Origin of the sequence: Klebsiella sp. CN_Kp066 (genome assembly GCF_040065135.1) — a bacterium.
Taxonomy (GTDB): Bacteria; Pseudomonadota; Gammaproteobacteria; order Enterobacterales; family Enterobacteriaceae; genus Klebsiella; species Klebsiella oxytoca.
On record NZ_JBEAIU010000036.1, the window covers coordinates 57,672 to 114,726 of the forward strand.

General features: G+C 53.4%; 54 protein-coding genes and 1 pseudogene (2 of these 55 only partly in view). 25 read left to right on the plus strand and 30 right to left on the minus strand.

Annotated elements, in window-relative coordinates:
- From ABLV75_RS13865 to rhaM, 5 genes are all read left to right on the plus strand, one after another.
- On the plus strand, positions 1–222 hold the 3' end of the coding sequence (locus ABLV75_RS13865; RefSeq protein ID WP_016809651.1) for a sugar ABC transporter ATP-binding protein. 1,290 nt of this gene lie to the left of the window's left edge; only the last 222 of its 1,512 coding nucleotides appear in the window; the start codon falls outside the window, past its left edge; it ends in the stop codon at positions 220–222.
- On the plus strand, positions 222–1,226 hold the full coding sequence (locus ABLV75_RS13870) for an ABC transporter permease (protein ID WP_016809650.1): 1,005 nt from the start codon (positions 222–224) through the stop codon (positions 1,224–1,226). The genes ABLV75_RS13865 and ABLV75_RS13870 overlap by 1 nt, the downstream gene beginning before the upstream one ends.
- Entirely contained in the window at positions 1,223–2,227 is a 1,005-nt protein-coding gene (locus ABLV75_RS13875) for an ABC transporter permease (RefSeq protein WP_017145160.1), read from the plus strand. The genes ABLV75_RS13870 and ABLV75_RS13875 overlap by 4 nt, the downstream gene beginning before the upstream one ends.
- Positions 2,228–2,387: 160 nt before the next feature.
- Positions 2,388–3,536 (plus strand): lactaldehyde reductase, encoded by a 1,149-nt coding sequence (fucO, locus tag ABLV75_RS13880; protein WP_348854994.1) that lies wholly within the window; start codon positions 2,388–2,390, stop codon positions 3,534–3,536.
- Complete coding sequence (gene rhaM / locus ABLV75_RS13885; protein ID WP_004107466.1) at positions 3,533–3,847, plus strand: L-rhamnose mutarotase; 315 nt, start codon at positions 3,533–3,535, stop codon at positions 3,845–3,847. The genes fucO and rhaM overlap by 4 nt, the downstream gene beginning before the upstream one ends.
- Before the next feature lie 54 nt (positions 3,848–3,901).
- Here rhaM and ABLV75_RS13890 read toward each other — a convergent pair whose 3' ends face one another.
- The 9 genes from ABLV75_RS13890 to ABLV75_RS13930 all read right to left on the minus strand — a co-directional run bounded on the left by ABLV75_RS13890 (position 3,902) and on the right by ABLV75_RS13930 (position 15,531).
- Positions 3,902–5,266, minus strand: coding sequence for a NosD domain-containing protein (locus ABLV75_RS13890; RefSeq protein WP_348854995.1), 1,365 nt, complete (start codon positions 5,264–5,266; stop codon positions 3,902–3,904).
- A gap of 104 nt (positions 5,267–5,370) precedes the next feature.
- The gene (locus tag ABLV75_RS13895; protein ID WP_004107462.1) at positions 5,371–6,759 is read right to left on the minus strand and encodes an MFS transporter; all 1,389 of its coding nucleotides are present in this window, start codon (positions 6,757–6,759) and stop codon (positions 5,371–5,373) included.
- A gap of 71 nt (positions 6,760–6,830) precedes the next feature.
- Complete coding sequence (locus ABLV75_RS13900; protein ID WP_004107460.1) at positions 6,831–7,841, minus strand: LacI family DNA-binding transcriptional regulator; 1,011 nt, start codon at positions 7,839–7,841, stop codon at positions 6,831–6,833.
- 410 nt (positions 7,842–8,251) lie between these two features.
- Positions 8,252–9,631 (minus strand): carbohydrate porin, encoded by a 1,380-nt coding sequence (locus ABLV75_RS13905; protein ID WP_004107458.1) that lies wholly within the window; start codon positions 9,629–9,631, stop codon positions 8,252–8,254.
- 102 nt (positions 9,632–9,733) lie between these two features.
- On the minus strand, positions 9,734–10,327 hold the full coding sequence (locus ABLV75_RS13910; protein ID WP_004107456.1) for a maltose acetyltransferase domain-containing protein: 594 nt from the start codon (positions 10,325–10,327) through the stop codon (positions 9,734–9,736).
- A 39-nt stretch (positions 10,328–10,366) separates the two neighbouring features.
- Positions 10,367–11,632 carry an MFS transporter gene (locus ABLV75_RS13915; RefSeq protein ID WP_024274858.1) on the minus strand — a complete coding sequence of 422 codons (1,266 nt, stop codon included), beginning with the start codon at positions 11,630–11,632 and terminating at the stop codon, positions 10,367–10,369.
- Between the two features lie 41 nt (positions 11,633–11,673).
- Positions 11,674–13,797: an alpha-galactosidase gene (locus ABLV75_RS13920; protein ID WP_004107452.1), complete on the minus strand. Its 2,124-nt coding sequence runs from the start codon at positions 13,795–13,797 to the stop codon at positions 11,674–11,676.
- Positions 13,798–13,911: 114 nt separating this feature from the next.
- On the minus strand, positions 13,912–14,907 hold the full coding sequence (locus ABLV75_RS13925; protein WP_004107449.1) for a substrate-binding domain-containing protein: 996 nt from the start codon (positions 14,905–14,907) through the stop codon (positions 13,912–13,914).
- Between the two features lie 75 nt (positions 14,908–14,982).
- Positions 14,983–15,531, minus strand: a complete 549-nt coding sequence (locus ABLV75_RS13930) for an XRE family transcriptional regulator (protein ID WP_004107447.1) — start codon at positions 15,529–15,531, stop codon at positions 14,983–14,985.
- A gap of 100 nt (positions 15,532–15,631) precedes the next feature.
- Here ABLV75_RS13930 and ABLV75_RS13935 point away from each other — a divergent pair, with 100 nt between their 5' ends.
- Together ABLV75_RS13935 and ABLV75_RS13940 are read left to right on the plus strand one after the other, a co-directional pair.
- Positions 15,632–16,291 (plus strand): AzlC family ABC transporter permease, encoded by a 660-nt coding sequence (locus ABLV75_RS13935; RefSeq protein ID WP_016809579.1) that lies wholly within the window; start codon positions 15,632–15,634, stop codon positions 16,289–16,291.
- Positions 16,291–16,614, plus strand: a complete 324-nt coding sequence (locus ABLV75_RS13940; RefSeq protein WP_004107443.1) for an AzlD domain-containing protein — start codon at positions 16,291–16,293, stop codon at positions 16,612–16,614. The genes ABLV75_RS13935 and ABLV75_RS13940 overlap by 1 nt, the downstream gene beginning before the upstream one ends.
- Positions 16,615–16,651: 37 nt before the next feature.
- On the opposite strand, the gene ABLV75_RS13945 is transcribed toward ABLV75_RS13940, so the two are convergent.
- The 9 genes from ABLV75_RS13945 to ABLV75_RS13985 all read right to left on the minus strand — a co-directional run bounded on the left by ABLV75_RS13945 (position 16,652) and on the right by ABLV75_RS13985 (position 23,038).
- Positions 16,652–17,686: a YiiG family protein gene (locus tag ABLV75_RS13945; RefSeq protein WP_004116813.1), complete on the minus strand. Its 1,035-nt coding sequence runs from the start codon at positions 17,684–17,686 to the stop codon at positions 16,652–16,654.
- A gap of 131 nt (positions 17,687–17,817) precedes the next feature.
- Positions 17,818–18,369 (minus strand): ATPase AAA, encoded by a 552-nt coding sequence (locus ABLV75_RS13950; protein WP_004107439.1) that lies wholly within the window; start codon positions 18,367–18,369, stop codon positions 17,818–17,820.
- Positions 18,366–18,803, minus strand: a complete 438-nt coding sequence (locus ABLV75_RS13955) for a PTS sugar transporter subunit IIA (protein WP_004107437.1) — start codon at positions 18,801–18,803, stop codon at positions 18,366–18,368. The genes ABLV75_RS13950 and ABLV75_RS13955 overlap by 4 nt, the downstream gene beginning before the upstream one ends.
- 9 nt (positions 18,804–18,812) lie before the next feature.
- Positions 18,813–19,082, minus strand: coding sequence for a hypothetical protein (locus tag ABLV75_RS13960; protein ID WP_004107435.1), 270 nt, complete (start codon positions 19,080–19,082; stop codon positions 18,813–18,815).
- A gap of 56 nt (positions 19,083–19,138) precedes the next feature.
- A complete protein-coding gene (locus ABLV75_RS13965) occupies positions 19,139–19,981 on the minus strand; it encodes a class II fructose-bisphosphate aldolase (RefSeq protein WP_004107433.1) in 843 nt (280 codons plus the stop codon).
- The gene (locus ABLV75_RS13970; RefSeq protein ID WP_004107430.1) at positions 19,968–21,335 is read right to left on the minus strand and encodes a PTS sugar transporter subunit IIC; all 1,368 of its coding nucleotides are present in this window, start codon (positions 21,333–21,335) and stop codon (positions 19,968–19,970) included. The genes ABLV75_RS13965 and ABLV75_RS13970 overlap by 14 nt, the downstream gene beginning before the upstream one ends.
- A complete protein-coding gene (locus ABLV75_RS13975; protein ID WP_004107427.1) occupies positions 21,328–21,642 on the minus strand; it encodes a PTS sugar transporter subunit IIB in 315 nt (104 codons plus the stop codon). Before ABLV75_RS13975 ends, ABLV75_RS13970 begins: the two co-directional genes overlap by 8 nt.
- A gap of 11 nt (positions 21,643–21,653) precedes the next feature.
- Complete coding sequence (locus ABLV75_RS13980) at positions 21,654–22,634, minus strand: 6-phosphofructokinase (RefSeq protein WP_004116804.1); 981 nt, start codon at positions 22,632–22,634, stop codon at positions 21,654–21,656.
- A 173-nt stretch (positions 22,635–22,807) separates the two neighbouring features.
- The gene (locus ABLV75_RS13985) at positions 22,808–23,038 is read right to left on the minus strand and encodes a hypothetical protein (protein ID WP_157776753.1); all 231 of its coding nucleotides are present in this window, start codon (positions 23,036–23,038) and stop codon (positions 22,808–22,810) included.
- A gap of 132 nt (positions 23,039–23,170) precedes the next feature.
- On the opposite strand from ABLV75_RS13985, the gene ABLV75_RS13990 reads away from it, so the two are divergent.
- From ABLV75_RS13990 to ABLV75_RS14020, 7 genes are all read left to right on the plus strand, one after another.
- Complete coding sequence (locus tag ABLV75_RS13990) at positions 23,171–25,771, plus strand: sigma 54-interacting transcriptional regulator (protein ID WP_004107413.1); 2,601 nt, start codon at positions 23,171–23,173, stop codon at positions 25,769–25,771.
- 174 nt (positions 25,772–25,945) lie between these two features.
- Positions 25,946–26,428, plus strand: coding sequence for a PTS fructose transporter subunit IIA (locus ABLV75_RS13995; protein ID WP_004107410.1), 483 nt, complete (start codon positions 25,946–25,948; stop codon positions 26,426–26,428).
- Positions 26,425–27,603, plus strand: coding sequence for a glycoside hydrolase family 88 protein (locus ABLV75_RS14000; RefSeq protein ID WP_004107407.1), 1,179 nt, complete (start codon positions 26,425–26,427; stop codon positions 27,601–27,603). The genes ABLV75_RS13995 and ABLV75_RS14000 overlap by 4 nt, the downstream gene beginning before the upstream one ends.
- A 13-nt stretch (positions 27,604–27,616) precedes the next feature.
- Positions 27,617–28,114 carry a PTS sugar transporter subunit IIB gene (locus ABLV75_RS14005; protein ID WP_004107404.1) on the plus strand — a complete coding sequence of 166 codons (498 nt, stop codon included), beginning with the start codon at positions 27,617–27,619 and terminating at the stop codon, positions 28,112–28,114.
- Between the two features lie 11 nt (positions 28,115–28,125).
- Positions 28,126–28,926, plus strand: a complete 801-nt coding sequence (locus ABLV75_RS14010) for a PTS sugar transporter subunit IIC (RefSeq protein ID WP_004107403.1) — start codon at positions 28,126–28,128, stop codon at positions 28,924–28,926.
- A complete protein-coding gene (locus ABLV75_RS14015; protein ID WP_004107400.1) occupies positions 28,919–29,761 on the plus strand; it encodes a PTS system mannose/fructose/sorbose family transporter subunit IID in 843 nt (280 codons plus the stop codon). Before ABLV75_RS14010 ends, ABLV75_RS14015 begins: the two co-directional genes overlap by 8 nt.
- Positions 29,762–29,983: 222 nt before the next feature.
- Complete coding sequence (locus ABLV75_RS14020; protein WP_004107397.1) at positions 29,984–30,682, plus strand: oligogalacturonate-specific porin KdgM family protein; 699 nt, start codon at positions 29,984–29,986, stop codon at positions 30,680–30,682.
- 164 nt (positions 30,683–30,846) lie between these two features.
- Here ABLV75_RS14020 and ABLV75_RS14025 read toward each other — a convergent pair whose 3' ends face one another.
- Both ABLV75_RS14025 and fdhD read right to left on the minus strand, forming a co-directional pair.
- Positions 30,847–31,059, minus strand: coding sequence for a YdgH/BhsA/McbA-like domain containing protein (locus tag ABLV75_RS14025; protein ID WP_004107394.1), 213 nt, complete (start codon positions 31,057–31,059; stop codon positions 30,847–30,849).
- Positions 31,060–31,187: 128 nt separating this feature from the next.
- Positions 31,188–32,024: a formate dehydrogenase accessory sulfurtransferase FdhD gene (gene fdhD, locus ABLV75_RS14030; RefSeq protein ID WP_004107391.1), complete on the minus strand. Its 837-nt coding sequence runs from the start codon at positions 32,022–32,024 to the stop codon at positions 31,188–31,190.
- Between the two features lie 156 nt (positions 32,025–32,180).
- Between fdhD and fdnG the strand changes: the two genes are divergently transcribed.
- The 4 genes from fdnG to fdhE all read left to right on the plus strand — a co-directional run bounded on the left by fdnG (position 32,181) and on the right by fdhE (position 38,036).
- Positions 32,181–35,231, plus strand: coding sequence for a formate dehydrogenase-N subunit alpha (fdnG, locus tag ABLV75_RS14035; RefSeq protein WP_123830053.1), 3,051 nt, complete (start codon positions 32,181–32,183; stop codon positions 35,229–35,231).
- A gap of 12 nt (positions 35,232–35,243) precedes the next feature.
- Positions 35,244–36,146: a formate dehydrogenase subunit beta gene (fdxH, locus tag ABLV75_RS14040; protein ID WP_004107383.1), complete on the plus strand. Its 903-nt coding sequence runs from the start codon at positions 35,244–35,246 to the stop codon at positions 36,144–36,146.
- Positions 36,143–36,778, plus strand: coding sequence for a formate dehydrogenase cytochrome b556 subunit (gene fdoI, locus ABLV75_RS14045; protein WP_004107380.1), 636 nt, complete (start codon positions 36,143–36,145; stop codon positions 36,776–36,778). The genes fdxH and fdoI overlap by 4 nt, the downstream gene beginning before the upstream one ends.
- Before the next feature lie 328 nt (positions 36,779–37,106).
- Positions 37,107–38,036, plus strand: coding sequence for a formate dehydrogenase accessory protein FdhE (fdhE, locus tag ABLV75_RS14050; RefSeq protein WP_004107377.1), 930 nt, complete (start codon positions 37,107–37,109; stop codon positions 38,034–38,036).
- A 40-nt stretch (positions 38,037–38,076) separates the two neighbouring features.
- On the opposite strand, the pseudogene ABLV75_RS14055 reads toward fdhE, so the two are convergent.
- Positions 38,077–38,240 (minus strand): annotated as a pseudogene (locus ABLV75_RS14055) (VapC toxin family PIN domain ribonuclease); the annotation flags it as partial.
- Positions 38,241–38,350: 110 nt separating this feature from the next.
- On the opposite strand from ABLV75_RS14055, the gene ABLV75_RS14060 reads away from it, so the two are divergent.
- Positions 38,351–39,268 (plus strand): alpha/beta hydrolase, encoded by a 918-nt coding sequence (locus tag ABLV75_RS14060; RefSeq protein ID WP_004107374.1) that lies wholly within the window; start codon positions 38,351–38,353, stop codon positions 39,266–39,268.
- A gap of 17 nt (positions 39,269–39,285) precedes the next feature.
- Here the strand turns inward: ABLV75_RS14060 and fabY are convergent, their stop codons facing one another.
- The 5 genes from fabY to typA form a co-directional block, all read right to left on the minus strand.
- Positions 39,286–40,227, minus strand: coding sequence for a fatty acid biosynthesis protein FabY (fabY, locus tag ABLV75_RS14065; RefSeq protein WP_004107372.1), 942 nt, complete (start codon positions 40,225–40,227; stop codon positions 39,286–39,288).
- A gap of 44 nt (positions 40,228–40,271) precedes the next feature.
- Positions 40,272–40,709 (minus strand): D-aminoacyl-tRNA deacylase, encoded by a 438-nt coding sequence (dtd, locus tag ABLV75_RS14070; protein ID WP_004107369.1) that lies wholly within the window; start codon positions 40,707–40,709, stop codon positions 40,272–40,274.
- A complete protein-coding gene (locus ABLV75_RS14075) occupies positions 40,706–41,566 on the minus strand; it encodes a virulence factor BrkB family protein (protein WP_004107366.1) in 861 nt (286 codons plus the stop codon). Before ABLV75_RS14075 ends, dtd begins: the two co-directional genes overlap by 4 nt.
- Positions 41,560–42,159: a glucose-1-phosphatase gene (gene yihX / locus ABLV75_RS14080; protein WP_004107358.1), complete on the minus strand. Its 600-nt coding sequence runs from the start codon at positions 42,157–42,159 to the stop codon at positions 41,560–41,562. Before yihX ends, ABLV75_RS14075 begins: the two co-directional genes overlap by 7 nt.
- A 133-nt stretch (positions 42,160–42,292) precedes the next feature.
- Positions 42,293–44,116, minus strand: coding sequence for a ribosome-dependent GTPase TypA (gene typA, locus ABLV75_RS14085; RefSeq protein ID WP_004107356.1), 1,824 nt, complete (start codon positions 44,114–44,116; stop codon positions 42,293–42,295).
- A 378-nt stretch (positions 44,117–44,494) separates the two neighbouring features.
- Here typA and glnA point away from each other — a divergent pair, with 378 nt between their 5' ends.
- From glnA to ABLV75_RS14105, 4 genes are all read left to right on the plus strand, one after another.
- Positions 44,495–45,904, plus strand: a complete 1,410-nt coding sequence (glnA, locus tag ABLV75_RS14090; RefSeq protein ID WP_004107355.1) for a glutamate--ammonia ligase — start codon at positions 44,495–44,497, stop codon at positions 45,902–45,904.
- Between the two features lie 188 nt (positions 45,905–46,092).
- Positions 46,093–47,142, plus strand: a complete 1,050-nt coding sequence (glnL, locus tag ABLV75_RS14095) for a nitrogen regulation protein NR(II) (RefSeq protein WP_142448436.1) — start codon at positions 46,093–46,095, stop codon at positions 47,140–47,142.
- Between the two features lie 8 nt (positions 47,143–47,150).
- The gene (gene glnG / locus ABLV75_RS14100; protein WP_004107350.1) at positions 47,151–48,560 is read left to right on the plus strand and encodes a nitrogen regulation protein NR(I); all 1,410 of its coding nucleotides are present in this window, start codon (positions 47,151–47,153) and stop codon (positions 48,558–48,560) included.
- Between the two features lie 110 nt (positions 48,561–48,670).
- Positions 48,671–48,781 carry a YshB family small membrane protein gene (locus tag ABLV75_RS14105; protein ID WP_016809591.1) on the plus strand — a complete coding sequence of 37 codons (111 nt, stop codon included), beginning with the start codon at positions 48,671–48,673 and terminating at the stop codon, positions 48,779–48,781.
- A gap of 36 nt (positions 48,782–48,817) precedes the next feature.
- Here ABLV75_RS14105 and hemN read toward each other — a convergent pair whose 3' ends face one another.
- The gene (hemN, locus tag ABLV75_RS14110; RefSeq protein ID WP_004107348.1) at positions 48,818–50,191 is read right to left on the minus strand and encodes an oxygen-independent coproporphyrinogen III oxidase; all 1,374 of its coding nucleotides are present in this window, start codon (positions 50,189–50,191) and stop codon (positions 48,818–48,820) included.
- Positions 50,192–50,379: 188 nt separating this feature from the next.
- Positions 50,380–50,886 carry a Der GTPase-activating protein YihI gene (gene yihI / locus ABLV75_RS14115; protein WP_004116778.1) on the minus strand — a complete coding sequence of 169 codons (507 nt, stop codon included), beginning with the start codon at positions 50,884–50,886 and terminating at the stop codon, positions 50,380–50,382.
- 584 nt (positions 50,887–51,470) lie between these two features.
- On the opposite strand from yihI, the gene yihA reads away from it, so the two are divergent.
- Positions 51,471–52,103, plus strand: coding sequence for a ribosome biogenesis GTP-binding protein YihA/YsxC (yihA, locus tag ABLV75_RS14120; protein ID WP_004107344.1), 633 nt, complete (start codon positions 51,471–51,473; stop codon positions 52,101–52,103).
- A gap of 347 nt (positions 52,104–52,450) precedes the next feature.
- Here yihA and polA read toward each other — a convergent pair whose 3' ends face one another.
- Positions 52,451–55,240 (minus strand): DNA polymerase I, encoded by a 2,790-nt coding sequence (gene polA, locus ABLV75_RS14125; protein ID WP_004107343.1) that lies wholly within the window; start codon positions 55,238–55,240, stop codon positions 52,451–52,453.
- 396 nt (positions 55,241–55,636) lie between these two features.
- Between polA and ABLV75_RS14130 the strand changes: the two genes are divergently transcribed.
- Positions 55,637–56,536, plus strand: a complete 900-nt coding sequence (locus ABLV75_RS14130; RefSeq protein ID WP_032729179.1) for an acyltransferase — start codon at positions 55,637–55,639, stop codon at positions 56,534–56,536.
- A gap of 49 nt (positions 56,537–56,585) precedes the next feature.
- Here the strand turns inward: ABLV75_RS14130 and dsbA are convergent, their stop codons facing one another.
- Positions 56,586–57,055, minus strand: the 3' portion of a protein-coding gene (gene dsbA / locus ABLV75_RS14135; RefSeq protein ID WP_004107338.1) for a thiol:disulfide interchange protein DsbA. The gene runs 154 nt beyond the window's last position; the window shows 470 of its 624 coding nt (coding positions 155–624); its start codon lies off the right edge, out of view; the stop codon is at positions 56,586–56,588.

Genomic DNA, 57,055 nt, shown 5'->3' on the forward strand with positions numbered 1-57,055 from the left:
GATATCGGTTCCAAAGCGGCGGTGCACCAGTTTATGTCCGAACTGGTCAGCCAGGGGTTGGCGGTCATTATGGTCTCTTCGGAGCTGCCGGAAGTGATGGGTATGGCCGACCGGATTATCGTGATGCACGAGGGGCTGATGGTGGCCGAGTATCGCGCCGGTGAAGCGACGGCGGAAACCATCGTCAGCGCCGCCAGCGGCGTGAATCAGGAGGCAGCGTAATGGGCAAACAGCTGCTTAAACACCGCGAAGCGCTGCTGGCGGCGGTGATCATTTTGATGATCGGCGCTATCGGCAGCCGGGCGCCGTCGTTCGTCTCGCCGGGCAATCTGGTGGAGATGTTTAACGACACCGCCATTCTGATCATCCTCGCCCTCGGGCAGATGATGGTGCTGCTCACCAAAGGCATCGATCTGTCGATGGCCGCCAATCTGGCGCTGACCGGAATGATCGTCGCTCTGCTCAACGCCCAACATCCGGGTATCCCGGTGACGGCGCTGCTGGCGCTGGCGACCCTGCTTGGTCTGCTGATGGGGATGATTAACGGCCTGCTGGTCTGGCGGCTCGGTATTCCGGCCATCGTGGTCACGCTGGGCACCATGAGTATTTATCGCGGGATTATCTTCCTGCTTTCCGAGGGTAGCTGGGTTAACTCGCACCAGATGAGCGCCGATTTTCTCGGCCTGCCGCGCGCCTCGCTGCTGGGAATGCCGCTGCTGAGCTGGTGCGCTATCGCCGCGCTGCTGCTGGTGGGCTATTTCCTGCGCTACAGCCGCACCGGCCGGGCCTTGTACACCGCGGGCGGCAACGCGACGGCGGCGTACTACACCGGGATTAACGCCGGGAAGATGCAGTTTGTCAGCTTCTGCCTCTCCGGCGCGCTGGCCGGGTTCTGCGGCTATTTGTGGATCTCACGTTTCGCTGTCGCCTATGTCGATGTCGCCAACGGTTTTGAACTGCAGGTGGTCGCCGCCTGCGTCATCGGCGGCATCAGCACCATGGGCGGAACCGGTCGCGTGCTCGGCTGCCTGTGCGGGGCGCTGTTCCTTGGAGTGATTAATAACGCGCTACCGGTGATCGGTATTTCGCCGTTCTGGCAAATGGCCATTTCCGGCGCGGTGATCGTCATTGCGGTGCTGCTTAACGAACGAGGCAATAAAGGCCACGGACGGTTAATCCTGCGCGACGCGGCATTAGCCCGACAGAAACAGGCGGTGAAATCATGAGCAAAATGATGATGTCTGAAGAGATGAAAAGCGTCCCGGCCGCGCCGTCGCCGCTGCGCCGCTTGCTGTGCTGGGAAGGTTTTCTGCTGGCGGTAACCCTGGCGGTATTTATGGTTAACGCCCTGGCATCCCCCTGGTTCCTTAATATCTGGAATCTGTCGGACGCCACGTTTAACTTCACCGAAAAAGCGATCATCGTGCTGCCGATGGCGATGCTGATTATCGCCAGAGAGATCGACCTTTCGGTAGCCTCGACGATGGCGCTGAGCTCAACGGCGATGGGCTTCTGCGCGGCAGCGGGTATGGATACGCCGCTGCTGGTGGCCGTCGGGCTGGGCGTGGGGCTGCTGTGCGGCCTGTTCAACGGTATCCTGGTGACGCGCTTTAACCTGTCGTCGATTGTGATCACCATCGGCACCATGAGCCTGTATCGCGGGATAACCTACATTCTGCTGGGCGACAAGGCGCTCAATCACTACCCGGACAGCTTCTCCTGGTTTGGCCAGGGCTACGTGTGGGGCGCGCTCTCTTTTGAGTTTGCGCTGTTTATCCTTCTTGCTGCCGCCTTTACCTTCCTGCTGCATAAAACCAACTTTGGCCGCCGGACCTACGCCATCGGCAATAACCCGACCGGAGCCTGGTACTCCGGGATTAACGTCAAGCGCCACAACCTGATGCTGTTTGCGCTGGTCGGACTGATGGCCGGCCTGGCGGCGGTTCTGCTGACCTCAAGGCTCGGTAGTACCCGCCCGACGCTGGCGATGGGCTGGGAGCTGGCGGTCGTCACGATGGCGGTACTCGGCGGCGTCAATATTCTCGGCGGTTCCGGCAGCATGGTGGGGGTGATTATCGCCGCTTTCCTGATGGGGCTGGTGACGTTTGGCCTGAGCCTGCTCAACGTGCCGGGCATCGTGATGTCGATCATCATCGGCGCGATGCTGATTGTGGTTATTTCGCTGCCGATTATTACCCGGCGGATTTTGCAACGAAGACGAATTTAATTTCCCCTTCACCCTAAATCCCGGAGGCGGTGCTACGCACCTGTCCTGGCTACCGGCCTGCAGACGCCAGTGAACCTGTAGCCCGGGTAAGGCGCCAGCCGCGACCCGGGAGCAGGTGAAGGGAAACGGATTACCCAAATCAACATTAAGGAGAATTATCATGAGTTTTATGTTGGCACTACCCAAAATCAGCCTCCACGGCGCGGGCGCAATCGGTGATATGGTTAAGCTGGTGGCAGGTAAAGGGTGGGGTAAAGCGCTGATCGTCACCGACGGTCATCTGGTCAAGATGGGTCTGCTCGACAGCCTGTTTACCGCCCTGGATGAACAGCAAATGTCTTATCATCTGTTTGATGAGGTGTTCCCTAACCCAACGGAAGCGCTGGTGCAAAAAGGCTACGCGGCGTATCGCGAGGCCGGGTGTGATTACCTTATCGCCTTCGGCGGCGGCAGCCCGATCGATACCGCTAAAGCGGTGAAAATCCTCACCGCCAACCCGGGGCCATCGACCGCCTACTCCGGCGTCGGCAAAGTGAAAAACGCCGGGGTGCCGCTGGTAGCAATCAACACCACAGCAGGAACAGCCGCGGAGATGACCAGCAATGCGGTCATTATCGACGCCGAACGTCAGGTGAAAGAGGTGATCATCGACCCCAATATCATTCCCGATATTGCCGTCGATGACGCCAGCGTGATGCTGGATATCCCGCCGTCCATTACCGCCGCCACCGGCATGGACGCGCTGACCCACGCCATTGAAGCTTTTGTTTCCGTTGGCGCGCACCCGCTGACCGATGCCAATGCCCTGGAAGCGATTCGCCTGATCAACCAATGGCTGCCGCAAGCCGTGGACGACGGGCACAATCTTGAAGCCCGCGAGCAAATGGCGTTTGGCCAGTATCTGGCGGGCATGGCGTTTAACAGCGCCGGTCTTGGCCTGGTGCATGCGCTGGCTCATCAGCCGGGCGCTACCCACAACCTGCCGCACGGCGTGTGCAACGCCATCCTGCTGCCGATCATCGAAAACTTTAATCGCCCGAACGCGGTTGCCCGTTTCGCTCGCGTCGCGCAGGCGATGGGCGTCGATACCCGCGGCATGAGCGATGAGGCAGCCAGCATGGAGGCCATCAACGCCATCCGCGCGCTGAGTAAACGCGTCGGCATCCCGCAAGGCTTTAGTCAGCTTGGCGTTAGCAAAGCCGATATCGAAGGCTGGCTGGACAAAGCGCTGGCCGACCCGTGCGCGCCGTGCAACCCGCGCACCTCCAGCCGCGACGAAGTCCGCGACCTGTATCTGGAGGCATTATGATCCGCAAAGCTTTCGTGATGCAGGTAAACCCGGACGCGCATGAAGAGTATCAGCGCCGCCATAATCCCATCTGGCCGGAGCTGGAAGCGGTGCTGAAAGCCCACGGCGCGCACCATTACGCGATTTATCTCGATAAAGAGCGCCATCTGCTGTTCGCCACGGTGGAGATTGAATCCGAAGCGCGCTGGAACGCCGTCGCCGGGACCGAGGTGTGTCAGCGCTGGTGGCAGCATATGCGCGATGTTATGCCGGCCAATCCGGACAACAGTCCGGTAAGCGCGGAGCTCAAAGAGGTGTTTTATCTCGATTAAATCCATGACGGCCCCGCTGCATTTAGCGGGGCCACCGCTTCAGATCGAAGAGCGTTACATCGTTCCGGGAACGGGCGTGGCCCTGAAGGCGTTTACCGCCCTGTCCATCAGCACCCGATCGTCGCTTCCGCTATCCAGTATCGTGTTTTGCGCGGATTCTTTTTCTACCTGCACGGCAACCGCATCAAGCTCCTTTAACCTGGCCGTCGTCAGCAAAGCGCTGACCTGCGCCGCAAAGCAGGCATCCTCTTCGGAGGGCTGCGCCTGCGCCGCTGACGTCTCCGTGGTCGCCACGATATGGTTATTGGCAATATAATTCCCTTTCCCGGAAACCAGCCGGATGATGACCGGTTTTATTCCCAGCGGCTTGAGATACTGGCTATCAATCGTTTCGGAAATATGATTGGCAATCAACGAATTATGACTACCATTGATATGCAGCAGACCATAGGCATCATCCAGGCCGTTGTCATAGGTCTGCATCGGCGGCCAGGGTTCGCGATCGCGGAAAAAATGATTGGCCGCGATGAGATTCTCCGCACTGTTATTCTCCAGTACCAGCATCCCTGGATAAAATGAGTGCAACCGATTACCGGTCACGGTAGAACGAACAACGCCAGATAAATGAACGCTGCTGGCGCCACGCGGAAAGATATTATTGCCAGAAATTAATAACCCACCAAAGTTTTGGGCATAAATCGAATAGCCTTTATAGCCTGCGCCAATCAGGTTATCGGTTATTTTAGAAGCCTGTCCAGCGCCACGAAGCTCGATGCAGTTGCCGCATTCGGCGATAAAGTTATTATGGATCGCCATAGCATCACTATTGTACGTCGTGAGACCATGCTCAAGATAGATAAATCCCATGCCGGTAATCCGGAAAGCATCCTGAGCGCTGGCGATATAAATCCCGGTTTTGCCGTTAATATAGCTATTTTCCGGATCGTTGTTTCCCAGCCCATCATCAATAAAATGCAAGCCATCAATACAGAAGTTTTCAAACGCCACTGAACTTATTCGCGGTGCTCCGCTGCGTTTCACGTAAAATGCAGCGCCAGCGTGTTCTTCATCACCGGGCTGCGGGCAAAGATCGACCAGGATACGGCTGCCACCCGGCCATATATCATGCAAATTCGCCCACTCGTCAGCCGGCGTATTAAAGCGAATACTTGAAGAGACAAACCCGTGTCCGGCGCCCATTATTTTTAAATAACTGATATCAATCAAAACCTGAGTCGTCAGATAATAATCGCCGGGCGGGATATAGATAGCGGCGCCGGGTTTTCCACCATTATTCATGTCGGTTGCGGTTTGCCGATTTTTAATATCGAGAATAATACTGTTGATAACTTCGCCGATATCCTTATACGGATTACCGATATGCCACTGCGTCACGTCATAATAATTATTATGCGTCATGGAGAACCTCCTCTGCTATGAACAGAAAATCAATTAAAAAAAACTGTTTTGATTAACACTGATATTTAATGATAAATAATACGGATAGCCTGATCCGCTGGCGATTAATCGCGTCCTTTTTCCAGTTCACGTTTTGCAAGATCGGCTTTGATTTTTTCAAGGAACGCGTTATTCAGCTTGAAGTAGCGCACCAGATACGCGCTGATAAAATAGCTCACCATCGGCAGTAGTGAGAACATCATGATGATGCCCTGAATGGTCTGCGCATTTTGCTGCGGCTCATTAGCGACATAGCCGGTAAACGCCAGAATCCACGCGACGATAGCGCCGGCCACCGCCAAACCCATTTTCAACATAAAAAGGTTACCCGCGAAGGAGATACCGGTCAGGCGCTTGCCGAACTTCCAGTCACCGTAGTCATCAACGTCGGACATCATCGCCCACAGAATCGGGCCTGACTGAATTAAATGCAGAACGTTAATAATGATGAATAACGCCATCAGCGGGGTCAGGGATTGCGGATCGATAAACCACAGCGCAAATGACAGAACACCGAGAATAATATTAATAATGCGGAACAGCGCGAGTTTATCAAAGCGATCGGTCAGCGGTTTGGCAAGCACGCTGCCCAGCATATTACAGGCCACGCCCAGCGCCATAAACAATGTGATAAATCCGACAGAGGCCTTCATCACATAGGTAGCATAATAAATGGTGACGCCGCCGCGGATGAAGGCCGGGAAAACATTTAGAAAGGTTATAGAGATCATCAATAGCCACTGATCGTTCTTGATAATATCCCGCAGGTCTTTCTTTAATGACTCGTTTTCCTTAACCGACACCACGCGCTCTTTTATGCTGGAAAAGCAGAAGAGGAACATCAGGGTTGCCGCGCCGCCCATAATCATCATCGTCAGCTGGAAACCGGAGGCGCGGTCGCCATTACCCAGCCAGTCCGTTAACGGCAAAATAGATGAGGAGATAATTAACGTTGCCAGCCCGTTAAGGAAAAAACGCCATGACAGGCAGCCCATACGCTCTTTCTGATTGAGAGTAATCACGCCGCCGACCGAGCAATAGGGAATATTGATCGCGGTATAAATCAGCGACATCATTAAATAGGTGACCCAGGCATAGATAATCTTGCCATTCATGCTTAGTTCTGGCGTAGTGAACATCAGCACCGCACCCAGCCCAAACGGAAACGCCATCCATAATAACCATGGGCGGAACTTACCCCAACGGGTCACGGTGCGGTCGCAGATGGCCCCCATCAGCGGATCGCTAAAAGCGTCAAAGATACGGATAACCAGGAATAAGGTCCCCACAACTCCGGCACTTAAACCATACACGTCGGTATAAAACCATGTCAGATACAGTGCGAGCACGCTCCATATCATTCCTGATCCGGCGTCACCCATGCCGTAGCCGATCTTCTCCCTCAGCCCCAGCTTTTCATAAGCGCTTGGCCTTTCCATTGCGGTAGCAGACATAAATATACCTATTTTTTTATTAAAAGGGACCCATGGCGCCAGTCGTCGCGCCATTGCTAAACATAAATCTTTTACAGGGTAGTAATATTAATTTTTACGCTGCTCTCACGAATAATTAACCGAGAGACAATTTCGTGCATTTCAATACTGTCCGGCTGCTGTTGATATTTCACCATCTGGAAAGCGAGATGAGCGATTTCACTTACCGGCTGCGCAACGCTGGTAATTCTTTTTGTTTGCGCCAGCAAGGTATTATCAAAACTGGCAATCGCAATATCTTCTGGAACGGCGATGCCTTTTGCTTCTAGCCCATCGATAAGATAGTTTGCCGCAATATCGTTATAAACTAACAGACATGTACAGGTTCGCTTCGGCTCGCTGAGTTTCTCAATAATATCATCAAGAATGCTTATATGACCTGAGACCTTCTCACCCTCACCTTTTGTTATCCAGAACGAATTATCTTTGGCAAGCTTTAAACCGTGACTCGCTATTTTTTTGCTGTACGACGATACCTTGCGGTTATCAACGCCTTCCTGGGCAACAAAACCAAATGCAACATGTCCGGTGTGTATGAAATGCTCCGCAATACTTTCAGCCCCGCGATCCTGATTAATCGATACAGAATTAAAGAACCGGGACACCTGCGTAACGACGACAACCGGGATTCGGGTAATAGTTAACCATTCTGAAAGACCGGCTTCTGCTTCTGTCGGCACCCATAGCAAACTGTCAATGCCCATCCCCACCAGGGTATGAATAATATGCTTATCTTGTTGCGGTTGATTCTGGTGCGTTTTGACGATCACCGATTTACCGATGTACCGGGCCTCTTCTTCCACTGTCGCTAACAGTTCACAGAAGTGAGGATTGACCAGATTAGGCACAACCACACCAATCAGTCCGGAACATTTACCGCTAAGCTGAAACGAACTTTTGCTGGGAACATAGCAAAGATAATCCATCGCCTCCCGCACCGCCTTACGCGTTTCCGCGACCACGCTGGGATGATTATTCAGGACTCGTGATACGGTTGCCGTCGAGACCCCAGCTCTTTTTGCTACGTCTTTAATCGATGCCATGGTAATTGAATACGCCTTCTGACTCCTGGAGCTCACTATAAATTGTGAGCTAAATCGAAAATGTAAGCCAGTTCACATGTTGTCGCGTTACATGGAATGACGTTTAGCCTTCGCAATTTTATTATTCCTTACATAGCTTAAAGACCGGACTATACAAAAGCATAACTCAGCGTAAAAGAATAATATATTATGTCAAAAAAATATTGCTGGTGGTCGTGTGGGATTTAGCTGAAAGATATTGAACGCATGAAGGCACCTCATCCTTTTTGCCGAGTAAACGACAGAGTGTCAGATGACATCTTCACTCAGGATGAGGCATGAGAAGTGCTGGCTTAATTATATATAGCGGCTACCGTTCGTTAAAGTAATGTGCAATTTAATAGAATGTACTCTGGCTATAACGATAATTATCAGAAGAAATACTTAAAGCGCACCCGCGCGCCGTAGCGATCGTCATCATCCCCCTGACTCAGCTTGTCGTCGCTGTCGAGAAAGGAGTAGTAAGCGCCGAGATAAATATTAAAGTTCTGCATGTTCATGACGTTCGGAATTTGATACGAGGCGTGCAAAGTATGAATATTGTAAGTGCCCTGGTCCTTAATCCAGCAGTCGTTCTCGCAAATCACGCCGGCATAATCGCTGATTTTATTATGCGCGTAGATATATCCCAGCTCAAAGCGCCGCCATAGCGCGTTCACCCCGGAGGTGAAATCCTTCTCGTTATTGGCATCCATATAAGCGGTATTCAGGTTTACTACCACACCGTCCGCCGGGTCGCTCTTCAGGCCGTTCCAGGTCATGGTCAGGCCATAGCCGGTGCGGTCAGACTGATCGACGAAGTGACCCTGCGTATCTTTATAGCCGTAGGCATTCTGTACCACGTTCGCTTCCACGGCCGCCGCAACGGAAAATTCATCCTTTGCCCAGGACACCACCGGACGCAGGTACGCCACGTTCTTTTTCTGCTCCATGTCGCGACCGTGATAACCGCCGTCGTTATACAACGAAGTTCCGTCTTCCAACAGTGTATTAAGCTCAAAATACCAGTTATCTAACTGTTTACTCAGCAAGAAGTTACCGCCTGCGTCAGAACGACCGCGTCCCTCTTTCATCATATAGATATAGCCATGTCCGTCACTGTACAGGTCGTTAGCGGTATTTCCTGAGTGCTCAACGAAGGTATCCTGATTTAGCGGGAACATATCGTACGCCTCAAAACGCCCCACTTTCACCTTCCAGTCGTTCTCTTGACCAAAGAAGAAAACCGCATCATCAAGGTTCATCGAACCGGTCATGTCCGCTAGCGGCTGGATAGAGAACCCGGCAAAATAGCCGTTTTCCATTTTACGGATACCGTCAAAACCGAGCAGAATGCGGCCGTTTAAATCCCACTTATCATAGGTTGTATCGCTGCCAACGTCGGCATTGGTCATGGCCAGCAAGCCATGTTTGCTTTCCGCATCCATATTGAATTCGACATCGCCGTAGATTTTCAGATCGCCATAGCCGGATAATTTCAGCTCAGGAACTGAAATATTTTTTTTACTCTCAGCGGTCGGGGCCATGCTTTTAACCGCTACGCTGGTTTGCGCCGCCTGTATAGCGGAATTCTGCTTCGCCTGTAAATCCCGCACCTGGCCTTCGGCCACCGCCGCCCGGCTTTCAGCGGCGGCAAGCCGCGCTTCAAGCAGCTCCATCCTTTGTTCCAGCGTCAGATGATTATTTTTCGCTACCGCTGAACCGGTTATCAAAGACAAACCTATGGCTATCGATAATGCTGTTTTATTCATTTTTATTTTCCGGAGGTAAAAGAGGGCCAGGTGAGTCATAAACTCACCCGTATATATTTTTATTTTTTATATCAGGAAGATTTTCTATTTTATTATTGAAGTTCAGCCTGCGAACAGCTGATATTTATTTTTATCCTCATCGGTAATGTCTCTTAATACCCGACAAGGGACGCCTGCGGCGACAACATTTGCCGGTATGGAACGGTTCACCACGCTCCCGGCGCCAATGACCGAGTTTTTTCCGATAGTGACGCCAGGATTGATAATCACCCCGGTGCCCAGCCAGACGCCGTCTTCAATAACCACCGGCAAAGAGAACTGCTGCTGGGTGTGGCGCAGATCCGGATGGATCGGGTGGCCGGCGGTTGAAATCGTCACATTTGGCGCAAACATCACGTTATTACCAATGGTGATCTCAGCATCATCAACCAGCGTCAGATTAAAGTTAGCGTAAAAATTATCGCCAATGGAGATGTGAGTTCCGTAGGCAAAATTAATCGGTGGTTCTATCCAGCATTCTTTACCCACGCGGGCAAACATCCGCTGAATAATGTCATTTCTTAATTCCTGGTTAAACGGATGGGAGTGGTTGTACTCATAGGCTCGCGCCTTCCCCATCAACCGCTGCTGCGGTAAGCCATATCCTGAATCAATATAGAGCTCGCCGCTGTTCATTCTTTCTTTCATATCCATCATACAAACCGCTCCTGTCACGGTGAATAATTGCTCCGTTGGCTAAACCGTCATAGCGCTATCGCTAATCTTTTCCGGCTTTGCCTTACCCGATAAGGTAAAGGCGGATATTAGCGTAACGGCCAGGGCAATTCCGCCGAGGATCATATAGGTGTCCTGGAAGCCGATGCGGTCATACATGTTGCCAGCAAAAGCGGAGAGGAAGATCGCCGCCACCTGTTTGGAAAACTGGAAGCCAACCAGATAAATCGTCGCCGACAGGCGGACGTCAAATACGCCGGTGATATATTTAAAGGCCCCTACCAGCAGGAACGGCACTTCCAGCGCGTGGAGCATTTTCAGCGCCACCACTTCCGCAGCCGTCGTGGCAAACGATGAACCGATCATCCTTGCCGCCATCACCATTCCGGCAATCAGTAACGTATTTTTCGCCCCGATGCGGTTAATAATCCACGGCGAGCTGAACATAATAATCGCGTTGCATATTTCCCCGGCGGTGGTCGCAAAACCAAAAGCGCGGGTGCCCGACTCCGGGGTGGCAAAAAAGGATTTAAAGAAGGTGGCAAACTGCTGATCGAAGACATCATAAACGCAGGCGACGCCGATGACGTACAGAATAAACATCCACATTTTGCGCTGGCGGAACATGCTCACGGCAGTTTTTAAATCCACCGCCGGACGATTGGCCCCTAAAGAATCCATCACCTGTGCGCTCTGACTGGCCTGCGGTTTAGCGATAGCCACCAGCACAACCAGTACCAGCGCGGCGGCGGAGCCCATCCAGAACACCCACTCCGGGTTAACGCTGAACAGCATCCCCGCCGTGGTGGCGCACAGGGCCCAGCCGAGGCAGCCAAAAGTCCGCGCCTTGCCGTATTCAAACCCGCTATTGCGGCTCACGCGTTCGATATAGGCCTCCATCGCCCCGGCGCCGGCGGAGAACACAAAGCCAATATAGGCTCCACCGCTCAGCGCGCCGAGCCAGATATTGGTTTTCAGCAACGGCGCAAAAACGTAGAGGAAAAAGGGCGCGATCAGCACCAGCAGCACGGTGACAATCCACATCAGATGCTTTTTCAGCCCCAGCTTATCGGAGATCACGCCCAGTATCGGCTGAAAACAGATAGCAAACAGCGACAGGCTGGAGAAAACAATCCCGGTCTCGGTTTTATTCAGGCCGATGACATCCGATAACCAGATCGGCAAAAACGGAAAGCAGGTGGCCATAATGAAAAAGTAGAGAAAGAAGAACAGCCCGAAAATCCAGAAATTGGGGTTGTTTTTATGGGTACAGACGGTCGGGTTCATGGTGTATTCCTCAAAAAGGGCCGCCGCGCGGCCCGTCGTCATCACACGCGTTGCAGGCCAATCAAAATGGCGCTTTCCGGGTCAAGGATTGGCAGCGCCAGCCCCGCCAGTTGCAACCACTCGCCGCTTACGGTCTGCGGCGTCGTCATCCATTCCGGCAGCTTACGCATGGTGTGGCCGCCCTCTCCCGTAATCTGAATATTCGGATGGTCGAGCAGCGTGACCTGGTAGCGCGCTCCCGCTTCCAGTCCCGGCACGCGCAGCGGCGCCATCAGGGTGTAGTCCGGCATCGCCAGCTGGCTGACGAGGAAAATCGCCTGGCTCCGATCTTCGCTTACCACGCCGTGCGCCAGCGTCGTGGCGTCCGGCATATCGATACGCCACTGCACGCCGTGATGAATCACATCGCGCCACTGCTTATGCAACGCCGCGTATTTGCGGTAGCCGGCACGCTCTTGTTCGTCAGCGCTTACCGGGTCCAGCTCAAGCCCCATATGGCCGAACAGCGCCGTCAGGCCGCGAAATGCAATGCTGTGCTGGCGGAAGGTGGCGTGACAGTGGCGGTTGCCGATATGCGCGCCCATGACTTCCGGCGGGAAGAAGTAGCTCATGCCGCGCTGGATAGTGTTGCGCTCCAGGGCATCGTTATTATCTGAAGCCCAGAAGCGATGGCTGCGCTTCAGCACTTCGTAGTCGATTCGCCCGCCGCCGGAGGAGCAGGACTCAAATTCAATATGCGGGAAGCGAGCCACCAGCGTATCGAGCAGGCGATAGAACTGGCGGGTTTGCGCATCGGCGGCAGCTTTACCGTTATGCCCGGGCTGTACCAGTTCGCGGTTCATATCCCACTTCACATAATCCACCGCGTGCTCGCCCAGCAGCCAGCTCATCCGCTCCAGCAGATAATCAAAGGCTTCCGGGATATTCAGATTCAGCACAAATTGATGGCGCCCGGGAAGCGGCGTATAGCCCGGCAGCGCCAGCACCCAGTCAGGATGCGCGCGGTATAAATCGGAGTCAGGGTTAATCATTTCTGGCTCAACCCAGATGCCGAACTCCATGCCCAGCGATTTTACGTGGTCGATAACCGGGGTCAGACCGTGCGGATATTTTTGCTCATCAAGATACCAGTCGCCGAGCGCCGCCCAGTCGTCGTTGCGCCCTTTAAACCAGCCGTCATCAATGATAAAGCGCTCAACGCCCAGTTCCGCCGCCTCATCCGCCATGCGCATGATGTACTGCGGGTCGTGGTCGAAATAGATCCCTTCCCAGGTATTGAGATGCACCGGGCGCGGTTTGTTGCCCGGAAAGCGAATAATCCGTTCGCGCAGATAACGATGGAACTGCTGGCTCATGCCGTTCAGCCCCTGCGCTGAATAGCTACCGTAGAGGTGCGGAGTCCACAGGGTTTCCCCCTCCGCCAACGCCATTTCGCCCGCCAGATAGAGCGCTTCCGCCTGCAGGTAGCGACGGCCATCGGTTTTCACTTCCGCCCGCAGGCGATGGTTACCGCTCCAGCCCAGATGCACGCCCCATACTTCCCCCTGCATCTCGCTAAAGGCCTGGCTGCCGGTAATCAGCGCCGGAAAATGTTCATGGGAAGTGCGTCCGCGACGGTTTTCCAGCACGAAGCTGTCATGTTCAAGGAGCAGACGATGGGGCTGGAATTCGCGGATCCAGCGGCCATGAAAGGCCATGACTTCGCGGGCGCGCTCGGCGACCGGTAGCGTGACGGCCAGGCGATCTACCTGCCACGGCTGCGGACGCAGGTTGGTCAAGCCATGGCGAACGCTCAGCACGCCGCTGTTATCAAGCTGAATTTCACTGCATAACCGCAGGCCTGCCTGAGCATCTTCACTGATGATGGTTAAATTCTGCCCATCCTGCGCCACCTCGGTCGTGGTGAACATCGGCGAAGCGTCCAGCCCCTGACGGTGGCCTTCGATGCCCGGCGCGCCGAACAGGCCGTGACCCAGCTCAGCCATTAAGGTCACCGGTGAATCCACATCAAGACGACCATTGGCCACCGGGCGGGCAATGCTCAGGGCATCCTGCGGCGAAAAATGGCTTAAATGCGGCCCCCAGTAGATAATTTCGGCGAACGGGCGGGTTTTGATCACCACATCAGCCGCTGCGCTTTGCAGGCGTAAAATCGAATCAGACATCAGACTTCTCCACAACAAGGAATAGCTTACTGTTGATCCGAAACGTTTCGGACGCCAACCAAAACGTTTCGGATCCGTGATCGAGTTCAGGAAATTAATCTGACGGGAGGGGAATCAGGCAGTTTCGCCGGGGATAAATTCAGGCTGCCAGAGCACCTGGAGAGAGGCGAGATCGTCGCCGGCGATTAAGCGGCGAACCATGCTGGCTATCTGGCGGCCCACGCCCTGCCGGGTGGACTGGATCACCGCGCCCACCGGAGTTTCGATGATGCTGTCCTGCGGCAAGCCATCATAAACCACCAGTGAGACGCGATCGGAGCCGGTAAGACGCCCGAGCTGGGCAAGTGCCATCGCCGCGCCGTCGCCGTGGGTGTTGCAATCGGTGACTATCGCCGTAGGCGGTTCGGGCAGACGCAGCAGCTCCATCGTCGCCTGAAACCCTCCGCGGCGGGTGGGCGACACGCTGCGCAGCCAGGTTTCCGCCAGCCCCGCTTCGCGCAGGGCTTGCAGGTAACCATTGCGGCGCTGCGTAATAAACGCCTGATTGTTATTTTCGCTCAGCAGCGCTATACGCTGGTGCCCCTGGCTAATCAGATGGCGGGTTGCGCGGTACGTTCCCGCCTGGTTATCGAAATCAAACCAGGCATAGGGCTGTGGCAGACGGCTGCGCCCCAGGGCGAGAAAAGGAAAGCCGGAAGAGAGCAGCTGAATCAGGCGCGGATCATCGTCCAGAGTATGGGCAACAATCAGCGCATCAACACGACGACTCTGCACCATACGCATATAACCGTGTTTATCAGCCTGTTCGTCATCGGCTATCAGCAGTAAATCGATCTCATAGCGCGCCAGCTCGTGGCTAATCTCGCCGACCATCTCAAGGAAGACGTTGTTATTCAACGGCGCGGGACGCACGGGAAAAACGAGGCCGACGGCGTCGATTTTGCCCATTTTCAGGCGGCGCGCAAAGGTGTTTGGCCGATAGCCGCGACGCTGCGCTTCGGCCTCGACGCGGGCGCGCGTCTCCTGCGACACGTCGTCATAGCCGTTCAACGCGCGGCTGACGGTTGTAACCGAGATCCCAAGTTCTTTAGCAATGGCTTTCAGCGACATAAGTTTCCCTGTCTTCGCGGGAGAATGCGGCTAGTGTCCCGCAATACGGGCATGGCGTCCACCCTGCCGCCGTGACTAGTTCTGCTCGGCGACCAATAGCGCCTGGGTATCCGGTTCCAGCGCCTGGAAAACGTGCTCCCGATCGGCGGGATAGCAGATGTAATCCCCCTCTCCCAACTCTTCCGGCGCCTCCGTGAGGCCGACCCGCGCCCGCCCCTGGGTGATAATAATATGTTCCACGGAACCCGGTGGATGAGGGTGAGAGATACGGTCAGCCCCCGGCTGGGTTAGCAGGAGATAGATATCGCGCCGCGCGCCCGGCGGGCAGGCGGCGAGTAAAATTGCCTGATAGTTTGCCTGCTCGGCAATCACTTTCGTCCCCTCGCCGCGGCGGATCACCTGGGTGGTGTTGACCTGCGGCTCCAGCAGCCGGGCAAAAGGAATATCGAGGGCCACGCACAGCGCCCACAGCGTTTCCAGACTCGGGTTACCGTTACCGGACTCCAGCTGCGATAACGTTGATTTGGCAATTCCCGCCCGTCGCGCAACTTCAGCAAGGGAAAGACCGGTGCGCGCGCGTTCACGAACCAGGCTTTTGGCAATCAGGCTAATTGGCTGAGTCATCCAGCCCTCCGTGTTTTTTATAACGAACGTTTCGTTCGTCTTGAAATACGATTCTGTTGCGTTCATTATAATGGAAATTCGTTCGATATGGCTAAAGAGTATGAAACATCACTTCGCCAGTCTTAAAGGCGACACCCTCAGAGCAATTGTTTTAGTCTGCCTTGCAGTGGGCATCGTTGGTATGTCCTATGGCTCGCTGGCCATCGCCTACGGTTTCCCGATTTGGGTGCCCTTTGTGCTTTCGGTCAGCGTCCTGGCGGGCGCCTCGGAGTTTATGTTTATCGGCATTGTCGCCAGCGGCGGAAATCCCCTGGCGGCGGCGGCAGCCGGTTTACTGGTCAACGCTCGTCATATTCCCTTCGGCGTGACGGTTCGCGACCTGGTCGGCCAGCGCGCCGCCAGCTTCCTCGGCTGCCATATTATGAACGATGAAAGCGTGGTGTTTGGTCTGTCGCAGAAAACCCCCGAGCAGCGGCGGGCGGCCTACTGGCTGTGCGGTCTGGGCGTGGCGCTGATCTGGCCATTGGGCGCGCTATTGGGCGCGGGGGTCGGCAAACTGCTCCCGGCTCCGGAAACCATTGGCCTCGATGCGGTCTTTCCGGCCATTCTGCTGGCGCTGGTGGTTCCGGCATTTAAAAATCGCACCACCTTGATCCGCGCCTGCAGCGGAGCAGCTCTGTCGCTGGCCGCCGTACCTTTTGCGCCGGTTGGTCTGCCGGTTTTGCTGTCGCTGTTTGGCCTGCTGACGAGGAGAAAATAATGGGCAATATGACGCTATTTATCGCCGGTATCGCGATTCTGTCGCTGGGCACTTACTTGATGCGCTTAGGCGGAGCGAAGCTCGGCAGCCGGCTGGCCTTTTCTGAGCGCTCACAGGCGCTACTCTCCGATGCGGCAACGGTGCTGCTCTTTTCCGTCGCGCTGGCAACCACCTTCTACGAAGGTGAACATTTTGCCGGGATGGCGCGGGTACTGGGCGTGGGCTTTGCGGTATTTCTTGCCTGGCGTAAGATGCCGCTGATCGTGGTGATTATCGCCGCTGCCGTGGTGACGGCGCTGCTGCGGATGGCGGGTTTACGATAAAAGCGCCCACAGGCGCTTTTATCGTTCTTCAGCCAGGTTAATCACTCAATGTATTAAACCATCTTACGAGCTGGTTATAGCTCGCCATGAGATGTTCAAAGGAGCCATCCACCATTTGCGGGGCGCCATCCATCAACATGGCTTCCCCAGACGTCAGCGGCGTGTTATCGCGAACGCGGCGGACGCGCGTTTTGGCATCCAGAAGGTACTTTTCCGCCGCTTCGATAAACGTCGGGGCTCTGATCTCACGCATCCGGGGACCTTTTTTGGTTTCGCCCTGTTTTGACTTCAATTGCTCAATTTGTTCACCCAGATCCTGGACGAGTTTCATCGCAGCATCGGTATCAAATTTATCCGCCTCAAGCGCCTGGTTAACCTTTTTGCTGGTCAACATAATGGATAGCGAATAGTAATCAAAAGACTTGCCTTCTTTGGCCTCAATCTTTTTCAACTGCTGTTCCTGACGGCGGTTATTAATTTCATGAATCGCTTCTGAGTAAGCATCTGATGCGGGTTTGAACGCGGCTAATGCCTGAATAAACTGAGTATGCAGCGCTTTGCCTTTAGCGAAAGCATCATCTTTATAATCTTGCTGTTCGTAATATTTATTCATCTTATTGATGACTTCTGCCAGCTTAATGGATGAATTAATATAAGGTAAAGCGAGATTATCGATAGGATCCAGCGACGGCTTTAAACTCGAAACGTGCGTCATATTGGCCAAGCACTTATCAAACTCTGCGGAAACATCCGTGATACCACCAACACTCTTTTCTTTTCCGGTGGGACCGACCTTCAGATCGTCTAACCAGCGAGCATAGTATTTAATGCTACGATAAATATCTTCATCGATATCATTATAACACTCAATATATACGCTCATCTTTTCGCTAATAATGCGGTCTGGGCTGGCGTTTTTAACTTCCTTGTTATCTGCACCTGAAGATGCGGATGGACTAGCCGGAGCTGCTGCAGGAGCAGGAGCGCTTTCGGGTAATTTATTATCGTCGCATCCAACAAGCCCCATTAATAAGACGCAGCTTATTGCTGCCGCCAATAAATTCCTTTTCATAACTATCCTTTATTAAAAACAATTAAACCAATCTAAAGACAGGAGGATAAATCATATCGCATAATCGTTTTATGCCGATACAAAAAAAGCGCCCGCAGGCGCTTTTAAACTAATGATGTTATTTAGCCTGACTAAATCTGTGCTGCAATCCAAAGAATAACGCGCTCGATATCCAGCGGTTTTTGCTGATCCACGGTCAATACCGGCCCCAGCCGCATTGGTTCCGCCTGCTGCGCCAGCCGAGCCAGTTCCGGCAGATACTCTTCGCCCGGATGCCCCGGCTTACGATCGTGTAACCGGCTGGCATAGCGCGCCACCGCAAGCTCAGGCGGGATGTGATTCCAGACCTCCAGAACCTTTTCAACGCCCGCTTGTTGTAGCAGCTGCTGCAGCATGTCGCGCGGTTGAAAGCCAAACCAGGCGTCAATGAGCCAGATGCAGCCTGCCGGTGACTGACCGACAATCGACCATATCACTTCATACGCGGCGCAGCCCAGTTGCCGGTTGAAGGACCGATCGATCCCGGTAAAGCACGCCATAAACGGCTCTTTAATACCGTCGATGGTCAGCTGCGGCAGATTAAACGCTGCCGATAGCTGCCGGGTGACGGTGCTTTTACCCGAGGCGGGAATGCCGTTAATTAAAATTACCGTTTTGCAGCCGGGTGTGAGATATCTGTTCATAGCAACGCAACGACCTCCTCCTTGCTGCTGGCGGCCCGCAGCTTCTCCATGGTCTCGTTATTATCGAGCAGAGCAACAATCGCACGAATCCCCTCTTCTATATGGGCATTGCTGTCCTGCGCGCCGAACATAATGACGATATCCGCCTTCTCGCTATCAGCAAACTGAATTGGCTTATCCAGCACAACAAGGCTAAAGCAGTTGCGCTTTACGCCGCACTCCGGTCTGGCATGCGGGATGGCGATGCCCTCATCAAAAACGTAATAGGCGCCATGATGCAGGGTATTATCGATCACCGCCTGACCGTAATCTGCCGAGATATATCCCTTTGCCACCAGCGGGCTGGCCGCCAGTTGGATCACCTTCTGCCAGTCGGACTCCGTGACGCCGACCTGAATCGCATCGGCCTCAATAAGCAGTTCTTTTATCGTCATTATCACTTCCTATATATTACGGCGAATAACATTACGTAACTCATCAATGCGCACAAAAAGCGCTTCTATTTCCTGGCGATGCGTATGGCTTTTGGCATATACCGACAGCGCCCGGTTATAAACCAGCATTAATGCTTTCTGTACTTCGCCATTTCCCGGGTCGCCCCGTAATTCGCCTTCCAGCCTGGCGATTTCCCCCGCCAGCTGGCGGGACTGTGCGTCATAATCCTGCGGCGGGCTACTCTCTTTTTTCCACAGCGTTTTCAAAGATTCAAACATAGCGAGCTCCTCCCTGACGGACAGCAGGGCAACGGAATACGATTAAAAATAAAGTATTATTTAAATAGCGCGATTTTTTCCATTAATACCTGGGTGACCGCATTATTCGCCGGAATTAAGAATTTGCGCACGCTGTCGTTAACTTTGCCTTTTTCAAAAGTGGTTTTACATTGATCGACCCACTGAACGTTCATTTCAGTACCGACGTTCACTTTGTTGATGCCTTCCGTTACGGCCAGGCGCATATCATCATCGCTGACGCCGGTACCGCCGTGGAGCACTAACGGTACGCCTGTGGCGGCGCTAATCTCTTTCAGCCGCTGATGCTGGATCTGCGCTTTGCCGGTATAGAGGCCATGTACCGTGCCTACGGAGACCGCCAGCATATCCACCTGCGTCTCCTTCACAAAGCGTTTGGCGTCTTCCACCGTGGTGAAACAAATATCTTCTGCGGCAACGGCTTTGCCATCTTCCGAGCCGCCTATTGCCCCCAGCTCGCCTTCTACCGTGATATTCCGCGGGCGCGCCATCTCCACCACGATACGCGTATTGCCGATATTCTCCTCCAGCCCCAGATGGGAGCCGTCATACATCACTGATGAAAATCCGGCATCCATGGCCGTTTCAATGGCGCTGATATCAGAGCAGTGATCCAGATGCAGACAGGTCGGCACGTTTTCACTTTCCGCGAGCGAGCGCACGGCATCCACCAGTAAACGATAGCCGAGATATTCCGCCGTCCCGGTAGAGATTTGAATCATTAATGGGCTATCGCTTATCTGCGCCGCTTTAAAAAAGGCGGGCAGCATTTCAATACAGTGCAAATTAAACGAGCCAATGGCTTTAAAATCTCTTTCCTGCGCAATTTTCAGAATCGCGTTGAAGTTATACAGACTCATGAATGTTTTCCCCTTTTGGCTTAGCTGATTTACCGTTTACGAACCATGCCAGTGCGGCAACAAAAACAATGAACAGAGCAACAAATAGCCAGTTATTCTGGAAGGCGTGGCCCAATACCAGACCGGAACTAATGACGTCAGAATCGCTGAAAGTGACGCCGGTAAAGCCGTAGCTTTCCAGCATCGGCACTAAAATGGCGGGCAGAAAGGTAATAAACAGGCCGTGAATGACGCCGCCAATCATCGCTCCGCGCCGGCCGCCCAGCGCGTTGCCAAACACGCCTGCCGTACCGCCGGCAAAGAAGTTGGTTAACAGGCCGGGCAGGATCATCGCCAGACCAAACATCGGGAATACCAGCATGCCGATAATGGAGCCGACGGTCGTTGCCAGGAAGCCGACAATCACCGCATTGGGCGCATAGGGGAACAGTACCGGGCAATCCAGCGCGGGTTTTGCATCCGGGACAATGCGCATGGCGATGCCGCGGAATGCCGGAACCAGCTCGTTAAGCAATAAGCGCACGCCGCTATAGAGAACGAATACCCCCGCCACAAACTGTATAGACTGCATAAAGGCGTACATCAGGTAGTTAATACCGCCGGAAAACTGCGCGATATATTCCGGGCCTGCGGCAAGCGCGGGAATGAGGTACATCGGCACCATTACCACCGCCATCGCAAGGTAGGTATCCTGGAGGAACTTAAAGTTATCAGGTAGCTCAAGATCTTCGGTTGAGCGGGAACCTTTCCCGACCACTTTAGCCACCGCCGCCTGCACCAGATAGCCGATGGTGCAGAAGTGCCCCAGCGCCACATCATCGGAACCGGTAATACGTCTGACCACCGGCTGCGCAAGAGCGGGCATCAATACCGCCATTACGCCGCCGAAAATACCGCCGGTTAAAATCAGCGACAGTCCGGTCAGCCCGGCTTTATAGCCTATTACCGCGCCGATGGTCGCCATCCACAGCAGAGCCTGGCCGGTCAGGAAGATATATTTGAGCGGCGTCAGGCGGGCGATAATAATGTTAACGGCAAAAATGACCATCAGGGTCAGCGCCACTTCGGAACCTAATTCACGGTTGGCTAACCCGGCGATGGCGGCAACATCAGTAATGTAGCCTTTCATGCCGAATCCCTGGGTGAAGATATCGTTAAGGAACGTTAGCGTGGCGACAATAATGTTGATTCCGGCCATCATTATTAAGAAACCGAGCAGCGTTTTAAAGGTTCCCTCCGCCGTTTTGCCCGCTGATTTTTTTTGTAAAATCAGGCCCAGCATCGCAATAAATGCAATTAATATCGAAGCCTGGCCGAGCAAATCTTTGACGATAAACTCTACAAAGCTATTCATAATCTGCCACCTTCAGGTTACGCTCTTTTAAGAATGCGACGATTTTGGCTTCAACCTCATCTTTATCCGTCAGTTTATGCAGTACCACCACACGTTTAATTTCCTCCTCACTGGCGTCTGCGGTTAATATATCGGCAAAGGTTTTTTGCGTCAGAATCATGTCTGATTTAAACGCCCCGGCTTCGGAAATTGTGGTATGTTCAATCTGCGCCGGAATTTCCAGTTTCTTTAAAACCGCCTTCGCCGTCATTTCGATGGCAAAGCTAGAACCGAGGCCGCAGCCACATACGCAAAGAATTTTCAGCATGTAGGGTCTCCTCAAATAATATTGAGTTGTTTGGCAAGTTTATAATGGTGTCCTTCGGTATCGACCAGACGTTTTTTCATACTGACTAAATCAATCGGAATAGGTTTGTTACTGGAATTAATTATAATGGCTTTATTTTTCATGCCGGACTGAATGCAGCGAACCACTTCGCAGGCCATAATCGTCCCCTGATAGATTTCTTCGCAGGTCGGGTCGCCGCTGCGTAAACCGTAGCCCACGATGGTTTTGCGGATGCGTACGCCAATTTGCGGTTCAAGCTGCTTAATCATGGTATCAATGGCCCCCTGAAAACCGGGAGAATACTCTCTGGTGTAGCCTTCAGAGCAGAGGATCACCACGCTATTTTGCTGTTTTAGCTTGTGCTTCACCCGCTCGGCCAGCGCTTCTAACGGCATCTGTGATTCCGGAATCAGGGCAATATCAGCATTAGATTTAATAGCGGATTGCAACGTTAACTCTCCACAATAGCCTCCTAATATTTCAACCATAAATACCCGACCCGGTAATGCTCTTCCAGTATTTCTTAAACGGGAAACTTCTTTAATAATCTGCTCGCAGGCAGTAGAAAAACCAATCGTATAATCGCTGCCGTATACATCATTATCGATAGTCATCCCGACGCCAAAGCAGTTAATATCAAATTCACTCAGCGTATTGAGAAACTGCAGGCTGCCGTCGCCGCCGGCCATAATCAGCACATCGATACGCAATGATTTAATTTTTTTAGCTATGGTTTCATATTCACTGCGCAACAGCTTGCGGCTGGTCCGACCGGATGTGATGATCGGAATAGACGTTATGGAGAAATCAACCAGATCGCGCCACGCAACTTCGTGATGATTTTTATCCAATAACCCGGGTATGCCCCCGTTAAAAACGGTGATATCGGCGCTCGCCAGTCTGGCAATCTGAAATATAAAGTTATTAATTCCAGAAACATCGCCACCGCTAATAACAATGCCAATTTTCATTGTCTGCCCCCGCCGTTTTTCCTGCCAACATTTTTCCCCGACTTCAAGGCTGTTATTTGCAATAGAGATCACAATATGTCGATAAATTTAGTCACACCTAATATTGACACCGGGTTTATTATCATGTTTTTTGTGATCAATCTCTCCTTTATAAAAGGCGATCGCCTTAACAATTATTTTTTTATTTTCTTTAAGATCATTAAGTTGCCTGAATGAGCCGTTCTGCGGCCAGCTTGACGGTTTCGACCAATAAACCCGGCGGTAATGAAAAGGCGGAAATGTGATAAATAGCGCATTTTTTTGCGTCGGGAGGGTTCACAGCTCTTAATCTCGCGGTTCAGGCTGTCACGCTCGCGATGGAGAGACCAGATGTTATCCCCTGTAAAATCTGTGGCGATCTTCATCACACTTCAATCAAAACACAGTTTCATTTTTATCTAATGCCGTAGAAAGTACTCAGTGTCTAATAAAAACAGTAGTGTCTAGTGTCTAAATAAAATCGACGCTATTTTCTACTCTACGCGGGGCATTGAGAGATGGCGCTGTCGGCAAAAGAAAAATTATTCCAGAAAATAGTCACCCATTACGCGCAGAAAGCCGCAGGATTCACGGCTCAGGACTGTGCGGATTTTATGCAGGTTAATCGCAGCGTCATTAGTCATTATCTCAATAGACTGTGCGATGACGGTCATCTGCGCAAAGAAAACACCCGTCCGGTACGCTTCTATGTACAGCAAAAAGGCGGGGAAACTACTCAGGCGTCTCGCATAGTGTCGAAAAAACATGACGCCTTTCTGCCGCTGATTGGTGCCCACGGGAGCCTGGCGGAAGCCGTCGCGCTGTGCCGCTCTGCGGTGGACTATCCGGACGGCTTACCTATCCTCTTGTCCGGAGAAAGCGGCGTCGGTAAAAGCCATCTGGCGACGCTGATCTATCAATATGCTATTGAGCGCGGGGCTATCGCGGCGGACAAACCCTTCGTCGAGCTTAACTGCGCGGATTACGCTAACAACCCGGAGCTGCTTTCGGCGACACTTTTCGGCTATACCCGCGGCGCCTTCACCGGAGCTGACCGCGAGAAACGCGGCGCCTTTGATGATGCCGATGGCGGATTTCTGTTTCTTGATGAAGTGCATCGCCTCTCGGCAGAGAATCAGGAAAAGCTGTTTCTGTTTATGGACAAGGGGTATTTCTACCGTCTTGGCGATAATCGCACGCGCCACCCTGCATCGCTGCGGTTCATCTTCGCCACCACGGAAAATATCGACACCGTACTGCTCAATACCTTTCGCCGGCGTATCCCGGTGCGCGTCACGCTACCCAACTATATTTCACGCCCGCTTACCGAACGCGTCGCTCAGGTTAGCCATTTTTTGCATCAGGAAGCGCTCAGCCTGCGGCGCAGTATCCATCTCGATAACCAACTGATGCATCAGCTGGTAACCTCCCCGGTACGCGGCAATATCGGCGAGTTAAAAAACCAGATCAAAGTAATGTGCGCCAGCGCCTGGAGCGATAGTCGCGAGGCCGACGCCATCACGCTACGCGGCCCCATATCCGGCGGTGAGATAATTAGCATTAACGCTAACCCACATGATGATGCGCTGAATATTAGCCATCTACTGCCAAAAGCAATGCGCGACGACGTTATTTTTCGCGACTTTTGCCATAGCGGTAACGTGCTGTTGCTGAATCGCAAAATGGAACAGCGGCTGACGACGTTCGGCGGCGCAGTTGCCGCCGAGTCGCTGTACAGCGGCTATATCTGGCAGAACACCGTTCATGCTCTGGAGGAGCTGGAGAACTTGACCGGCGTCTCCTGTAGCCTGGAGATCCGCAAGGCGATCTGGCTCTGTCTAAGCTATGCGCTCCATGCTCCGGAAGAGGCGGTCGACCCAGGCGAACTGCAAACGATTTCCGATTATGTTTCCGGAAAGGCGCGCCTGCTGGCCGAGGAGTGCCTGGCTTTACTTAGCAAACATGTCACACGGCAGCCGCTGCCCCTGCTGCTCCCGCTGCTAAGCTGCGCATTTCACACCCTCGCCGGTGAAGACGATCCGATTCAGGGCATTATCGTTTCCCACGGCCGCGCCACCGCGTCGAGCATTGCCGGGATCGCCAACCAGCTGACCGGCGGCTATTACTTTAAAGCCTTCGACATGGCGAACGCGACCTCTACCCGAGAGATCATCGACCTGCTGATTGCTCACGTTTCGCGCCTCAGGCAAGGAGCCGGGCTGATTATCCTGGTGGACATGGGGTCGCTGAAAGAGATCTATGAAGAGATAAAGCTCCATCTGCATGGCGAACTCCTGGTTATCAATAACGTCAGCACGGCCATGGCGCTGGATATTGCGGGTAAAATTCAGGATAAGCTGTCGATGGAGGCGATTATTGAAAGCGCTAAAGGTGCGTACGAGGTGGAAACGCGCTACTACGCGGGCGTGTTACCAGGCAATAAAATTATTATCTCCTGTATCTCCGGCGAAGGGATCTCCCGCAAGCTAAAAGATATTGTCCAGCGCTTCCTGGCCCAGGAGGAGATCGACATTATTACGATGGAGTATGACGATCTGAAATGGAAAATCGCCCATGCTGACCCGGCGCTAAACGGTACGCGGCTAATCATCACCACGACCGATCTGGAAGCAGGCTATATTCCTCTGCTTAGCGTGGAACAGCTGATTAAAGAAAAGACGCTGGTGTTAAAACGCGACTACTTCAACGGGCTGTTGATGGAAGGCGGTCTGGAGCCCATGATTGATGAAGTGGTTAAACTGTTTACCGTCGAAGGCGTCGCCAGCCGCCTTAACTTCCTCAATCCGGTAGTGATTATTGATGAAGTCGAAGCGGTCATTAAGCAGTATGAATCCTTCTACAAAATCCATTTTGAAAGCTATCTGCGCATCAACCTGTTCATGCACATCGCGCTGATGATCGAACGGGTCATGGTCAACAATGGGGTCCGCCATCGCGAAGAGGCGGAGTTAACGCTGGAACAGCAGGCGTTTGTCGCCGTCCATGACACCTTTTTTCAGGCTCTGAACCGCAAATACAATATCACCCTGCCGCTTACCGAAGTGCTGATGATTTATGAAATTATGGAACCGTGGATTGCCTTTGATCCCGGCCATTAATCCCCCGCCGCCAGCTTCGGCTGGCAAATCTGTCGACACTGCATAAGCTGCCTATTCAACACTGCAAAGAGCGTCCAAAAAAATATTTTTATCCTTTAAAATCATATAAATAAAAACATGGCACGCTGATTGCTAATTCTTTCTCAGACACCTGTAAAGATTAAGGAATACGCAATGCGAGAGATGTACATCGCAACTCACGGCCGCTACGCAGAAGGGATAGTGTCGGCATTAAATCTGCTGATTGGCGACGACCATGGCGTCACGCCCGTTTGCGCCTACTGCGGCGAAATTGGCTCAACCGCAGAGTTAGCAGCCCGTTTTGATGTTATAGCCCAACAGGCTGCCGGTCGCGGCAATGAGCTGGTGCTGTTTACCGATATGCCGGGCGGCAGTGTCAACAATACCGCTGTACAGATGATGGTTAAATATCCCCACGCTCACGTAATCAGCGGCGCTAACCTGATTATGCTGATGGAGTTTTGTATGTCGGAGCACGCTGATACCGCCCAGCGCCTCCAGGACGCATTTGCCGCCGCCAGCGGAGCAATGCAGTACATGAACCAGCTGCCGGAAATCATCACTGCGCGCCAGACGAAACAGCCTCACTCCCAGGATGATATTGACGATTTTTTTGCCGGGGAGGGAAAGCTATGACTATCGCACTCGAAGCGCTTGATACTCGCTACTTCTCACCGCAGCCAGGGCTGGACCGCGCCTGGCTTGACGGCGCCATCGGCGACGTTCTGATCCGCCTCGACGCTATGCTGCCGCGCTTTACGGCGACCTTTCCCTCCGCCAGTGCGACACGGGGCCGTTATGAAAGCGTGGAGAAAGTCGACTGGACCGAGGGATTCTGGACCGGCATGCTGTGGCTCGCCTGGGAGGTCACCGGCGATGATAAATATCGGGCGGTGGCGGAAAGCCTGCTCGATAGCTTTGAAGAACGTCTCGATAAGCAGATTAAAGTGGATACCCACGATCTGGGCTTTCTCTATCTCCTCTCCTGCGTTAACGCCTGGAAGCTCACCGGCAACCTGCGCGCTCGCGAACTCGCCCTGCGCGCGGCCGAGCTGCTCTATCGCCGCTTTAACGCCACGGCGGGCGTCATTCAGGCCTGGGGAGATTTAAACGACCCGGCACGCCAGGGGCGAATGATCATCGACTGCAATCTTAATGTTCCGCTGCTGTTTTGGGCCGCCAACGAAACCGGAAATCAACAATGGCGCGAAGCCGCCTGCCGTCATCTGGCACAGGCCGCACGCTATCTGGTACGTGATGATGCTTCTACTTTTCATACGTTCTATATGGATATTCATAACGGTAAGCCGCTACGCGGGGATACGCACCAGGGATTCAGCGATAGCTCTTGCTGGTCGCGCGGCCAGGCGTGGGGAATTTACGGTTTTGCGCTGGGATACACCCACACCGGCGATGCCTGGCAGCCCGAGCTCTCTCGCCGCCTGGCGCACTATTTTCTTAACCGCCTGCCGGAAGATTTTGTCTGCTACTGGGATCTGATTTTCACCGCCAGGGATAACCAGTATCGGGACACTTCCGCAGCGGCGATAGCCGCCTGCGGTCTGGCGGAACTACTGAAGCTGTTACCGCTCACCGACCCGCTGCGCCCGGCCTACAGCAATGCTATCGAACTGATGATGCGCAGTTTACACGAGCGCTACCTTGCCCACACGCAGGACGGCCTGCTGCGCGAAGGCGTTTATAACTTTGGCCGCAATATGGGCATTAACGAACCAAACCTCTGGGGCGATTACTTCTATTTCGAAGCCCTGGTTCGCCTTTCCCGCGTCTGGACACCCTACTTTTGCTAACTGGAGCTACACCATGATTTCTTTAGTACGTATTGACGATCGTCTAATCCACGGACAGGTTGCCGTGGTCTGGACCAAGCATCTGGGCGTGAACCGCATTCTGGTCGCCAATGACCAGATCGTGAATAACGAAGTGCAAAAAATGTCGCTGCGCATGGCGGCTCCTGATACCGCAAAATGCGCCATCATGGCGGTAAAGGATGCAGGGGATGTGCTTAACGACCCGCGTTCGGACGCAATGAAAATTATGGTGATCGTCAACAACGCCGCCGACGCCCGTCGACTCGTCGAACAGGTTCCGGGAATAAAAACGTTAAATGTCGCTAACTTTGGGCGCATCACCGACAATCTGGCGGCGAAAAAGCGCATCAGCGATACCGTCTACGTGACGCCGGAAGATGTGGCGGATTTCCACGCCATCGTCAACCGCGGCATTGCCGTTGAATATCAGGTCCTGCCTTCTCATCCGGTAAAAAACCTGATTGAGATGCTGGGCAACGCCGCCAGCTAAGCGAGGTCGCTATGTTAACGTCTGCACTCCTTGTCGCGCTGGTGATGTATATCGCCAAGTTCGCGGATCACACCCTGGGACAACCGCTCATCGAAAGGCCGCTGATCTGCGGCGCGATGGTAGGACTGGTGCTGGGGGATTTTCAACAGGGCATTATTATCGGCGCCACGCTGGAACTCATTTTTCTGGGCACTATCACTATCGGCGGCTCCGTTCCCGCAGATCTGGCTGTGGGTTCAGTCCTGGCGACGGCCTTTACCATTCTTACTCACGCGGAACCAGCGGTGGCCGTCGCGCTGGCGCTGCCCATCAGCCTGCTGGCGGTTTTCGTCTATCAGGTACTAAAGCTGGTTTATACCGGACTGGTTGAAAAATATGACGCCTTACTGGAAGAAGGCCGCGACCGTGCGGCGCTGGGTATCACTTTCGGCATGACCCTGTTTTACGGCGTGCCGTTTGCGGTACTGGCGTTCTTCGGCATTCTGTTTGGCACCGACGTCATTCGCAGTCTGGTCGAAAGTATCCCGGATACGGTGATGCGTGGAATGACTGCCGTTGGCGGCATTCTCCCGGCGCTGGGCTTCGCAATTTTGCTCAAAGCATTATGGAACAAGAATATCGCCGCCTTCTTCTTTATCGGTTTTGCGATGGCGGCCTATCTGCAGCTACCGATTATGGGCATTGCCATTATCGCGGCCTCGGTAGCGGTCTATCTGTGCTTTAACGAATTTAATCAGCTTAAAGCCAATAAACAGGCGGCAACCGCTGCCCCAGTGTCAGTTGATGATAAGGATGGGTTTTTCAATGACTGATATCCAACACAGTGCGCTCAGCGCACAAAATGACAGCAAAGGCGAAAAAAAGATGTTCCGTCAGCTGTTCTTCCGCCAGTTCCAGCTGCTGGGCTCCATGAACTTTACCCGCATGGAGGGGCTGAGCTACGGCTGGATCCTTGCGCCGCTGCTGAAAAAAATCTATACCGGCAATCCACACGGCTATATTGAGTCGTTAAAACGTAACAGCCAGTTTTTTAATACCAACCAGCATCTGGCTCCTTTTATTATGGGCCTGACGCTGTCGATGGAGAAAGAGAACGCAGCCAATCCGAACTTTGATACTTCCAGTATTAACGGCATCAAAGTGGCGCTGATGGGACCCTTCGCTGGCGTCGGGGATTCCTTCTTTTATGGCGTACTGCGTATTATCGCCACCGGGATTGCAATCGGTCTGGCATCGCAAGGGAATCCGCTGGGACCGCTGCTGTTCCTGCTGATTTACAATATTCCCAGCTATCTGCTGCGCTATTACGGCGGCGTCATGGGCTACCGTTTAGGCTCTAAGTATATCGCCGAAGCGACGCAATCAGGGTTGCTGAGCTGTATAACGAAAGCCTCATCAATTATGGGTTTGATGATGGTGGGAGCGATGAGCGCCAGCATGGTGAAGTTTACCACCACCTTTAAAACCACCATCGCCGGCCAACCCTTTGTACTGCAAGAGATCCTCGACAAAATTTGCGTCGGATTGATTCCTCTGCTTTTAGTTCTGGGCTGCCTGAAGCTTCTGAATAAAAAAGTTAGCCCCAATAAAGTATTAATTATGTTGATTGTCTTCGGTTTTGCCGCTGCGGGTATTGGCATAATTTAACGCATCCCCTGGCTCCCTTTAATAAAAGGGAGCCGTCCTCTTACTCGTGATGAGTATCGACGCAAATAAAAAATCAGTCAGTGTCGAATTAAGGCTCAACACATAAAAACAACCCCATGTATTTTAAGAACTTTATATTCTGGCACAGCAATTGCTATTTAATAAGTGTCTTTTATTTCTCTCCAGAAATTATGGCACTTATTAAATCCTACAGGAATAAAAATGAAAAAATCACGCACGCTTTGTATCGCCATACCGCTGTCCTGCTTTACGCTAAATGCAATTGCCGCAGCAACCTGGGTTGATAATCGCTACGCTCACACGACGGCCTCTGAGAAAAACCAGTATAAAATTGGCCTGGGTCATATATTTGATAATGGCGCAGGCGTTCTGGCTTCCGCAATGTACGACCTCGGGCAAGACTTTAATCAAATGAAAAGCTCATTTCAGGAGTTTGAAGGCTGGTATCCGCTACCGCTTAATGAAAAATGGACGCTGACGCCTGGCGGATTAACCGATATTGATAATAAAGGAACAAAACTGGCTCCTTATATCAGTCTCGACTATAAAATCAGTAAAACATTGAGTTTCAGCAGCCGCTATCGCTATAACCATATGACCCATAAAGATCGCGATTATAATGGCTATATGGATTATAACGACAGCCATCAGCTCGACCTGTTCCTTAATTACCAGGCGACCGAAAAACTGTGGCTCCAGCTCAACCCTGAGTTCTTCGTCAACGCTAACGACTTCAATGCCTCTAACGGGCAGAAAACCCACTGGGAGCCAAGCATTGTGGCGCGCTACCGCGTCGATAAACACTGGCTTCCCTATGCAGAAGTGGCCTGGCTCGATCAGGATCAGAATCACGACGATCAGGTACGATTCCGCCTCGGCATTCGCTATTACTTCGATTAAAGGATGCAAGGGCAACAGCTATTGTGCCCGCATTTCTGCCGGGCGCCGCCTGACGCACCGCCCGGCCAATGATAAGCACAATCTCCATAGCTGATGCACATCCGCAGGCCACAAAAAAACAAAAAAAGCGCCCCCTGGGCGCTCTTTCGACAGTAGCTTTAAGCTTATTTATTCAGTTCAGCGGTCATGTGCACGCGGTTACCGGTAAACGCTTCGGTAATTTTGTAAGACGACGCGCCTGCGGCCTGGGCCTGAGCGGCGATCTTCGCTTCCGCACCGTCCATCGTTGCTGCGGTAGCGGTGACGGTTTCTGCAGCAAAGGAACCAAAAGAAGCGGAAAGTGCGATAACAGCGACAAAAGTTTTGATGCTTTTCATGAGATAAACCCTTTACGTTAATTGTTTTAATAAGGCGCCGTGCCTTGATGTGATAAATAGTAGCCCTCACATCGTCAAACAAAAAGCGGAAGGATTTGCTGTTATCATTCAAAAAAATTGACTTACTTTTAACCTGCAATTAACCGCTGCGGATGCGTGTACACGGTTGCCCTACCCGGCTTGCAGAAGCCCACCAGCGTCAGGTTACAGCGCTCAGCAACTTCAACCGCCAGCGTGGTCGCGGCAGAGACCGCAAAAAGAATTTCCACCCCGCACATCGCCGCCTTCTGCACCATTTCATAGCTGGCGCGGCTGGAGACGAGCGCCGCACCGTTCTGCCAGGCGCCATCAGCTTCCGCGCGGTGTCCGAGGAGTTTGTCCAGCGCCACGTGGCGGCCAACGTCTTCGTGGCCGCCCGCGAGCTCGCCGGAAAGCGTTACCCAAGCCGCCGCGTGCGTGCAGCCGGTAAGGCAGCCTATTGGCTGAAAATCCCGCAGATGCGCCAGCGCGCGATCGAGGTTCGCCAGATCGAACGTCTGGGTAAAAGGCAGAGGCTGCACGGGCTTACCAATATCGTTGAGCTGTTCCACGCCGCATACGCCACAGCCAGTGCGGCCGGCTAGCGCACGACGGCGCTCTTTTAATCCCATAAAGCGGCGGCTGGAGAGCTCAATTTGCACTTCCAGGCCGTTACAGGCCTGAACGACGTCGATGCCATAAATCTCGCGCCGGTTCTCTATAATCCCTTCGGATAAGGAAAAGCCGACGGCGAACTGCGCCAGGTCTTTCGGCGTCGCCATCATCACCACGTGCGAGATGCCGTTATAAACCAGCGCAACGGGTACCTCTTCAGCTAACTCGTCTGGCTGAGGATGTTGCAAATTTGGGCGCTTCCAGAGCGATACCTGGCGATAACCTGTGATATCGGTCACATTTTCGATTTGTTCAAGAGGCTTCTTGTTCACTTTGTCTTAACCGTATTGGAACAGGCATACACACAATGTGGTATTCTGTTTATATCCCTCCGGGAACGAGGGAAATTACCCCCAATTCTGAACCTTTGCGGCCCTTACCGCAAAGCAAATAACTATACGTGACAATGTCGAAACAAGGAGCGAACCATGCAGGTCAGCAGAAGGCAGTTCTTTAAGATCTGCGCTGGCGGTATGGCAGGAACCACGGCAGCGGCGCTGGGCTTTGCGCCCGGTTTAGCGCTAGCGGAAACACGGCAGTACAAGCTGCTGCGCACCCGCGAAACCCGTAACACCTGCACTTACTGTTCCGTTGGCTGTGGGCTGTTAATGTACAGCCTCGGCGACGGCGCAAAAAATGCCAAAGCGTCTATCTTCCATATCGAAGGTGATCCGGACCATCCGGTCAACCGTGGTGCGCTCTGCCCTAAAGGGGCCGGTCTGGTAGACTTTATCCACTCCGAAAGTCGCCTGAAATTTCCAGAATATCGCGCGCCAGGCTCTGATAAATGGCAGCAAATCAGCTGGGATGAAGCATTCGACCGTATCGCTAAGCTGATGAAAGAAGACCGCGACGCCAACTTTGTCGCGCAGAATAGCGAAGGCACCACCGTCAACCGCTGGCTGACCACCGGTATGCTGTGCGCCTCCGCCTCCAGTAACGAAACCGGTTATTTAACCCAGAAATTTACCCGCGCGCTCGGTATGCTCGCGGTCGACAACCAGGCGCGCGTCTGACACGGACCAACGGTAGCAAGTCTTGCTCCAACATTTGGTCGCGGTGCGATGACCAACCACTGGGTCGACATTAAGAACGCCAATCTTATCGTGGTGATGGGCGGCAACGCCGCTGAAGCTCACCCGGTTGGGTTCCGCTGGGCGATGGAAGCCAAGATCCACAATGGCGCGAAGCTGATTGTGATCGATCCGCGCTTTACGCGTACCGCGTCGGTGGCTGATTTCTATACCCCAATTCGTTCCGGTACTGACATTACCTTCCTGTCAGGCGTCATCCTGTACCTGTTGAACAATGAAAAGATTAACCGTGAATATACCGAAGCCTATACCAACGCCAGCCTGATCGTGCGTGAAGATTACAGCTTTGAAGACGGTTTATTCAGCGGCTATGACGCCGAAGCCCGCAAGTACGACAAAACGTCCTGGAACTATGAGCTGGATGAAAACGGCTTTGCTAAACGCGATGCCACGCTGCAGCATCCGCGCTGCGTCTGGAATTTGCTGAAGCAGCACGTTTCCCGCTATACGCCAGAAGTTGTCGAAAATATCTGCGGGACGCCAAAAGCGGACTTCCTGAAAGTCTGCGAGTACATTGCGGAAACCAGCGCTCCGGATAAAACCGCGTCTTTCCTGTACGCACTGGGCTGGACGCAGCACTCCATCGGCGCGCAGAACATTCGCACCATGGCGATGATCCAGCTGCTGCTCGGTAATATGGGCATGGCGGGCGGCGGCGTAAACGCCCTGCGCGGCCACTCCAATATTCAGGGTCTCACCGACTTAGGATTGCTGTCGCAGAGCCTGCCTGGCTATATGACGCTGCCGAGCGAGAAACAGACTGACCTGCAAACCTACCTCGCCGCCAATACGCCGAAACCGCTGTTGAAGGATCAGGTGAACTACTGGGGTAACTACCCGAAATTCTTCGTCTCGATGATGAAGGCCTTCTTTGGCGACAAAGCAACGGCGGAAAACAGCTGGGGCTTTGACTGGCTGCCGAAGTGGGACAAAGGATACGACGTCCTGCAATACTTCGAGATGATGAATCAGGGTAAAGTGAATGGCTATATCTGCCAGGGCTTTAACCCGGTAGCCTCGTTCCCGAACAAAAACAAGGTTGTTGCGTCGCTGTCGAAACTGAAGTTCCTGGTGACCATCGATCCGCTCAACACCGAAACCTCCACTTTCTGGCAAAACCACGGGGAGTCGAACGACGTCGATCCGGCGAAAATCCAGACCGAAGTGTTCCGCCTGCCGTCCACCTGCTTCGCCGAAGAGAACGGTTCCATCGTTAACTCCGGCCGCTGGCTGCAGTGGCACTGGAAAGGCGCTGACGCCCCGGGGATTGCGGCCACCGACGGTGAAATCCTCGCCGGTATCTTCTTACGCCTGCGCAAGATGTACGCCGAACAGGGCGGACCGGCGCCGGAACCGGTGCTGAACATGACGTGGAACTACGCCACGCCGCATGAACCGGCATCGGAAGAAGTGGCGATGGAGAGCAACGGCAAGGCGCTGGCTGACATCACCGACCCGGCAACCGGTGCTGTGATCGTCAAGAAAGGCCAGCAGCTCAGTTCGTTTGCGCAGCTGCGTGACGACGGCACGACCTCCAGCGGCTGCTGGATCTTCGCCGGCAGCTGGACGCCTGACGGCAACCAGATGGCCCGTCGCGATAACGCCGATCCATCTGGCCTTGGCAATACCCTCGGCTGGGCATGGGCGTGGCCGCTTAATCGCCGTATCCTGTATAACCGCGCCTCCGCTGACCCGCAGGGTAAACCGTGGGATCCGAAGCGTCAGCTCCTGAAATGGGACGGCGCGAAGTGGGGCGGCGTGGATATTCCAGACTACAGCGCCGCGGCGCCGGACAGCGATGTCGGGCCGTTTATCATGCAGCCGGAAGGGATGGGACGTCTGTTCGCTATCGATAAGATGGCGGAGGGGCCGTTCCCGGAACACTACGAGCCGTTTGAAACGCCGCTGGGCACTAACCCGCTGCACCCGAATGTCGTCTCTAACCCGGCCGCTCGCGTCTTTAAAGGCGACCTTGAGCAGATGGGCAAAGCGGAAAAATTCCCTTACGTCGGTACCACTTACCGTCTGACCGAGCACTTCCACTACTGGACCAAGCACGCGCTTCTCAACGCCATCGCGCAGCCGGAGCAGTTTGTGGAGATCGGCGAGAAGCTGGCGAACAAGCTCGGCATCGCCCATGGCGATACCGTGAAGGTCTCCTCTAACCGCGGCTATATTAAAGCCAAGGCGGTGGTGACCAAGCGTATTCGCACGCTGAAAGCGGACGGCAAGGATATCGATACTATCGGTATTCCGATTCACTGGGGCTACGAAGGCGTGGCGAAGAAAGGGTTTATCGCCAATACCCTGACGCCGTTTGTCGGGGATGCGAACACGCAGACGCCGGAGTTCAAGGCTTTCCTCGTGAACGTGGAAAAGGCGTAACGGAGACGAATTATGGCTTATCAATCGCAAGACATTATCCGTCGTTCCGCGACTAACGGCTTCACCCCCGCGCCGCACGCGCGGGACCATCAGGAAGAGGTGGCGAAGCTTATCGACGTCACGACCTGTATCGGCTGTAAAGCCTGTCAGGTGGCCTGCTCCGAGTGGAACGACATTCGTGATGAAGTGGGTCATAACGTCGGGGTGTACGATAACCCCGCCGATCTGACCGCCAAATCCTGGACCGTGATGCGCTTCTCGGAAGTGGAGCAGAACGACAAACTGGAGTGGCTCATCCGTAAGGATGGCTGTATGCACTGCGCCGATCCGGGCTGCCTGAAGGCCTGCCCGGCGGAAGGGGCAATCATTCAGTATGCCAACGGCATCGTCGACTTCCAGTCTGAGCAGTGCATCGGCTGCGGCTACTGTATTGCTGGCTGCCCGTTCAACGTGCCGCGTCTGAACCCGGAAGACAACCGCGTCTATAAATGTACGCTGTGCGTGGACCGCGTTAACGTTGGCCAGGAACCGGCCTGCGTGAAAACCTGCCCGACCGGTGCTATCCACTTTGGCTCCAAAGAGGATATGAAAACGCTGGCAGGCGAGCGCGTCGCCGAGCTGAAAACCCGCGGTTATGACAACGCAGGTCTGTACGATCCGGCAGGCGTTGGCGGCACGCACGTGATGTACGTGCTGCACCACGCCGACAAGCCGAATCTCTATCACGGCCTGCCGGAAAATCCGGAAATCAGCGCTACCGTGAAGTTCTGGAAAGGGATCTGGAAACCGCTGGCCGCGGTCGGATTTGCGGCCACCTTCGCCGCCAGCATCTTCCACTACGTCGGCGTCGGTCCGAACCGCGCGGAAGAGGAAGAGGACAATCTGGATGAAGAGAAAGACGAGGTGCGCAAATGAAAAGACGTGACACCATCGTGCGCTACACCGCGCCGGAGCGAATCAACCATTGGGTCACCGCCTTCTGCTTCGTGCTGGCGGCGGTGAGCGGGCTGGGCTTTTTCTTCCCGTCCTTCAACTGGCTGATGCAAATCATGGGCACACCGCAGCTGGCGCGCATTCTGCACCCGTTTGTGGGCGTGATCATGTTTGCCTCGTTCATCATCATGTTCTTCCGCTACTGGCACCACAACCTGATCAACCGGGACGATATTTTCTGGGCGAAGAATATTCGCAAGATTGTCGTCAACGAGGAAGTGGGCGATACCGGACGCTATAACTTCGGCCAGAAATGCGTGTTCTGGGCGGCGATTATCTTCCTGGTGCTGCTGCTGGTCAGCGGGGTGATTATCTGGCGTCCGTACTTTGCGCCGGCGTTCTCCATCCCGGTTATCCGCTTCGCGCTGATGCTGCACTCCTTCTCTGCGGTGGCGCTGATTGTGGTGATCATGGTGCATATTTACGCCGCGCTGTGGGTGAAGGGCACGATAACCGCGATGGTGGAAGGCTGGGTCACGAAGACCTGGGCGAAGAAGCATCATCCACGCTGGTATCGTGAAGTCCGCGAAAAGCAGGATAAGCGCCAGTCGTAAGCGTGCGCTTTGCTGGTCTTATAAATGGCGTCGTATATCGACGCCATTTTTTTGCGGATACCGTTCGCTTTTGCCGCCTCCAGCCCTCATGCACCGCAGGCGGGATTGGCACTGTAAACTCATGGGGCAGGATGGCTAATCCTAACGGCGCATAGTCTGGGGTATCGATATCAGGTATCGTAGCGCACACATTGCGATGTCATGGGTATATCCCGTATGCCGATTACGGTTATCATTAATGACATCACCAGAGCGGGCGCATGATGCCCGCCAAATCACAGAGCGGACGCGACCATCGCCGAATCTGCTGAAACCAGGAAGTGACTGAATGAGCATTCGTATCATCCCGCAAGATGAGCTGGAAAAGAGCGAGAAACGCGCGACGGATATGATTCCACCGTTGTTGTTTCCTCGACTCAAAAATTTATATAACCGTCGTGCCGAGCGCCTGCGCGAACTGGCTGAAAATAATCCGCTGGGGGATTATCTGCGCTTTGCTGCGCTTATCGCCCACGCGCAGGAAGTGGTGCTGTACGATCATCCCCTGCAGATGGATCTCACCGCACGCATTAAAGAAGCGAACGATCAGGGCAAACCGCCGCTCGATATTCACGTTTTACCGCGCGACAAGCACTGGCACAAGCTACTGCATTCGCTGATTGCCGAACTGAAGCCAGAGATGAGCGGCCCGGCGCTGGCGGTTATCGAGAATCTGGAAAAAGCGTCAGAGCAAGAGCTGGAACTGATGGCAAACGCGCTATTTGTCTCCGATTTTGCCTCCGTTAGCAGCGATAAAGCACCGTTTATCTGGGCCGCGCTATCGCTCTATTGGGCGCAGATGGCCAGCCTGATACCCGGTAAAGCTCGCGCCGAATACGGTGAACAGCGTCAATTCTGCCCGGTTTGCGGCTCGATGCCGGTCTCCAGCATAGTGCAAATTGGCACCACTCAGGGCCTGCGCTATTTGCACTGCAACCTGTGTGAAACCGAGTGGCACGTGGTGCGCGTGAAATGCAGCAACTGCGAACAGACGCGCGATCTGCACTACTGGTCTTTAGATAACGAGCAGGCGGCCATTAAAGCCGAAAGCTGCGGCGACTGCGGTACCTACCTGAAGATTCTTTATCAGGAAAAGGATCCCAAAGTAGAAGCCGTGGCCGACGACCTCGCCTCACTGGTGCTGGACGCACGGATGGAACAAGAGGGCTTTGCCCGCAGCTCCATCAACCCGTTCCTGTTCCCGGGAGAGGGGGAGTAACGGCGGGCAGCATGTCGGGCAGCCTCTTCTGCTGCCCGACTTACAAATGATAAGGCGTAATCACTCCCGGTATGCCGGCAAAACTTTTGCTTTGCGCGTGACCAGTTCATAACGATCTATTTGCGCTGTTGCCAGTACGATGGCATCCGGCAGCTTTATCCCATACTCCTCCCTGCGATTGCTGCTTCGTCCAGCAATGGGTTTCACTTTTGCGAGCCGCTTTCCAGAATCACTTCCCAACGAAAATCCCCGGTTTTCTTTTGCTCACAATCAGGCTATAAACCTGTATATCCAAACAGGTTAAGGGAATAAAAATGGCGCTTGAAAAGGGTATTGCAATACAGGTGCGGGAGTTTATCGATGCGGGTCGCCCCTCATCGCGCGCTCAGAGTATTGATGACCGGAGACGCGGCTATATCGCCAGCACGGTACTGGCTGGGGAGCAAGAAAAGCGCGTTCAGGTAGAAGATATCGAGCTCGAAGGCATGACATTTCGCATTGTCTCCCCCCTCAACGCCTCAGGCGCTCTCCCTGCGGTCATCTATTTTCACGGCGGCTGCTTTATCAGCGGTAGTTTCGCCACGCATGACCATCAGCTCCGTCAGCTGGCTTACCACAGCGGCTGCCGGGTTATCGCCGTGCAATACCGGCTGGCGCCGGAGCACGCTTTTCCCGCCGCCCATGACGATGCTGAAAAAGGCGCACTGATTATTCACCGCCACGCGCCGCAGTTAGGCATCGACGTTTCGCGTATTACGCTTGCGGGCGATAGCGCCGGGGGTCATCTGGCCTTGGTCACCGCTCTGCGGCTGAAAACCACCCGGGCATGGCAACCCGCGCAGCTTGTTTTGATTTACCCGATGCTGGATGCCACCGCCAGTATGAAGAGCTATATCGATAACGGTAAAGATTACATTATCACCGAAGACACTCTGCTCAGCGGCTATGAAATGTACCTTTCGTCGACGACACTCCACCACCCGGAAGCCAGCCCGCTATGGCGTAAAGACTTTAACGGCTTACCGCCGGTGCATATTCTGACGGCAGAATACGATCCTTTGCGTGATGAAGGCGAAGCGCTTTACCAGCGCCTGCTTGAACAGGGCGTAGAGTGCACCTGTCAGCGCTATCTCGGAGTGATTCACGGCTTCTTCCAGCTGGGCGGTATCAGCCCAGCGGCAGCCAGCGCGATGAGAGATATCGCCTGGCGGGTAAAATCACCGGGCCAGTAGATAAGCGTAAAGGGAGGCTACTCCTCTTCGTTGCCACCCTCTTCATAAGAGCCGAACGGCTTCGCAGGAAGCACGATATAGATACCCTCAAAAACCGCGCCGAGCCGATCGTCACCGAATAGCTCAACCTGCAGCTGAACGCGCGCTTTGCGCCCACGCGCCAGGCGATCGAGATCGCCGCTTAATGAGCCGAGATCGGCAACAGCGCTGGGGCGTCCGCTAATGGGCTGACTGTAACGAATATGAGCATCTGCGAGAATAATTGTGCCACCAAGATGCCGCTCGCGCAGCATCAGCCAGATAAGCCCCCAGCCGGTTAACGTTGCCTGCGAAAACAGGCTGCCGGCAAACAGCGTATGGTGGGGATTCTGGTTACCAGCTTCCGGCATAGTGGTGATAAACTTTTGCCCGGTATACTGCTGAATGCGCACGCCCATTTTTTCACTAAGAGGGATGTGCTGATACCAGGCCTGCTGCAGCTGAGCGCACCAGTCGCCGCGATGTAAAATATCGTCCAGCGAGGCTATTGGCTTAATCATCAAAAAATGACGAATCGGCGTGGTGGTCGGCGTCGTGATTTCACCCTGGTTCACAAACCCGAGCTTGGCAAAGAATTCTACCGCGTCTTCACGGGCGCTACAGGTCACGCGCTTAACGCCTTCCTGACGGGCGACGGACTCCAGCGTCATCGCCATCAGGGTTCCCAGCCCCTTATCCTGTACTGACGGATGTACGGCCATAAAACGGATCGAGGCTTCGTTTTCCGCGTTCACATACAGTCGCCCAACGGCAACCAGATTACCCTCTTCATCGACCACCATTTGATGGTGCGCCATCGCATCCCACGCATCGCGCTCGGACCCTTTCGGCTGATGCAGCGGCTTACGCAGCATCTCCCAGCGGAACTGGTAGTAGCTCTCTAACTCTTCTTCTGTTTGCGGTACGCGAAGGTGATACATAGCTGTACTCTCTTTTGTTACCCGCAGCCTGCCCGGAAGCTGGCTCATACCTGCAACCAAAAGGTCACAGGACCATCATTCACCAGAGAAACCTGCATATCGGCAGCAAATCTCCCGGTCTGCGTATTCATTTTCTGCTGGCGGCAGCGCTCAACGAAATACTCGTACAGCGCTTCCGCTTTATCCGGTGCCGCGCCTTTAGAAAATCCAGGACGCATCCCGCGCTCGGTATCCGCTGCCAGCGTAAACTGTGAAACCACCAGCACGCTGCCGCCAGCCTGCTGCACGTTAAGATTCATTTTGCCTTCAGCATCGCTAAAAATACGGTATCCCAGCACGCGTTCGCACAGGCGATTCGCCTTTTGCTCATCATCGTCTCTCTCGACGCCTAACAGCACCAGAAGCCCGGGACCGATTTCGCCCGTCACTTCATCCTCCACGGTAACGCTAGCTCGGGATACGCGTTGAATTAATGCAATCATGATTGTTCTGTTTCTTCTTTTTTCAGTTTGCGGTATTCACCGAGAGTGACAGTAATTTCAGCGCCAAGCAAGACGATACACCACGTCCAGTACACCCAGACGAACAAAATGGGTACCACGGCAAGCACGCCATAAATCAGCTGATAGGACGGGAACGCAGTGATATATAAAGCAAAAGCTTTCTTCCCCGCCTCAAAGAGCAGCGCCGCAACCAGGGAACCGATTATCGCATCGCGGTTACGGACCTCGGCCGTCGGCACAATGCTGTACAGCAGCCAGAATGCCACCCACGATAAAATGAGCGGAAAAATACGCAGCACATCGTCAATCACGCTATTCAGATCGCTGGCCCAGCGTAACGACAGGAGATAGGAGCTGATCGCAAGGCTGGCCCCCGCCAGCAGCGGCCCCAGCGTGAGGATCATCCAATATACGGCAAAGGAGTAGGTTTTTGGCCGGGTTCGGGTGCTGCGCCAGATAGTATTCAATGCGCTATCAATGGAATACATCAGCAGCAGCGATGTCACAATCAGGCCGAAAGCGCCCACGGCGGTCATCCGACTGGAGTTGGCGACAAACTGCTCGATATAGCCCTGAATCACATCGCCGGTGGTCGGAATAAAATTGGCAAAAATAAAGTGTCGAATCTGGATACTGACATCAGAAAACATCGGAAAGGCCGCAAACAGCGCAAATATAACGGCGATAAGCGGCACCAGGGAGAGTAACGACACATAGGCCAGGTTTCCCGCCAGGGTCGTCATATGATCTTCATCAATACGCCGCCATAGCAGCTTCAGCCAGGCCACCAGCGGCCGCAGATGGCGCGCTGTTTTTTGATGAACGGTTTTTAGCATAGCTGCTTCGCAAAGTAGTTCGGTATCGTCTCCTTTCCGGTCACCAGAATTGACGTGATACCTAACTGATCAGCGCCGGCAATATTATCCGCGTTATCATCGAAGAAAACCGTATCCTCAGCGGAGAAACCTTCCGATTCGAGCACGCTCTGGTAGATCCGCGCTTCGGGTTTACGCATCCCCATCTCCTGGGAGAGATAGATATGGTCAGCCACGGCGCGTATTTCTGGATATTCATCCGGCCAGAAGGTGGTATGCAAACGGTTAGTATTGGACAGGACCACGACTCGATGCCCCTGCTCGCGTAATTTTTGCATAATTGCCGTCACCTCCGGTCGCAGGGCGACGAAAACCGCCTGCCAGCCGTGGGAGAACTGCTCGTAGCTAAGCGGCATGTTCATTTCGTGGCACATCGCCGCCGCAAAATCCTCATCGCTAATTTCGCCGCGCTCGTGCTGATGGAACGCTTCACCCATAGTGAAATGCTGCTTCAGCGTCGCAAGAGGGATCCGCGTTAAATCGCTCCACGTCCCGAGCACCCGGTTGAAGTCAATATCGACAATCACATTACCTAAATCAAAGATATAGAGCATGGCCCTCTCCTTTTGCACCGTGGAAAATTAACTGTAGCGGGAAAGGGGGAGTTTGACTATGGGTGGCAGGGCTTTGTACAAAAAAGAAACCCTGCCATTGAGGCAGGGTTCAGATAGCGAAAAGAAGCGTTAATTACTCTTCTTTCGCGCCACGCATTGCGCGTTTACGGTCGTTCTCGGTCAGATGACGTTTACGGATACGAACGGAAGTAGGGGTAACTTCAACCAGTTCGTCGTCATCGATGAACTCCAGAGCCTGCTCCAGGGTCATCTTAACCGGCGGAACCAGAACCGTTGCTTCGTCAGTACCGGACGCACGCATGTTGGTCAGTTTCTTACCAGTCAGGCAGTTTACCGTCAGGTCGTTAGAACGGCTGTGAATACCGATGATCTGGCCTTCGTAAACTTCTGCGCCGTGGCCCAGGAACAGCTTACCGCGATCCTGCAGGCTGAACAGCGCAAACGCCACCGCTTTACCCTGACCGTTGGAGATCAGAACGCCGTTCTGACGCTGACCCACATCACCCGCACGAACGTCATCGTAGTGGCTGAAGGTGGAGTACAGCAGACCGGTACCGGAGGTCATGGTCATGAATTCTGAACGGAAGCCGATCAGACCACGGCTTGGGATCACGTAGTCGAGACGTACGCGGCCTTTGCCATCTGGATTCATGTTTTTCAGGTCGCCTTTACGCTCACCCAGCGCCTGCATAACAGACCCCTGGTGCTGCTCTTCGACGTCCAGCGTCACGTTCTCGAACGGCTCTTGCTTACGGCCGTCGATTTCGCGGAAGATAACTTTCGGACGGGAAACCGCCATTTCGAAACCTTCACGACGCATGTTTTCGATAAGAACGGACAGGTGCAGTTCACCACGGCCAGAAACGCGGAATGCGTCTGCATCCGGAGTTTCTTCAACGCGCAGCGCCACGTTGTGCACCAGCTCTTTGTTCAGGCGGTCAAGGATCTGACGAGAGGTAACGTACTTACCTTCTTTACCGCAGAACGGAGAGGTGTTAACGCAGAAGAACATGGAAACGGTCGGCTCATCGACGGACAGCGCCGGCAGCGCTTCAACATTCTGCGTATCGCAGATGGTGTCAGAGATGTTCAGCTCGCCCAGACCGGTGATCGCGATGATATCGCCCGCTTCAGCGATGTCGCTCTCGATACGCTCCAGACCCAGATGGGTCAGAACTTTACCGACTTTACCATTACGGGTTTTGCCTTCGCTATCAACGATAGTGACCTGCTGGTTCGGCTTCACTTTACCGCGCTTGATGCGGCCGATACCGATGACGCCAACGTAGTTGTTGTAGTCCAGCTGGGAGATTTGCATCTGCAGCGGGCCATCAAGGTCAACGTTCGGTGCCGGTACGCGATCGACGATAGTCTGATACAGCGGAGTCATATCCTCAGCCATATCTTCGTGATCCAGACCCGCGATACCGTTCAGCGCGGAAGCGTAAACGATAGGGAAGTCCAGCTGTTCGTCGGTAGCATCAAGGTTAACGAACAGGTCGAATACCTGATCGACAACCCAGTCAGGGCGCGCGCCAGGACGGTCAACTTTGTTGATAACAACAATCGGCTTCAGACCGTGGGCAAAAGCTTTCTTGGTGACGAAGCGCGTCTGCGGCATCGGACCATCAAAGGCATCAACCACCAGCAGCACAGAATCTACCATGGACATGACACGTTCAACTTCACCACCGAAGTCGGCGTGCCCAGGGGTATCAACGATGTTGATACGGTAATCATTCCATTTGATAGCAGTGTTTTTAGCGAGGATGGTAATCCCACGCTCTTTCTCCAAATCGTTGGAGTCCATCACTCGTTCTTGTGCTTCAGTACGCGCGTCGAACGTACCAGATTGCTGTAGCAGCTTATCAACCAGGGTAGTTTTACCATGGTCAACGTGCGCGATGATGGCGATATTACGCAGATTTTCGATCACAACTTTGCCTCAGGCATTAGAAATAGCGCGTTATTGTACACGGATTAATCGCAGTACAAAACAGGATCACAAACATCCTCCGCAAACAAGTATTGCAGAGATTCTTTGTGATCGCTTTCACGGAGCATTAAAAGGGTTATTCGAGTCCAATTGCACCAAATAAGTGCCCAATGTTCACACAAATGCACTATATTGGTGCAATGCATTCATTTTGGTGCAGCCCTTTTGCACGATGACGTGCATGATAACGCCTTTTGGGGGCAATTTAAAAGTTGGCACAGATTTCGCTTTGTATTTTTTAAGGCAACAACGCCACTTTTAGTAGCAAAAAAGTTTTCGTTTCCACGACGACACAGACCAATCCGGGAGAGTTTAAGTATGTCCGCTGAACACGTTTTGACGATGCTGAACGAGCATGAAGTGAAGTTTGTCGATCTGCGCTTCACCGATACCAAAGGTAAAGAACAGCACGTAACTATTCCTTCTCATCAGGTAAATGCCGAATTCTTCGAAGAAGGCAAAATGTTTGATGGCTCCTCGATTGGCGGTTGGAAAGGTATTAACGAATCCGACATGGTTCTGATGCCGGATGCAACCACCGCGCTGATCGACCCGTTCTATGAAGAACCGACTCTGATCATCCGCTGCGACATCCTGGAACCCGGCACTCTGCAGGGCTATGACCGCGACCCGCGTTCCATTGCTAAGCGCGCTGAAGAGTATCTGCGCTCTACCGGCCTGGCTGACACCGTACTGTTCGGGCCAGAACCAGAATTCTTCCTGTTCGATGACATCCGTTTTGGTGCGTCCATTTCCGGTTCCCACGTCGCTATCGATGATATCGAAGGCGCATGGAACTCCTCCACCAAATACGAAGGCGGCAACAAAGGCCACCGTCCGGGCGTGAAAGGCGGTTACTTCCCGGTTCCGCCGGTAGACTCCTCTCAGGATATCCGCTCCACCATGTGTATGATCATGGAAGAGATGGGCCTGGTTGTTGAAGCTCACCACCACGAAGTGGCGACTGCCGGTCAGAACGAAATCGCCACCCGCTTTAACACCATGACCAAAAAAGCGGATGAAATTCAGATTTACAAATACGTTGTGCACAACGTCGCACACCGTTTCGGCAAAACCGCGACCTTCATGCCAAAACCGATGTTTGGCGATAACGGTTCCGGTATGCACTGCCACATGTCCCTGTCCAAGAACGGCGTAAACCTGTTCTCCGGCGACAAATACGCGGGCCTGTCTGAACAAGCGCTGTACTACATCGGCGGCGTTATCAAACACGCTAAAGCGATTAACGCCCTGGCTAACCCGACCACCAACTCCTACAAGCGTCTGGTCCCGGGCTACGAAGCGCCGGTAATGCTGGCTTACTCTGCCCGTAACCGTTCCGCGTCTATCCGTATTCCGGTTGTCACCTCTCCGAAAGCGCGCCGTATCGAAGTGCGCTTCCCGGACCCGGCGGCTAACCCGTACCTGTGCTTCGCCGCGCTGCTGATGGCTGGCCTTGACGGTATCAAGAACAAAATCCATCCGGGCGAAGCCATGGATAAAAACCTGTACGATCTGCCGCCGGAAGAAGCGAAAGAGATCCCACAGGTTGCAGGCTCTCTGGAAGAAGCACTGAACGCGCTGGACGCAGACCGTGAATTCCTGACCGCCGGCGGCGTATTCACCAACGACGCTATCGATGCTTACATCGCCCTGCGTATGGAAGAAAACGACCGCATCCGTATGACTCCGCACCCGGTTGAATTCGAGCTGTACTACAGCGTCTGATTTTGCTGTAAATCCATGGTGCTTCGTGTTGTGGCGCGAGGTACCAGGGATGTTTTGTTGCCGTGGAAACTTTCAGCCCATCTCAGGATGGGCTTTTTTCTCCACCAACACGCTGATCTCGTGAGCTTTTTATTCATAAAAAGCTATACTGCACTAAAATGGTGCACTCTTTTTCTGGAGACTGTCGAATGGCAACAGGCACACTGCCCGATGCTGGGCAGATCCTTAACTCTTTAATCAACAGTATCTTACTGGTCGATGATGACCTGGCGGTTCATTACGCGAACCCGGCAGCGCAGCAGCTGCTGGCGCAAAGTTCTCGTAAGCTATTCGGCACGCCGCTGCCGGAACTGTTGAGCTATTTCTCGCTGAATATCGGCCTCATGCAGGAGAGCCTCGCTGCGGGGCAAGGTTTTACCGATAACGAAGTGACGCTGGTCATTGATAGCCGCTCGCATATCCTTTCCCTGACGGCGCAGCGCCTGCCGGAAGGCTATATTCTGCTGGAAATGGCGCCGATGGATAATCAGCGTCGTCTGAGCCAGGAGCAGCTGCAGCACGCACAGCAGATTGCCGCACGCGACTTAGTGCGTGGTCTGGCCCATGAGATTAAAAACCCGCTGGGCGGTTTACGCGGAGCGGCACAGCTGTTGAGCAAAGCGCTGCCCGATCCTACGCTAATGGAATATACCAAAGTCATTATTGAACAGGCCGATCGGTTAAGAAATCTGGTCGACCGTCTGCTGGGGCCGCAGCATCCCGGGATGCACGTGACGGAAAGCATCCATAAGGTCGCTGAGCGGGTAGTGAAGCTGGTGTCGATGGAGCTGCCGGATAACGTCAAACTGGTTCGCGATTACGACCCCAGCCTGCCGGAACTCCCGCACGACCCTGACCAAATCGAACAGGTGTTGCTGAATATCGTCCGTAATGCGCTGCAGGCGCTGGGACCCGAGGGCGGCGAGATCACTCTGCGCACCCGCACGGCCTTCCAGTTAACCTTACACGGCGTACGCTATCGCCTCGCTGCGCGCATTGACGTTGAAGATAACGGCCCGGGAATACCGTCTCATTTACAGGACACGCTGTTTTATCCGATGGTGAGCGGGCGCGAAGGCGGTACCGGACTCGGTCTGTCTATTGCCCGCAGCCTTATCGATCAGCACTCCGGGAAAATTGAATTTACCAGTTGGCCAGGGCATACCGAATTCTCGGTGTACCTGCCTATTCGGAAGTAGAGGTGTTTATGCAACGAGGGATAGCATGGATCGTTGACGACGATAGCTCCATCCGTTGGGTGCTTGAACGCGCGCTCACCGGGGCAGGCTTGAGTTGTACAACGTTTGAGAGCGGTAACGAGGTGCTTGATGCCCTCACGACCAAAACCCCGGATGTGCTGCTGTCTGATATCCGCATGCCGGGAATGGATGGGCTGGCGCTGTTAAAGCAAATTAAACAGCGCCATCCAATGCTACCGGTCATCATAATGACGGCGCATTCGGATCTTGATGCGGCGGTCAGCGCCTATCAGCAAGGCGCCTTTGATTATCTGCCGAAACCGTTTGATATCGATGAAGCGGTAGCGCTGGTTGACCGGGCAATTAGCCATTACCAGGAGCAACAACAGCCGCGTAATGCGCCGATTAATAGCCCAACGGCCGATATCATCGGCGAAGCGCCGGCAATGCAGGACGTCTTTCGCATTATCGGCCGCCTGTCTCGCTCTTCTATCAGCGTGCTGATCAACGGCGAATCCGGTACCGGCAAAGAGTTGGTTGCCCATGCTCTGCATCGCCACAGCCCGCGCGCCAAGGCGCCATTTATTGCGCTGAATATGGCGGCAATCCCTAAAGACTTGATTGAGTCAGAGCTCTTTGGCCACGAGAAAGGCGCTTTTACCGGCGCCAATACCGTGCGTCAGGGACGTTTTGAGCAGGCAGACGGCGGTACGCTGTTCCTTGACGAGATTGGCGATATGCCGCTGGACGTCCAGACCCGTCTGCTGCGCGTCCTGGCCGATGGTCAGTTTTACCGCGTGGGCGGCTATGCGCCGGTGAAAGTGGATGTGCGTATTATTGCCGCCACCCACCAGAACCTTGAGCTGCGCGTCCAGGAGGGGAAATTCCGTGAGGATTTGTTCCATCGCCTGAACGTGATTCGCGTCCATCTGCCGCCGCTGCGCGAGCGTCGGGAAGATATTCCTCGCCTGGCGAGGCATTTCCTGCAAATTGCCGCTCGTGAACTGGGCGTGGAGGCCAAACAGCTGCATCCGGAGACGGAGATGGCGTTAACCCGGCTGGCGTGGCCGGGCAACGTTCGTCAGCTGGAAAACACTTGCCGCTGGCTGACGGTGATGGCCGCGGGTCAGGAAGTTCTGACGCAGGATCTCCCCAGTGAGCTGTTTGAAACCGCGATACCGGATAATCCGACGCAAATGCTGCCGGATAGCTGGGCGACGCTGCTGGGGCAATGGGCCGATCGCGCGCTGCGCTCCGGTCATCAAAACCTGCTCTCAGAAGCGCAGCCGGAGATGGAGCGTACGCTGCTGACCACCGCGTTACGCCATACTCAGGGGCATAAACAAGAGGCGGCGCGGCTGCTAGGGTGGGGCCGTAATACTCTGACGCGTAAGTTAAAAGAGTTGGGAATGGAGTAGCAGCGCAGCGGCGCGTAAAAAATAGTCATCCAGCGCAAACTGCTGCTATTTTGTACTTTACTGTTGCTATGCGTTGAGTATGATCTTGCCCGGAAAGACGGGGGGTAATCATGCTTGAATCACTCATTAATATTATATCGAGCGGAGTTGCAGCAGGTCATACGCCGCAGACGGCGGTAGCTGCCGTCCTGTGCGCGGCGATGGTTGGGCTGTTTAACTGATAATATCCCCTCTCCGGTAAGGAGAGGGGATATAGCTTATATCACGCGAGAAAACTGCTGCATCCGCGCTTTCTGCCGCAGGTAAGCATCAAAACACATACAGATATTGCGAATCAGCAGCCGGCCTTTCGGCGTAACCTGAATGCCCTTCTCATCCACATCCACCAGCCCGTCTTTAGCCAGCGGCGCCAACAATTTCATATCTTCGGCAAAGTAGTCATCGTAGATGAGCGCCCACTGTTTCTCTACCGCCGCAAAGTCGAGACGGAAGTTACAAATCAGCGCCTTAATGACATCACGACGAATGCAGTCATCGCGCGTCAACGCAATACCGCGCCACAGCGCCGTCCCGGTTTCATCGACCTGTTGATAATACTGTTTCAACTCTTTCTGGTTCTGCGCATAGCAATCGCCAATCATACTGATCGCCGACACGCCCATCCCCAGCAGGTCGGTGTCTCCCTGGGTGGTATATCCCTGGAAGTTGCGATGCAGAATACCTTCCCGTTGGGCTATCGCCAGCTCATCATCAGGGCGGGCAAAGTGGTCCATGCCGATAAACTGATATCCCGCAGAGGTTAACGAAGCAATCGTCTCCTGAAGAATATCCAGCTTTTGTTCAGCTGAGGGCAAATCGGCATCTTTGATTTTGCGCTGTGCAGCAAACAGCGTTGGCAGATGCGCATAGTTAAATACGCTCAGACGATCGGGATTAAGCTCCGCCACTTTCTGTAGCGTATAAGCGAAGCTCTGCGGCGTTTGCTTCGGCAGACCGTAAATCAGGTCGATATTGGTTGAGGTAAAGCCGATATCACGCGCGTGATTAAGGAGCGCGAAGATAAATGCTTCATCCTGCTCGCGGTTCACCAGACGCTGCACTTCTTTGTTGAAGTCCTGCACGCCCATGCTCAGGCGGTTAAAGCCTTCGGCGCGTAAATGATCCAGGACATCAAGCTCAATTTCACGCGGATCGACTTCAATGGAAATCTCTGCATCCGCGTTAAAATCGAAATGCGTACGCAGCAACCCCATCAGGCGGCTAATTTGCGCTTTGTTCAGATACGTCGGCGTACCGCCGCCCCAGTGCAGCTGATTAACCTTGCGGCCAGCAAAAAGCGGAGCGCGATGAATAATCTCCTGCTCAAGCACATCCAGATACTGGTCAGCCTTATGCTGCTGGCGGGTGACGATTTTGTTGCAGCCGCAGAAATAGCAGAGTTTATGGCAAAACGGGATATGCACGTATAGCGATAGAGGACGCTGCGGATAGCGGGCAACCGCCGCATCAAATTCAGCAGCGCCAAATTCTGGAGAAAACTCCAGCGCGGTGGGATACGAAGTATAACGCGGCCCGGAATAATTATATTTCTGGATCAGGGCCAGATCCCAGTCGATTAACTGCACAGACATGCTCACTCCTTCCGATGGTGCCGTCGGCGGGTACGCCGCCCCGGCCCAACCGCACCTCGGGTAATGAGCCGGTTGCGCAGCCATTTCTGACGCCGCGACAACCGTCGTAGTTTAACGAATAACCACAGCAGATAACATATAACCAGAAGGGTTATAAGCAGGACCGGGAATCCGATGGGATGCAAACGTTAGTTTCCACCCTTCAGCAGGCGCATCATATCTTCTTTGCGCTCTTCCTCTTCTTCATCTTCGTCATCATCATAGGAGAGGCCCAGCTGCTGCATCAGCTCATCAATGCGATCCAGTTTGGCATCAACCCAGGTTTGCTCTTCAGCATTCAGGGTGCCGCCCTCTTCAAGGCGTTCCAGCAGCGCATCCAGGCGCTCATCGTTCTCCAGCAAATCCAGCTCAGCCTGCGGTGAAAGCATAGGTTTCTCGCTCTTTGGTTTATGCTGCTTAATCGCCGGAGCGCTTTCAGTTACGCCCAGCGGGATGGGTTTTTTACTGCCAATTCGGGGATCTTGCTGCTGACCTTGTTTTTTTGCTGCTGAAGCGGTGTCGCCACCGGTCGCACGACTGCCTGCCGCATGGCCGCGATGCTTCTTCTGATGCTTACGCTCGCGAGCTTCCTGGTTCAATTCTTCACGCGTTTTGCGATTTTTTTTGCCACGAGGTACGGATGTCGGTTTTTTCATGTTGGGTAATCTTCAGGCCATTTTCTTCAGTATAGAATTGAGGCGGAATCTAGCAGAAAGCAAGCAAAGAAAAAAGGCGACAGATTACTCTGTCGCCTTTTTCCGTACTGACAACCCTTAAAGGGCTTCTACTTTCCCTGTTAGCTAACGACACACCCTGTCTTTCCTTCAGCTACCAACGGTCCCTGTTACTTCCATTTCCCTTTAAAACGTCTTCCAGACGTTTGTCATCCTGACAATCCGTAGTCCTCGCCTCCTGGCGCTTCCTGACCCCTCATCCTGAGTCATCATCCTGTTAGCATCCTCGCCCTTGGTCACTACTTTACTGGTTTGAGGAAAACCTACAACTGACTGTACAGAAAAAAATCTAATTTCAGAATTTTCTTTCAGCTTAATATCATGATTTATAAGCTTTTGTGTTATTTATGCTCGGATTTTTCTCACTCATATCTCATATAACCAATAGCCAATATCTCACAAAGAGTGTGGTTTTAACTTACATCAATGAGATGCGGTAAAAACAGTCTTTTTCTGTTGTTCAGGTATAATCCCCGCCATAGCCTGATTTAACGGAGACGACCGTCTTGACCAACTGGAATTATCAACTGACGCATTTTGTCACTAGCGCGCCAGATATCCGCCATCTTCCTGCCGATACCGGTATTGAAGTGGCATTTGCTGGCCGCTCTAACGCCGGGAAATCCAGCGCTCTGAATACGCTGACTAACCAAAAAAGCCTGGCGCGCACGTCGAAGACGCCCGGGCGTACGCAGCTGATTAACCTGTTTGAAGTCGCTGAGGGCAAACGCCTTGTCGACCTGCCGGGCTATGGTTACGCCCAGGTTCCGGAAGAGATGAAGATCAAGTGGCAGCGCGCGCTGGGTGAATATCTTGAGAAACGCCTCTGTCTGAAAGGGCTGGTGGTGCTGATGGATATTCGTCATCCGCTTAAAGATCTCGATCAGCAGATGATCCAGTGGGCCGTCGAAAGCGATATCCCGGTGCTGGTACTGCTGACTAAAGCCGATAAGCTCGCCAGCGGTGCGCGGAAAGCGCAGATCAATATGGTTCGCGAAGCGGTCATCGCCTTTAACGGAGATGTGCAGGTAGAAGCGTTTTCTTCCCTGAAGAAGCAAGGTGTGGATAAACTGCGTCAGAAGCTGGATAGCTGGTATAACGATATCCCGCCGCAGGAAGAACCCGAAGACGGCGAATAAGTTCGCAAAAAACCCGGATAGCGGCGCGTGAAGCCTTATCCGGGCTCCCCGCCTTTGCATGCATCGATGCGTAAAATTTTCTTTCGCGCAATAAAAAACGCCCCGGTCATAAATGACCGGGGCGGCTAAAATATTCAGCCAAATCCGATTACGTGAAGTAAAAGGTCTGAAAGATAGAACATCTTACCTCTGTACCCTACGTCTTTAACTCTACTCTTCTTTCGGTTACGGATAAAGCATTTTTTGTAGTTTTTTTTCACTCTTTACATAGCAAATTCAAATGATCATCACAAAACACGATAAGTTATGTTACTCACTTACAAAAAATGACCTTACCCGACGAATACTTAGTGCGCTTGATCCCAGTTTTCTCCACTACCGACTTCCACCAGCAGCGGAACCGCCAGCGTCGTACTGCTCTCCATCAGTTCGTGGATCTTTTTCGCGACCGCCTCAAGATCATCCTTATGCACTTCAAAGACCAGTTCATCGTGCACCTGCATGATCATCCGCACGCGGGGTTTTTCGCTTAGCAGCCAGCCGTCTACCGCGATCATCGCGCGTTTAATGATATCGGCCGCGGTACCCTGCATTGGCGCATTGATCGCCGCACGTTCGGCGCCAGCGCGGCGCGCGCCATTGCTGGATTTAATGTCCGGCAGATAGAGACGACGACCGTCCAGCGTTTCAACATACCCCTGCTCTTTGGCCTGGGTGCGAGTACGCTCCATATACTCCAGAACGCCCGGATAGCGCTCAAAGTAGAGATCCATATACTTTTGCGCTTCTTTGCGTGGGATATTGAGCTGTCGCGCAAGACCGAATGCGCTCATGCCGTAAATCAGACCAAAGTTGATCGCCTTCGCGCTACGGCGCTGCTCGCTGCTAACGCTCTCCAGCGGCAAACCAAAGACCTCAGCCGCCGTCGCGCGGTGGATATCTTTGCCTTCCGCAAATGCGGTCAGCAGGCCCTTATCGCGGGAGAGATGCGCCATGATGCGCAGTTCAATTTGCGAGTAGTCGGCCGAGACAATGAGATAATCTTCCGGTGCAATAAACGCCTGGCGGATACGTCGCCCTTCTTCGTTGCGTACCGGAATATTCTGCAGGTTCGGGTCGGTAGACGACAAACGCCCCGTAGCGGTCACCGCCTGGTGATAGGAAGTATGAACCCGCCCCGTTTTCGGGCTGATCATCAGCGGCAGCTTATCGGTATAGGTGGATTTAAGTTTTGCCAGTCCACGATATTCGAGGATAACTTTCGGCAGCGGATAGTCCAGCGCCAGCTCTTCCAGCACCTCTTCCGAGGTAGAAGGCGCACCGCCAGGGGTTTTCTTCAGCGGCTTAATGCCTTGTTTTTCAAACAAGATCGTTTGCAGCTGCTTCGGCGACGAGAGGTTAAACTCTTCACCCGCAATATCGTACGCCTTCTTCTCCAGTTCAATCAGGCGCTTGGCTATCTCCTGAGAATGCGCATGCAGCACGGCCGGATCAATCTTCACGCCGTTACGCTCCACGCGGGATAGCACCGGCACCAGCGGCATTTCAATATTTTTAAAGACGTTCAGCGGACCTTCATTTTGCTGAAGTTCAGGCCACATTTTGAGGTGCAGCTGCAGGGTGACATCCGCATCTTCCGCCGCGTAGCGGCCTGCTTCTTCCAGCGCAATTTGGTTAAATGTGAGCTGGTTTTTACCTTTCCCCGCGATTTCTTCGAAGGTAATGGTTTTGTGCTTCAGCCAGCGATCGGAGAGACTATCCATATCATGACGGCCCGCCACGCTGTCGAGAATGTAGGACTCCAGCATGGTATCGAAGGCAATACCGCGCAGTTCAATGCCGTAGTTAGCCAGGATCCCGCGGTCATATTTGAGGTTTTGTCCAACCTTCAGAACCTTGCCATCTTCCAGTAACGGTTTCAGCAATTCCAGGACGCGGTCGCGAGGGATTTGATCCGGCGCGTCCAGATAATCATGGGCGACCGGTACATAGGCCGCCACGCCAGGTTCAATGGCGAAGGAGAGGCCCACCATATTGGCGGATACGTTATCCAGGCTGTCGGTTTCGGTATCAAAGGCAAAAAGCGGCGCTTTCTTCAGGTTTTCAATCCAGGTGAGCAATGTTTGTTCATCCAGAATGGTGACGTAGTTTTCAGCGGAGAGCACTGTCGCGGTTTCTTCTTCTGCCTCGGCCACTTCGGCAGCCGCTGCCAGCGGCCTGGCCGCAGACTTAGCGCCTTTTGCCTGCATCCACTTACCGGACTCTACATCAGTGATCCAGCGTTTAAATTCATATTTTTTAAACAGCGTCAGCAGTTCATCCGCAACAGGTTGTTCAACCAGCAGATCTTCACAGCCCAAATCCAGTTCAACGTCCGTTTTGATCGTCGCCAGCTGATAAGAGAGGTAAGCCACCTCTTTATTCTGTTCCAGCTTTGCCGCCATCGTTTTCGCGCCGCGGAAAGTCAATCCGGCGATTTTTTCAGGCTCAGCATATAACGTATCAAGACCACCCAGTCCCTGCAGAAGCGCCTGCGCGGTTTTCTCCCCCACCCCAGGCACGCCCGGAATGTTATCCGAGGAGTCACCCATCAGGGCCAGAAAATCGATGATCAGTTCCGGTGGAACGCCGTATTTTGTCACGACTTCGTCGGGGCCAAGGATGGTGTTAGTCATGGTATTAATGAGCGTAATACCCGGCGTAACCAGCTGAGCCATATCTTTATCACCGGTGCTGATCAGCACCGGACGCCCTACTTTTTCAGCTTCACGGGCCAGGGTACCGATGACATCGTCTGCTTCCACGCCAGGAACGGCCATTAGCGGAAGGCCCATCGCTTTCACCATGGCATGCAGCGGCTCGATCTGCGCACGGAGATCGTCCGGCATCGGTGGACGATGAGATTTATAGTGCTCAAACAGTTCATCCCGGAAAGTCTTTCCCTTGGCATCAAACACAACGACAGCATGGGTCGGTTGATACTGCAGGATCAGGCTTCGCAGCATATTCAGCACGCCATACATGGCGCCTGTCGGTTCGCCTGCGCTGTTCGTCAGCGGGGGGAACGCGTGGTATGCCCGATAAAGGTAAGAAGAGCCGTCAACGAGGATGAGAGGGTTTTCTGGGATCTGAACCATATTTTCCGTGCCTGTTTATCAGATTATCGGTAAAGGATGCCACAGACGGACATTAAATCCTGAATTTTTCCCACATTTCGTCGAAAAGATTCAGCGATCCCCAGGATCGCGTTGCGGCCTAACCTGTGGATAACTTTGTGAATAGTTTTATAACGTTGATCGACCAATGATTAATAAAATAATATAACGGAAAAATATTCCATATTTATCATGCAATTATAGGTTCACAACCTGCTTTATTATCATCATGGCGACTCGATGTTCCATGTGGATATAAGATCCAGAAATTTTTCTGTTCTGGTAAGACCCGTTATTTACTCTATTTTCTGATAAAATCAGCCCCTTGCGCTGTTTATAGGCGTTCTTTATCAGCCTAACTTTCTGAATAATTTAACTATGCCGAGATTACTCGCCGCGATAACGCTCCCGCTGAGTATCGCCCTGACTATCATAGTCACCGTCATCTGCTCCGTGCCAATCATCATCGCCGGGCTGATTAAACTTCTTGTGCCCGTTCCTGCGGTCTGGCGCTCGATATCCGTTTTTTGCAATTTCATGATGTACTGCTGGTGTGAAGGACTGGCGTGGCTGCTGCGCCTTAATCCCTGTCTTAAATGGGATGTACAGGGCCTTGACGGTCTGAGTAAAAAGAACTGGTATCTGCTTATCAGCAACCATCACAGCTGGGCCGATATCGTGGTACTTTGCGTCCTGTTCCGCAAACATATTCCGATGAATAAATATTTCCTCAAGCAACAGCTCGCCTGGGTTCCGTTTATTGGGCTGGCCTGCTGGGCGCTGGATATGCCTTTTATGCGCCGTTATTCCCGAGGCTATTTACTCCGCCATCCCGAGCGCCGTGGCAGAGATGTTGAAACTACTCGCCGCTCCTGCGAGAAATTCCGCGCGCATCCCACCACTATCGTCAACTTTGTTGAAGGTTCACGTTTTACTGAAGAAAAGCGACAGCTAACCCGTTCGCCATACCACAATCTGTTAGCGCCAAAAGCGGCAGGTATCGCAATGGCATTAAGCGTGCTGGGCTCGCAGTTTGATAAGCTGTTGAACGTCACGGTGTGTTACCCGGAAAATAACCAAAGACCGTTTTACGATATGCTGAGCGGTCGATTAACACGCATTGTGGTGCGAATCCATCTTGAGCCCGTAGCGGAAGAGCTGCATGGCGACTATGTAAATGATAAAAACTTTAAGCGACGCTTTCAGCGTTGGCTAAATACGCTCTGGGAAGAGAAAGATCGGCAGCTAACGGAAATCATGCAGCAGGCAAAGAAGTGACTTGGGACGCAGAAAAGAAAAACGCCGGTCAGTGACCGGCGTTTATTTTTTATTTCTTATCAACCAGCTGCTTAACGGTATCAGCATACTGGGCAACAAATGCGTCCATGTTGCTGGTATCCATACCCTGCGGATTAAGCTGGTATTTACCATTAACGTACATAGCAGGCACGCCCTGCAGCTGGAAATCAGCAGCGGCTTTCTCTTGCTGAGCCACCAGAGATTTCACCACAAAGCTGTTCCAGGCCGCATCGTAATCTTCACCTTTGACGCCGGCATCAACGAAGACCTTACGAATATCGGCCACGGTCTGGACGGTCTGGTTTTTCTGTACCGCTTCAAACATTGGGACGGTGATCTTATCTTCCACGCCCAGCGCCATCGCCACAGCCCATGCCTGAGTCAGATCCTTGCCTAGTGGACCCAGGAACTCAACGTGGTATTTTGTCATTTTGACGCCTTCCGGCAGCTTTTTCTTCACGTTATCTGATACGTGAAGGACTTCTTCAAACTGATAGC

Excerpts from the sequence above, each read along its gene's own strand:
- fdhE (WP_004107377.1), top strand. The coding sequence starts at position 37,107 with ATGAGCATTCGTATCATCCCGCAAGATGAGCTGGAAAAGAGCGAGAAA.
- fdxH (WP_004107383.1), top strand. The coding sequence starts at position 35,244 with ATGGCTTATCAATCGCAAGACATTATCCGTCGTTCCGCGACTAACGGC.
- ABLV75_RS13940 (WP_004107443.1), top strand. The coding sequence starts at position 16,291 with ATGGGCAATATGACGCTATTTATCGCCGGTATCGCGATTCTGTCGCTG.
- ABLV75_RS13980 (WP_004116804.1), bottom strand. The coding sequence starts at position 22,634 with ATGAAAATTGGCATTGTTATTAGCGGTGGCGATGTTTCTGGAATTAAT.
- ABLV75_RS14000 (WP_004107407.1), top strand. The coding sequence starts at position 26,425 with ATGACTATCGCACTCGAAGCGCTTGATACTCGCTACTTCTCACCGCAG.
- yihX (WP_004107358.1), bottom strand. The coding sequence starts at position 42,159 with ATGCTCTATATCTTTGATTTAGGTAATGTGATTGTCGATATTGACTTC.
- ABLV75_RS13915 (WP_024274858.1), bottom strand. The coding sequence starts at position 11,632 with ATGAACCCGACCGTCTGTACCCATAAAAACAACCCCAATTTCTGGATT.
- ABLV75_RS13870 (WP_016809650.1), top strand. The coding sequence starts at position 222 with ATGGGCAAACAGCTGCTTAAACACCGCGAAGCGCTGCTGGCGGCGGTG.
- ABLV75_RS14005 (WP_004107404.1), top strand. The coding sequence starts at position 27,617 with ATGATTTCTTTAGTACGTATTGACGATCGTCTAATCCACGGACAGGTT.
- ABLV75_RS13905 (WP_004107458.1), bottom strand. The coding sequence starts at position 9,631 with ATGAATAAAACAGCATTATCGATAGCCATAGGTTTGTCTTTGATAACC.
- ABLV75_RS13945 (WP_004116813.1), bottom strand. The coding sequence starts at position 17,686 with ATGAAAAGGAATTTATTGGCGGCAGCAATAAGCTGCGTCTTATTAATG.
- ABLV75_RS14105 (WP_016809591.1), top strand. The coding sequence starts at position 48,671 with ATGCTTGAATCACTCATTAATATTATATCGAGCGGAGTTGCAGCAGGT.
- ABLV75_RS14025 (WP_004107394.1), bottom strand. The coding sequence starts at position 31,059 with ATGAAAAGCATCAAAACTTTTGTCGCTGTTATCGCACTTTCCGCTTCT.
- fdoI (WP_004107380.1), top strand. The coding sequence starts at position 36,143 with ATGAAAAGACGTGACACCATCGTGCGCTACACCGCGCCGGAGCGAATC.
- ABLV75_RS13900 (WP_004107460.1), bottom strand. The coding sequence starts at position 7,841 with ATGGCATCGATTAAAGACGTAGCAAAAAGAGCTGGGGTCTCGACGGCA.
- ABLV75_RS13910 (WP_004107456.1), bottom strand. The coding sequence starts at position 10,327 with ATGATGGATATGAAAGAAAGAATGAACAGCGGCGAGCTCTATATTGAT.
- fabY (WP_004107372.1), bottom strand. The coding sequence starts at position 40,227 with ATGTATCACCTTCGCGTACCGCAAACAGAAGAAGAGTTAGAGAGCTAC.
- ABLV75_RS13950 (WP_004107439.1), bottom strand. The coding sequence starts at position 18,369 with ATGAACAGATATCTCACACCCGGCTGCAAAACGGTAATTTTAATTAAC.
- ABLV75_RS13965 (WP_004107433.1), bottom strand. The coding sequence starts at position 19,981 with ATGAGTCTGTATAACTTCAACGCGATTCTGAAAATTGCGCAGGAAAGA.
- ABLV75_RS13935 (WP_016809579.1), top strand. The coding sequence starts at position 15,632 with ATGAAACATCACTTCGCCAGTCTTAAAGGCGACACCCTCAGAGCAATT.
- ABLV75_RS13990 (WP_004107413.1), top strand. The coding sequence starts at position 23,171 with ATGGCGCTGTCGGCAAAAGAAAAATTATTCCAGAAAATAGTCACCCAT.
- ABLV75_RS13985 (WP_157776753.1), bottom strand. The coding sequence starts at position 23,038 with ATGAAGATCGCCACAGATTTTACAGGGGATAACATCTGGTCTCTCCAT.
- ABLV75_RS14010 (WP_004107403.1), top strand. The coding sequence starts at position 28,126 with ATGTTAACGTCTGCACTCCTTGTCGCGCTGGTGATGTATATCGCCAAG.
- ABLV75_RS13975 (WP_004107427.1), bottom strand. The coding sequence starts at position 21,642 with ATGCTGAAAATTCTTTGCGTATGTGGCTGCGGCCTCGGTTCTAGCTTT.
- glnL (WP_142448436.1), top strand. The coding sequence starts at position 46,093 with ATGGCAACAGGCACACTGCCCGATGCTGGGCAGATCCTTAACTCTTTA.
- ABLV75_RS13925 (WP_004107449.1), bottom strand. The coding sequence starts at position 14,907 with ATGTCGCTGAAAGCCATTGCTAAAGAACTTGGGATCTCGGTTACAACC.
- ABLV75_RS14130 (WP_032729179.1), top strand. The coding sequence starts at position 55,637 with ATGCCGAGATTACTCGCCGCGATAACGCTCCCGCTGAGTATCGCCCTG.
- ABLV75_RS13970 (WP_004107430.1), bottom strand. The coding sequence starts at position 21,335 with ATGAATAGCTTTGTAGAGTTTATCGTCAAAGATTTGCTCGGCCAGGCT.
- rhaM (WP_004107466.1), top strand. The coding sequence starts at position 3,533 with ATGATCCGCAAAGCTTTCGTGATGCAGGTAAACCCGGACGCGCATGAA.
- ABLV75_RS13955 (WP_004107437.1), bottom strand. The coding sequence starts at position 18,803 with ATGACGATAAAAGAACTGCTTATTGAGGCCGATGCGATTCAGGTCGGC.
- ABLV75_RS13920 (WP_004107452.1), bottom strand. The coding sequence starts at position 13,797 with ATGTCTGATTCGATTTTACGCCTGCAAAGCGCAGCGGCTGATGTGGTG.
- hemN (WP_004107348.1), bottom strand. The coding sequence starts at position 50,191 with ATGTCTGTGCAGTTAATCGACTGGGATCTGGCCCTGATCCAGAAATAT.
- ABLV75_RS13890 (WP_348854995.1), bottom strand. The coding sequence starts at position 5,266 with ATGACGCATAATAATTATTATGACGTGACGCAGTGGCATATCGGTAAT.
- ABLV75_RS13895 (WP_004107462.1), bottom strand. The coding sequence starts at position 6,759 with ATGTCTGCTACCGCAATGGAAAGGCCAAGCGCTTATGAAAAGCTGGGG.
- ABLV75_RS14060 (WP_004107374.1), top strand. The coding sequence starts at position 38,351 with ATGGCGCTTGAAAAGGGTATTGCAATACAGGTGCGGGAGTTTATCGAT.
- yihI (WP_004116778.1), bottom strand. The coding sequence starts at position 50,886 with ATGAAAAAACCGACATCCGTACCTCGTGGCAAAAAAAATCGCAAAACG.
- ABLV75_RS14015 (WP_004107400.1), top strand. The coding sequence starts at position 28,919 with ATGACTGATATCCAACACAGTGCGCTCAGCGCACAAAATGACAGCAAA.
- dtd (WP_004107369.1), bottom strand. The coding sequence starts at position 40,709 with ATGATTGCATTAATTCAACGCGTATCCCGAGCTAGCGTTACCGTGGAG.
- polA (WP_004107343.1), bottom strand. The coding sequence starts at position 55,240 with ATGGTTCAGATCCCAGAAAACCCTCTCATCCTCGTTGACGGCTCTTCT.
- glnG (WP_004107350.1), top strand. The coding sequence starts at position 47,151 with ATGCAACGAGGGATAGCATGGATCGTTGACGACGATAGCTCCATCCGT.
- ABLV75_RS14020 (WP_004107397.1), top strand. The coding sequence starts at position 29,984 with ATGAAAAAATCACGCACGCTTTGTATCGCCATACCGCTGTCCTGCTTT.
- ABLV75_RS13930 (WP_004107447.1), bottom strand. The coding sequence starts at position 15,531 with ATGACTCAGCCAATTAGCCTGATTGCCAAAAGCCTGGTTCGTGAACGC.
- glnA (WP_004107355.1), top strand. The coding sequence starts at position 44,495 with ATGTCCGCTGAACACGTTTTGACGATGCTGAACGAGCATGAAGTGAAG.
- ABLV75_RS13875 (WP_017145160.1), top strand. The coding sequence starts at position 1,223 with ATGAGCAAAATGATGATGTCTGAAGAGATGAAAAGCGTCCCGGCCGCG.
- ABLV75_RS14075 (WP_004107366.1), bottom strand. The coding sequence starts at position 41,566 with ATGCTAAAAACCGTTCATCAAAAAACAGCGCGCCATCTGCGGCCGCTG.
- ABLV75_RS13995 (WP_004107410.1), top strand. The coding sequence starts at position 25,946 with ATGCGAGAGATGTACATCGCAACTCACGGCCGCTACGCAGAAGGGATA.
- ABLV75_RS13960 (WP_004107435.1), bottom strand. The coding sequence starts at position 19,082 with ATGTTTGAATCTTTGAAAACGCTGTGGAAAAAAGAGAGTAGCCCGCCG.
- fucO (WP_348854994.1), top strand. The coding sequence starts at position 2,388 with ATGAGTTTTATGTTGGCACTACCCAAAATCAGCCTCCACGGCGCGGGC.